Annotated in this window: 52 protein-coding genes and 1 pseudogene (1 of these 53 running past the window's edge); 30 read left to right on the top strand and 23 right to left on the bottom strand. The window is 69.7% G+C overall.

Annotation, left to right across the window (positions count from 1 at the left end; genetic code table 11):
• From H7827_RS27625 to H7827_RS27635, 3 genes are all read left to right on the top strand, one after another.
• Nucleotides 1–1,222, top strand: partial view of an FAD-linked oxidase C-terminal domain-containing protein gene (locus H7827_RS27625; RefSeq protein WP_432747742.1) — the final stretch only. It extends 1,895 nt beyond the left edge of the window; 1,222 of the gene's 3,117 nt are visible here — the last part of the coding sequence; the start codon falls outside the window, past its left edge; its stop codon occupies nt 1,220–1,222.
• Nucleotides 1,223–1,300: 78 nt separating this feature from the next.
• Nucleotides 1,301–3,103 (top strand): ABC transporter permease, encoded by a 1,803-nt coding sequence (locus H7827_RS27630; RefSeq protein ID WP_432747743.1) that lies wholly within the window; start codon nt 1,301–1,303, stop codon nt 3,101–3,103.
• Nucleotides 3,104–3,114: 11 nt separating this feature from the next.
• Nucleotides 3,115–4,392: an ABC transporter ATP-binding protein gene (locus H7827_RS27635; RefSeq protein ID WP_432747744.1), complete on the top strand. Its 1,278-nt coding sequence runs from the start codon at nt 3,115–3,117 to the stop codon at nt 4,390–4,392.
• Nucleotides 4,393–4,548: 156 nt separating this feature from the next.
• Here the strand turns inward: H7827_RS27635 and H7827_RS27640 are convergent, their stop codons facing one another.
• Both H7827_RS27640 and H7827_RS27645 read right to left on the bottom strand, forming a co-directional pair.
• On the bottom strand, nt 4,549–5,265 hold the full coding sequence (locus tag H7827_RS27640; RefSeq protein ID WP_432747745.1) for a DUF899 domain-containing protein: 717 nt from the start codon (nt 5,263–5,265) through the stop codon (nt 4,549–4,551).
• Nucleotides 5,262–5,735: an SRPBCC family protein gene (locus H7827_RS27645; protein WP_432747746.1), complete on the bottom strand. Its 474-nt coding sequence runs from the start codon at nt 5,733–5,735 to the stop codon at nt 5,262–5,264. Before H7827_RS27645 ends, H7827_RS27640 begins: the two co-directional genes overlap by 4 nt.
• Nucleotides 5,736–5,751: 16 nt before the next feature.
• Between H7827_RS27645 and H7827_RS27650 the strand changes: the two genes are divergently transcribed.
• Complete coding sequence (locus H7827_RS27650; RefSeq protein WP_432052108.1) at nt 5,752–6,078, top strand: ArsR/SmtB family transcription factor; 327 nt, start codon at nt 5,752–5,754, stop codon at nt 6,076–6,078.
• Nucleotides 6,079–6,165: 87 nt separating this feature from the next.
• Here H7827_RS27650 and H7827_RS27655 read toward each other — a convergent pair whose 3' ends face one another.
• Nucleotides 6,166–6,906 carry a CPBP family intramembrane glutamic endopeptidase gene (locus H7827_RS27655; RefSeq protein ID WP_432747747.1) on the bottom strand — a complete coding sequence of 247 codons (741 nt, stop codon included), beginning with the start codon at nt 6,904–6,906 and terminating at the stop codon, nt 6,166–6,168.
• Nucleotides 6,907–7,003: 97 nt separating this feature from the next.
• Between H7827_RS27655 and H7827_RS27660 the strand changes: the two genes are divergently transcribed.
• Nucleotides 7,004–7,627 carry a TetR/AcrR family transcriptional regulator gene (locus H7827_RS27660; RefSeq protein WP_432747748.1) on the top strand — a complete coding sequence of 208 codons (624 nt, stop codon included), beginning with the start codon at nt 7,004–7,006 and terminating at the stop codon, nt 7,625–7,627.
• A 321-nt stretch (nt 7,628–7,948) separates the two neighbouring features.
• Here H7827_RS27660 and H7827_RS27665 read toward each other — a convergent pair whose 3' ends face one another.
• The 3 genes from H7827_RS27665 to H7827_RS27675 form a co-directional block, all read right to left on the bottom strand.
• Entirely contained in the window at nt 7,949–8,113 is a 165-nt protein-coding gene (locus H7827_RS27665; protein WP_432747749.1) for a hypothetical protein, read from the bottom strand.
• 324 nt (nt 8,114–8,437) lie between these two features.
• Entirely contained in the window at nt 8,438–9,211 is a 774-nt protein-coding gene (locus tag H7827_RS27670) for an SDR family NAD(P)-dependent oxidoreductase (protein WP_432747750.1), read from the bottom strand.
• Nucleotides 9,212–9,615: 404 nt separating this feature from the next.
• A complete protein-coding gene (locus H7827_RS27675) occupies nt 9,616–9,972 on the bottom strand; it encodes a winged helix-turn-helix transcriptional regulator (protein WP_432747751.1) in 357 nt (118 codons plus the stop codon).
• Nucleotides 9,973–10,057: 85 nt separating this feature from the next.
• On the opposite strand from H7827_RS27675, the gene H7827_RS27680 reads away from it, so the two are divergent.
• Nucleotides 10,058–10,948 (top strand): pirin family protein, encoded by an 891-nt coding sequence (locus tag H7827_RS27680; protein ID WP_432747752.1) that lies wholly within the window; start codon nt 10,058–10,060, stop codon nt 10,946–10,948.
• Between the two features lie 147 nt (nt 10,949–11,095).
• On the top strand, nt 11,096–12,034 hold the full coding sequence (locus tag H7827_RS27685) for an NmrA family NAD(P)-binding protein (protein WP_432747753.1): 939 nt from the start codon (nt 11,096–11,098) through the stop codon (nt 12,032–12,034).
• Between the two features lie 139 nt (nt 12,035–12,173).
• Here H7827_RS27685 and H7827_RS27690 read toward each other — a convergent pair whose 3' ends face one another.
• From H7827_RS27690 to H7827_RS27700, 3 genes are all read right to left on the bottom strand, one after another.
• Nucleotides 12,174–12,596 (bottom strand): VOC family protein, encoded by a 423-nt coding sequence (locus tag H7827_RS27690; protein ID WP_432748068.1) that lies wholly within the window; start codon nt 12,594–12,596, stop codon nt 12,174–12,176.
• Nucleotides 12,597–12,711: 115 nt separating this feature from the next.
• Complete coding sequence (locus H7827_RS27695; RefSeq protein ID WP_432747754.1) at nt 12,712–14,028, bottom strand: hypothetical protein; 1,317 nt, start codon at nt 14,026–14,028, stop codon at nt 12,712–12,714.
• 200 nt (nt 14,029–14,228) lie between these two features.
• The gene (locus tag H7827_RS27700) at nt 14,229–15,269 is read right to left on the bottom strand and encodes a LacI family DNA-binding transcriptional regulator (RefSeq protein ID WP_386533316.1); all 1,041 of its coding nucleotides are present in this window, start codon (nt 15,267–15,269) and stop codon (nt 14,229–14,231) included.
• Nucleotides 15,270–15,438: 169 nt separating this feature from the next.
• Between H7827_RS27700 and H7827_RS27705 the strand changes: the two genes are divergently transcribed.
• The 6 genes from H7827_RS27705 (at nt 15,439) to H7827_RS27730 (ending at nt 23,650) form a co-directional block, all read left to right on the top strand.
• Nucleotides 15,439–16,794, top strand: a complete 1,356-nt coding sequence (locus H7827_RS27705; protein WP_432747755.1) for an ABC transporter substrate-binding protein — start codon at nt 15,439–15,441, stop codon at nt 16,792–16,794.
• Nucleotides 16,795–16,799: 5 nt separating this feature from the next.
• Nucleotides 16,800–17,771 carry a carbohydrate ABC transporter permease gene (locus H7827_RS27710; RefSeq protein ID WP_432747756.1) on the top strand — a complete coding sequence of 324 codons (972 nt, stop codon included), beginning with the start codon at nt 16,800–16,802 and terminating at the stop codon, nt 17,769–17,771.
• Nucleotides 17,768–18,592, top strand: coding sequence for a carbohydrate ABC transporter permease (locus H7827_RS27715; protein WP_432747757.1), 825 nt, complete (start codon nt 17,768–17,770; stop codon nt 18,590–18,592). The genes H7827_RS27710 and H7827_RS27715 overlap by 4 nt, the downstream gene beginning before the upstream one ends.
• Before the next feature lie 42 nt (nt 18,593–18,634).
• A complete protein-coding gene (locus H7827_RS27720) occupies nt 18,635–19,774 on the top strand; it encodes a glycoside hydrolase family 68 protein (RefSeq protein WP_432747758.1) in 1,140 nt (379 codons plus the stop codon).
• A 462-nt stretch (nt 19,775–20,236) separates the two neighbouring features.
• On the top strand, nt 20,237–21,760 hold the full coding sequence (locus tag H7827_RS27725; protein WP_432747759.1) for an ABC transporter substrate-binding protein: 1,524 nt from the start codon (nt 20,237–20,239) through the stop codon (nt 21,758–21,760).
• Nucleotides 21,761–21,766: 6 nt separating this feature from the next.
• Nucleotides 21,767–23,650: an ABC transporter permease subunit gene (locus H7827_RS27730; protein WP_432747760.1), complete on the top strand. Its 1,884-nt coding sequence runs from the start codon at nt 21,767–21,769 to the stop codon at nt 23,648–23,650.
• A gap of 123 nt (nt 23,651–23,773) precedes the next feature.
• Here the strand turns inward: H7827_RS27730 and H7827_RS27735 are convergent, their stop codons facing one another.
• Complete coding sequence (locus tag H7827_RS27735; protein WP_386538573.1) at nt 23,774–24,241, bottom strand: MarR family winged helix-turn-helix transcriptional regulator; 468 nt, start codon at nt 24,239–24,241, stop codon at nt 23,774–23,776.
• 101 nt (nt 24,242–24,342) lie between these two features.
• Here H7827_RS27735 and H7827_RS27740 point away from each other — a divergent pair, with 101 nt between their 5' ends.
• Nucleotides 24,343–25,557 (top strand): amidohydrolase family protein, encoded by a 1,215-nt coding sequence (locus H7827_RS27740; RefSeq protein WP_432747761.1) that lies wholly within the window; start codon nt 24,343–24,345, stop codon nt 25,555–25,557.
• Between the two features lie 387 nt (nt 25,558–25,944).
• Here the strand turns inward: H7827_RS27740 and H7827_RS27745 are convergent, their stop codons facing one another.
• On the bottom strand, nt 25,945–26,403 hold the full coding sequence (locus tag H7827_RS27745) for a PH domain-containing protein (protein ID WP_432747763.1): 459 nt from the start codon (nt 26,401–26,403) through the stop codon (nt 25,945–25,947).
• A gap of 755 nt (nt 26,404–27,158) precedes the next feature.
• On the opposite strand from H7827_RS27745, the gene H7827_RS27750 reads away from it, so the two are divergent.
• The 4 genes from H7827_RS27750 to H7827_RS27765 all read left to right on the top strand — a co-directional run bounded on the left by H7827_RS27750 (nt 27,159) and on the right by H7827_RS27765 (nt 30,638).
• Nucleotides 27,159–28,097 carry a hypothetical protein gene (locus tag H7827_RS27750; protein ID WP_432747765.1) on the top strand — a complete coding sequence of 313 codons (939 nt, stop codon included), beginning with the start codon at nt 27,159–27,161 and terminating at the stop codon, nt 28,095–28,097.
• 38 nt (nt 28,098–28,135) lie between these two features.
• Nucleotides 28,136–29,119, top strand: a complete 984-nt coding sequence (locus tag H7827_RS27755) for a hypothetical protein (RefSeq protein WP_432747766.1) — start codon at nt 28,136–28,138, stop codon at nt 29,117–29,119.
• 9 nt (nt 29,120–29,128) lie between these two features.
• Nucleotides 29,129–29,776 (top strand): hypothetical protein, encoded by a 648-nt coding sequence (locus H7827_RS27760; protein ID WP_432747767.1) that lies wholly within the window; start codon nt 29,129–29,131, stop codon nt 29,774–29,776.
• 649 nt (nt 29,777–30,425) lie between these two features.
• Nucleotides 30,426–30,638 (top strand): hypothetical protein, encoded by a 213-nt coding sequence (locus H7827_RS27765; protein ID WP_432747768.1) that lies wholly within the window; start codon nt 30,426–30,428, stop codon nt 30,636–30,638.
• Nucleotides 30,639–30,781: 143 nt separating this feature from the next.
• Here the strand turns inward: H7827_RS27765 and H7827_RS27770 are convergent, their stop codons facing one another.
• On the bottom strand, nt 30,782–31,279 hold the full coding sequence (locus tag H7827_RS27770) for an ArsR/SmtB family transcription factor (protein WP_432747769.1): 498 nt from the start codon (nt 31,277–31,279) through the stop codon (nt 30,782–30,784).
• 162 nt (nt 31,280–31,441) lie between these two features.
• Here H7827_RS27770 and H7827_RS27775 point away from each other — a divergent pair, with 162 nt between their 5' ends.
• Nucleotides 31,442–32,275, top strand: a complete 834-nt coding sequence (locus tag H7827_RS27775; protein ID WP_432747771.1) for a methyltransferase domain-containing protein — start codon at nt 31,442–31,444, stop codon at nt 32,273–32,275.
• Nucleotides 32,276–33,326: 1,051 nt separating this feature from the next.
• Here H7827_RS27775 and H7827_RS27780 read toward each other — a convergent pair.
• On the bottom strand, nt 33,327–34,127 hold the full coding sequence (locus tag H7827_RS27780; protein WP_432747772.1) for an SAM-dependent methyltransferase: 801 nt from the start codon (nt 34,125–34,127) through the stop codon (nt 33,327–33,329).
• Between the two features lie 423 nt (nt 34,128–34,550).
• Complete coding sequence (locus H7827_RS27785; RefSeq protein ID WP_432747773.1) at nt 34,551–34,745, bottom strand: hypothetical protein; 195 nt, start codon at nt 34,743–34,745, stop codon at nt 34,551–34,553.
• A gap of 261 nt (nt 34,746–35,006) precedes the next feature.
• Here H7827_RS27785 and H7827_RS27790 point away from each other — a divergent pair, with 261 nt between their 5' ends.
• The gene (locus tag H7827_RS27790; RefSeq protein WP_432747774.1) at nt 35,007–37,007 is read left to right on the top strand and encodes an ABC transporter ATP-binding protein; all 2,001 of its coding nucleotides are present in this window, start codon (nt 35,007–35,009) and stop codon (nt 37,005–37,007) included.
• A gap of 50 nt (nt 37,008–37,057) precedes the next feature.
• On the opposite strand, the gene H7827_RS27795 is transcribed toward H7827_RS27790, so the two are convergent.
• From H7827_RS27795 to H7827_RS27805, 3 genes are read right to left on the bottom strand one after another with little or no spacing between them, the layout of a single operon-like run.
• Nucleotides 37,058–37,339, bottom strand: coding sequence for a hypothetical protein (locus H7827_RS27795; protein ID WP_432747775.1), 282 nt, complete (start codon nt 37,337–37,339; stop codon nt 37,058–37,060).
• Between the two features lie 25 nt (nt 37,340–37,364).
• Nucleotides 37,365–37,991, bottom strand: a complete 627-nt coding sequence (locus H7827_RS27800) for a transposase (RefSeq protein WP_432748069.1) — start codon at nt 37,989–37,991, stop codon at nt 37,365–37,367.
• On the bottom strand, nt 37,879–38,535 hold the full coding sequence (locus H7827_RS27805) for a MarR family winged helix-turn-helix transcriptional regulator (protein ID WP_432747776.1): 657 nt from the start codon (nt 38,533–38,535) through the stop codon (nt 37,879–37,881). Before H7827_RS27805 ends, H7827_RS27800 begins: the two co-directional genes overlap by 113 nt.
• Nucleotides 38,536–38,738: 203 nt before the next feature.
• Between H7827_RS27805 and H7827_RS27810 the strand changes: the two genes are divergently transcribed.
• From H7827_RS27810 to H7827_RS27845, 8 genes and pseudogenes are all read left to right on the top strand, one after another.
• Nucleotides 38,739–39,710 (top strand): aldo/keto reductase, encoded by a 972-nt coding sequence (locus tag H7827_RS27810; protein ID WP_432747777.1) that lies wholly within the window; start codon nt 38,739–38,741, stop codon nt 39,708–39,710.
• Nucleotides 39,711–39,839: 129 nt separating this feature from the next.
• Entirely contained in the window at nt 39,840–40,931 is a 1,092-nt protein-coding gene (locus H7827_RS27815; protein ID WP_432747778.1) for a Gfo/Idh/MocA family protein, read from the top strand.
• A gap of 308 nt (nt 40,932–41,239) precedes the next feature.
• Entirely contained in the window at nt 41,240–42,355 is a 1,116-nt protein-coding gene (locus H7827_RS27820) for an NAD(P)-dependent alcohol dehydrogenase (protein WP_432747779.1), read from the top strand.
• A gap of 47 nt (nt 42,356–42,402) precedes the next feature.
• Nucleotides 42,403–43,485 carry an MBL fold metallo-hydrolase gene (locus H7827_RS27825; protein ID WP_432747780.1) on the top strand — a complete coding sequence of 361 codons (1,083 nt, stop codon included), beginning with the start codon at nt 42,403–42,405 and terminating at the stop codon, nt 43,483–43,485.
• Nucleotides 43,486–43,538: 53 nt separating this feature from the next.
• Nucleotides 43,539–44,444, top strand: a complete 906-nt coding sequence (locus tag H7827_RS27830) for an NADP-dependent oxidoreductase (protein WP_432747781.1) — start codon at nt 43,539–43,541, stop codon at nt 44,442–44,444.
• 51 nt (nt 44,445–44,495) lie between these two features.
• The gene (locus H7827_RS27835; RefSeq protein WP_432747782.1) at nt 44,496–45,218 is read left to right on the top strand and encodes an alpha/beta fold hydrolase; all 723 of its coding nucleotides are present in this window, start codon (nt 44,496–44,498) and stop codon (nt 45,216–45,218) included.
• A gap of 167 nt (nt 45,219–45,385) precedes the next feature.
• Nucleotides 45,386–46,591: a Gfo/Idh/MocA family protein gene (locus H7827_RS27840; protein ID WP_432747783.1), complete on the top strand. Its 1,206-nt coding sequence runs from the start codon at nt 45,386–45,388 to the stop codon at nt 46,589–46,591.
• Nucleotides 46,592–46,900: 309 nt separating this feature from the next.
• Nucleotides 46,901–47,266 (top strand): annotated as a pseudogene (locus H7827_RS27845) (hypothetical protein); the annotation flags it as partial.
• On the opposite strand, the gene H7827_RS27850 reads toward H7827_RS27845, so the two are convergent.
• From H7827_RS27850 to H7827_RS27865, 4 genes are all read right to left on the bottom strand, one after another.
• On the bottom strand, nt 47,148–47,987 hold the full coding sequence (locus H7827_RS27850; protein ID WP_432748070.1) for an aldehyde dehydrogenase family protein: 840 nt from the start codon (nt 47,985–47,987) through the stop codon (nt 47,148–47,150). The pseudogene H7827_RS27845 and the gene H7827_RS27850 overlap by 119 nt on opposite strands.
• Before the next feature lie 207 nt (nt 47,988–48,194).
• Nucleotides 48,195–50,969, bottom strand: a complete 2,775-nt coding sequence (locus H7827_RS27855; RefSeq protein ID WP_432747784.1) for an AAA family ATPase — start codon at nt 50,967–50,969, stop codon at nt 48,195–48,197.
• Entirely contained in the window at nt 50,966–51,868 is a 903-nt protein-coding gene (locus H7827_RS27860) for an LLM class flavin-dependent oxidoreductase (RefSeq protein WP_432747785.1), read from the bottom strand. The genes H7827_RS27855 and H7827_RS27860 overlap by 4 nt, the downstream gene beginning before the upstream one ends.
• Nucleotides 51,865–54,144 (bottom strand): LLM class flavin-dependent oxidoreductase, encoded by a 2,280-nt coding sequence (locus tag H7827_RS27865; protein ID WP_432747786.1) that lies wholly within the window; start codon nt 54,142–54,144, stop codon nt 51,865–51,867. Before H7827_RS27865 ends, H7827_RS27860 begins: the two co-directional genes overlap by 4 nt.
• A gap of 80 nt (nt 54,145–54,224) precedes the next feature.
• On the opposite strand from H7827_RS27865, the gene H7827_RS27870 reads away from it, so the two are divergent.
• On the top strand, nt 54,225–54,617 hold the full coding sequence (locus H7827_RS27870) for a winged helix-turn-helix transcriptional regulator (RefSeq protein WP_432747787.1): 393 nt from the start codon (nt 54,225–54,227) through the stop codon (nt 54,615–54,617).
• Between the two features lie 109 nt (nt 54,618–54,726).
• Here the strand turns inward: H7827_RS27870 and H7827_RS27875 are convergent, their stop codons facing one another.
• A complete protein-coding gene (locus tag H7827_RS27875) occupies nt 54,727–55,659 on the bottom strand; it encodes a quinone oxidoreductase family protein (protein ID WP_432747788.1) in 933 nt (310 codons plus the stop codon).
• Between the two features lie 82 nt (nt 55,660–55,741).
• On the opposite strand from H7827_RS27875, the gene H7827_RS27880 reads away from it, so the two are divergent.
• On the top strand, nt 55,742–56,089 hold the full coding sequence (locus tag H7827_RS27880) for a hypothetical protein (protein ID WP_432747789.1): 348 nt from the start codon (nt 55,742–55,744) through the stop codon (nt 56,087–56,089).
• A 563-nt stretch (nt 56,090–56,652) separates the two neighbouring features.
• Here H7827_RS27880 and H7827_RS27885 read toward each other — a convergent pair.
• Nucleotides 56,653–56,796 (bottom strand): hypothetical protein, encoded by a 144-nt coding sequence (locus tag H7827_RS27885; protein ID WP_432747790.1) that lies wholly within the window; start codon nt 56,794–56,796, stop codon nt 56,653–56,655.
• Nucleotides 56,797–56,964: the final 168 nt, after the last annotated feature.

Below are 56,964 nucleotides of genomic sequence, written 5' to 3' on the forward strand. Positions count from 1 at the left end.
CTCCACCGCCGTCCGCGACGCCCTGGACCTGTGCCTGGCCTGCAAGGGATGCAAATCGGACTGTCCCACCGGCGTGGACATGGCCACCTACAAGGCCGAATTCCTCTCCCAGCACTACGCCGGACGGCTTCGCCCGGCCGCCCACTACGCCCTGGGCTGGCTCCCCCTGTGGGCCCGCGCCGCCCAGCTCTCCCCACGCGCCGCGAACGCACTCCTGCACGCCCCAGGGCTGTCCCGGGCCGGCAAACGGCTGGCCGGGGTCACCGCCGAACGCCAGGCACCGCTGTTCGCGGAGGAATCGTTTCTGAGCTGGTGGCGCCGCCGCGCCAGCCCCGAACCGGCCCCCGGCGACCCCCGGGCCGTCGTCCTGTGGCCGGACACCTTCAGCACCTACTTCCACCCGCACGTTGCCCAGGCCGCCGTCGCCGTACTGGAACACGCGGGACTGCGCGTCGCCCTCCCCAGCCGCCCGGTGTGCTGCGGACTGACCTGGATCTCCACCGGCCAACTCGGCCGCGCCCGACGGGTCCTGCGCTCCACCGTCGACACCCTGCGGCCCTGGCTGGCGGCCGGCACCCCGATCGTCGGCCTGGAACCTTCGTGCACCGCCGTCTTCCGGGCCGACGCTCCCGAGATGTTCAGCCAGAACGAGGACGTCCAGCGCCTGGCCCAGTCCACCGTCACCCTCTCCGAGGCCCTGCTGCGCCACGCCCCGGACCACTGGCGGCCCCCGACCGTCGCCCGCTCCGCGCTGGTACAGACCCACTGCCACCAGCACGCCGTCCTCGGCCAGGACCCCGACCGCGAACTCATGCGACGGGCCGGCATCGACGCCGACATCCCCGACACCGGCTGCTGCGGCCTGGCCGGCAACTTCGGCTTCGAACGCGGCCACCACGAGGTCTCCATGGCCTGCGCAGAGCGCGAACTCCTGCCCGCCGTCCGCCGGGCGCCCGCGGACGCCCTCATCCTGGCCGACGGCTTCAGCTGCCGCACCCAGATCGACACCTCGGACACCGGACGCCGGGCCATGCATCTCGCCGAGGCCCTCGCCCTGGGCCTGCCCGGCGCCACCCCCGCCCCCCGCGAACGGCCCGAACGCTCGGCGGCCCCCCGCACCGCCCGCCGTAGCCTCGACACCGGGCTGATCACCGCCGCCGCACTCGCCGTCGCAAGCGCCGCGGCCCTCGGCACCGCACGCCGGCTCACCCGTCGCCGCTGACCACAGCGGACGACCTGGGCGCGCCGGACGGAGAGAGCCGGGCCCCGCCGCGACGCACCACGGGAGGTGAGCTGCGCCGTGCCGGGAGTGGCTCCGGCGATGCTGTGCTGTGTGATGGCGAACGGCGGCGGCGGGAGCGGCCGGGTACGCGGCTTCCCCACCCCCGGGGTCTGGCGGCGCCCCGGGCTGCGCTGGACGGACGCGCTGGTCGCCGCCGCGCTGCTGGGCCTGCTGTACGGAGTGCTGCGGCTGGCCCCCGCCCTCAACGCGCCGTTCCTGCCGGACACCGCGCCCAGCACCGTCTCCACCGACCCGGTCCATCTTCCGTACTACGCGGCCCGCTCGCTGCTGCGGATGTTCGCCGCCCTGGTCCTGTCCGTGCTGTTCACCCTCGCGTACGCCACGGTCGCCGCCCGGGTCCGGCGGGCCGAACGCGTCATGCTCCCCGTCCTGGACATCCTCCAGTCCATCCCGGTGCTCGGCTTCCTGTCCATCACCGGCACCGCGTTCCTGCGGCTCTTCCCCGGCTCCGTGCTCGGCCTGGAGTGCGCCGCCGTCTTCGCCATCTTCACCGCCATGGCGTGGAACATGACGTTCGCCCTCTACGCCTCGCTCGTCTCCCAGCCCGCCGACCTGGACGCGGCGGCCCGGCTCATGCGGCTCACCCGCTGGCAGCGCTTCTGGCGCCTGGACGTCCCCAGCGGCATGATCCCGCTGATCTGGAACGGCATGATGAGCTTCGGCGGCGCCTGGTTCTTCCTCGCCGCCTCCGAATCCCTCTCCGTCCTGGGCCACCACTACGCCCTGCCCGGCCTCGGCTCGTACGCCGCCACCGCCATCCGCGCCGGCGACCTGGGACAGGTCGGGCTCGCCATCGCCGTGACGGCGGTCCTGGTCATCGGCGTCAACGCCCTGTTCTGGCGCCCGCTCACGGTGTGGTCGGAACGCTTCCGGATGGACGAGGTCCCGCCCGCCGAACGCGTCACCTCCCGCTCCCTGGTGCTCGACATCCTGCGCCGCTCCGCCGTCCCCGGCCTGCTGGCCCGTCCGCTGCGCCCGGCCGCCACCGCCCTGGACCACGCCACCCGCCCACTGGGCCGCACCCCGCGCGCCGCCGCCGGGCCCGCACCCCGCACCAGGGGCGGCCCGCGCGTCCTGCTGCCCGGCGCCGCCGCCGTCCTCGCGGCGCTCGCCGGCTGGCGGGCCCTGGCCTATCTGCACGACACGGTCGGGCTCGGCGAGCTAGGGCACGCCCTGGGCCTGGGCGCCCTCACCCTGGCCCGGGTCGTCGTCCTGGTGGCCGTCGCCACCCTCGTCTGGGTCCCCATCGGCGTCTGGATCGGCCTGAACCCGCCCGTGACCCGCTTCGCCCAGCCCGTCATCCAGGTGCTGGCGGCGTTCCCCGCCAACCTGCTCTTCCCGTTCGCCGCCGCCGTCTTCCTCGCCTGGCACATCCCGCTCAACCTCGGTGCCGTCCTGCTGATGGCGCTGGGCGCCCAGTGGTACATCCTCTTCAACGTCATCGCCGGTGCCGCCGCCATCCCCGCCGATCTGCGGGAGGCGACCGCGAGCCTGGGCGTACGGGGAGCGGTGCGCTGGCGGACCTTCCTGCTGCCGGCCGTCTTCCCGGCCTACGTCACCGGCGGCATCACCGCCGCCGGCGGGGCCTGGAACGCGTCCATCGTCGGCGAGGTCGTCCAGTACGGCGACCACACGCTGACCGCCACCGGCCTCGGCGCGTACATCACCGAGGCCACCGCGAACGGCGAGGTCCCCAAGATCCTGCTCGGCATCAGCGTGATGGCCCTGTATGTCGTCGCCGTCAACCGTCTGCTGTGGCGCAGGCTGTACGCACTCGCCGAAACCCGCTACCGCCTGTGAGGCCCTCCGACATGCGCCCCGCGGACGAGCCCCCCGCGATCCTGACCGCGGACTCCGTCACCCAGACCTTCATCACCCCCGGCGGTCGCGCCGTCCCGGTGCTCGACGGGGTCAGCTTCCGGCTCGCGGACGGCGAGATCGTGGCGCTGCTCGGCAAATCGGGCTCCGGCAAGTCCACCCTGCTGCGCTGCGCGGCCGGACTGATCACCCCGTCCTCGGGAACGGTCCACCGGCGCGGGAGCGTGGCGATGGTGTTCCAGTCCTTCGCGCTGCTGCCGTGGCTGACGGTGCGGCAGAACGTCGAACTCGGCCTCCAGGCCCAGGGCGTGGCGCCCGCCGAACGCCGCCGACGGGCGCTGGAGGCCATCGACATGATCGGCCTGGACGGCTTCGAGGGCGCCTACCCGCGCGAACTGTCCGGCGGCATGCGCCAGCGCGTCGGCTTCGCCCGGGCGCTGGTGGTCGAACCGGACGCGCTGCTGATGGACGAACCCTTCTCGGCCCTCGACGTCCTCACCGCCGAGAACCTCCGCACCGAACTCCTGTCGCTGTGGGAGGGCCACACCGCGCCGGTGAAGGCGATCCTGCTCGTCACCCACAACATCGAGGAAGCGGTGCTGCTCGCCGACCGGGTGCTGGTGCTCTCCGACAACCCGGGGCGTATCCGCGCCGAGTTCGCCGTGGGCCTGGCCCGCCCCCGCGACCGGCACGGCGCGCGCTTCGAGGACCTGGTGGACGCGGTGTACGACGTCCTCACCGGCCGCGGTGAACCCGCCGCCACCCCGCCACCGGCTCCGACCCCCATCAGCAGTCCGCTGCCACGTGCCTCGGTCGGCGGCATGGCGGGCCTGCTGGAGATCCTCGCCGCGCGCGGCGGCGAGGACGGGCTCGCCGAGATCGCCGAGGCCCTCACTTTCGAAATCGACGACCTGCTGCCCCTGGTGGACGCGGCCGTCCTGCTCGGCCTCGCCCGCACGGCCCGCGCCCGGATCGAACTCACGCCCTCCGGTCGCGAATTCACGGTGGCCGGCATCCTGCGCGGCAAGGAACTCTTCTCGCGCCATGCCCTGGAACGTGCCCCGCTCGTCCGCGCGATCGTCCAGGCCCTGCGTACCGCCCCCGGCCACACACTGCGCGAGGACTTCTTCCTGGACCTCCTGCACCGCGGCTTCACCCCCGAGGAGGCCCGGACCCAACTCGGCATCGCCATCGACTGGGGCCGCTACGCGGAGCTGTACGACTACGACAGCGACAGCGCCAACCTCACCCTGGAGGAGCCCCCGGGCTGACCTGGTGCCGAGGGGCACAAGGGCCGTACGCGCGGCCGGAGACGGGCGACGTGCCGGCCGAGGTGCGAGACGGGCCGGCGCAGACGCGTGGTCGGCTCCGGGGTGGTAGGCATCCAGCAGTGTGAACTCGCTCTCCAGCGGATCACCGCGCTGTCTTCAACGCGAACCGCTCGGACACGAGCACGAGCGCTCGCTTCCCGTGTAGCTGTCGCTCAGCCGCATCCAGGAGTAGGCGGGTTCCTGGGGCGTGCCTGCGGGCGAGTTCTCCCAGTCCTCCTGCCGTCCGAAGGGGGTGAGGTCCAGGAGGTCGAACACCAGCATGAAGGGCTCTTCCCCGCGGGCCTGGGTGGACCAGGTGTGGAAGACGCGTTCCCCTTCGGCGAGGAACACACTGATCGCCTGGCGCTCCTCACCCTCGACGGTCGCTCCGAAGTCGGTGTTGAACCGGTCGCCGATGGTCGAGTACCAGGGCAGGTCCCACCCCATGCGGTCGCGGAAGGCCTGCAGGCGTGGCAGGGGCGCGCGGGAGGTGAGTGCGAACGAGGTCCGGCGGGCGTGCAGGTGGGACAGCGGCCCGATGTGCTCGGCCATCATCGAGCAGCCGTCACATCCTTCCCGCCACTCGGGCGCGAACATGAAGTGCTGCACGATGAGCTGCTGGCGCCCCTCGAAGAGATCGAGCAGCGTGACGGTGCCCCCGGGCCCGTCGAAGGCGTAGTCCGGACGCACTTCGACCATCGGCATCCGGCGACGGCCCGCGCTGATCGCGTCCTTCATCCGGGTCAGTGCTTTCTCCTGCTGCAACAGGACACCCCTGGCATCGTTCCAGGTGGCGCGGTCGACGATCGCGGGCCGGTTCTGCCGCGCGCTCACCGGTAGAAGCCCTCGCGCAGATTGATGCCGTGCTCCAGCCAGACTTTCAGCGCGGCGAGCATGCCCGTCCACCCCTCGCAGTTGCCGAACGCGGCCTTGGCGCCGTCCGGGGTGGCCCGCCAGGAGGTCTCGGTGATCGTCACCAGCGTCCGGGAGCCGCCGTCGATGGGCTCGAACTCGAAGGTGACGCGGGTGGTGCCGCTCTTGCTCACGGACGCCTCGGCACCCCATTCGATGATGAGGCGGTGGGGAGGGGCGGCCTCGATGACCGTGACGGGGAAGGCGCCGGGGAAGTCGGCGAAGTCCCACTCGACCTGCGCACCTGCTTCCAGGCGGCCCTTCGCCCCGCCCGTGGTGAAGTATCGCGAGAGCTGCTCCGGATCCGCCACGGCCTCGTACGTCTCCGCACACGGACGCGCGATCCGTCCGGAGACGGTGAAGGACAGCTCGGCAACCGGTTCGTTCGTCATGTTGTATTTTTACAACATGACAGGGTCGATCGACAACGCCTCCGACGACGACCGCGTGTTCAAGGCGCTGTCCTCACCGGTGCGCCGGCGGATGCTCGACGCGCTGAAGGCCTCCACCCACACCACGGGATCGCTGTGCGCGCTGTTCCCCGAACTCGACCGCACCACGGTGCTCCAGCACCTGCGCGTGCTGGAGCGGGCGGAACTGGTCACCGGCCGCAAGTCGGGCCGGGAGCGTCACCTCGCCCTGGCCCCGCTCCCGATCAAACGCATCCATGACCGCTGGATCAGCGGCTACATGCAGGCCGCTGTCCAGCTGCTCGACGACCTGGACGGCGACTGACCGCGGCCGGCCGCCACGGAACCTCGCGGCCCCAGGGGCTGCCGGGCCAAGGCGCTTTCGGCCGGACATCTCCCGTGGTCCGCCGGATCACAGCAGCGCGCTGCTCAGGAGGAAGATCGCCAGGGCGTGGGCCAGGGCGGCGGCGAGGACACCGCGGCGGTTGCGCAAGTGGGCGCAGATCAGGCCCTCGTACAGGGTGAAGGCCAGCAGGGGCCAGCCCACGTCCGTCACCGTCGAGGCGAGGAAGATGTGGCAGGCGGCGAAGAGCGCGGCCGACAGGAGCGTGGCGCGGGTGGGGCCGGTCACGGCTTCCAGGCGGGTCTGGAGCAGGCCGCGGAACAGCACTTCCTCGGCGAGGTTGCCCGCCAGCGCGAAGAACGCCAGGGCGGGCAGCAGGGACAGGGCGACCGTTCCACCGCGTTCGTCCAGCGGCCGGGCCGCGGCCAGGGCCAGCACCGGTGTGGCGGCCAGCAGCCCGCCGCCGAGGCCCCAGCCCAGGGTGCGGAGGTCCGCCCGGCCCCAGGGGACCAGCGCCGCCAGGCGGTGGTCGGTGCGCAGGATCAGCGCGATGGTGGTGAGCGTCAGGGTGCCGCACACCACGAGCAGCGCCGGGTCGGGGGTGAACCGCAGCCAGGGGACGGCCCCGGCGGTGCCGATGTGCCACAGCCCGGCCGGGGTCATGGCGTCCCGGACCAGGACGAAGCCGAGGATCAGGACCGCGATCCGGGGCAGCGGGTCGCCCAGGGGGCGCGTCAGCAGGTAGCAGAAGGCCAACAGGCCAAGACCCGGCAGGATCCGGAGGGCATAGGTGAGCAGGTCGGAGAGCACGAGGCAGGGTCTTTCGCGGAGGGGGCGGTGAGGTGGGCGGGCCCGCCCCTCCATGATGTGAGCGATCCTCAGTTTTTGGTACTCGCATGGGAGCCCCATGGTCCAGCCCCGTAAAAGCCCACGTCAGCAGCGGTCCCGGGAGACCGTCGAAGTGATTCTGGAGGCGGCGGCTCAGCTTTTCCAGCGGCATGGCTATGCCGCGACGACCACCAACAAGGTCGCCGAGCGGGCCGGGGTGTCCATCGGTTCGCTGTACCAGTATTTCCCCAACAAGGACGGGCTGCTGACCGCGCTGGCCCGGGAGCACCTGCGCGCCGCGGCCACCGAGCTGGACGGGTTGCTGGCGGCGGCGACCGCCCGGCGGCTGCCGTTGCGGGCGCTGCTGGAGGAGCTGGTGGGCGGGGTGGTGGCACTGCACACCGAACGGCCCGCGCTGCACCGGCTGTTGTTCGATCAGACGCCCCGTACCGCCGAAACCGTGGCGGAGCTGCGGGACTTCGAGCAGCGGGCAGCCGCCGGGCTGGCCGCCCAGCTGCGCCGGCTGGGAGCCGGCGGGGACGCACCGGAGGTCACGGCGCTGCTGGCGGTGCAGGGCATCGAGGCCCAGGTGCACGGCGCGGTGCTCGACCCCGCTGACGACCGGCCGATGGAGGAGCGGGCGCGGTCGGTGGTGGATTTGTGGGAACGGGCCCTGGCGCCCGAGGGGCGGGGGAGAGGTTGAGGGAGCGTAGGGGACCTGGGTCACCGTCGGTGGCAGGGACCCAGCCCCGTGTCCGCGGTGTGCTGAGTGCATGCGTGACGGATGTGTGACGCGGGATCACATCAAGATGGGGCATCCCCGCGTGCTGCCTCCGGGGGGAGCGCGGGTCCGGTGATGAAGGGTGGCAGCCGGCTCCACGCTGCCGATCGTGGCTCGCGGAGGCGCCGCCACGGGCCGCGTGCTTCGGGCCGCACCCGGCCGCCGGGTTGGCGTGTGAGCTCTACGAGGGTCACCCGGTGATGCTGCGGGGTGATGCACCAGGGGGAGAACCGTGGCACCCGGCTACGGCCTGCCGGACCGCGCGGCGCGGCGCCGTCGCAGGAGGCCGGCGATCCCGCCGATGGCGAACGGCGCGGCCAGGAGCGCGGCGAGGACGAGCAGGGGCGCGGCGATGAACAGCACGACCAGGGTCCACTGCGCGTCGGTGACGATGTCGGCGGGGTTCACAGGTTGATTGTGCCGGGTCGCAGAACGACGATGGCCCCGACCGTGGTGGTCGGGGCCATCGTCATGGACACCCATGTGTGATGCGGGGGGCGGCATTCCTGGACATCATCGTGTTCGCCCGCGTGGGACGGCCTGTCGGCGCCAGTCCATGCCGGTCACGGTCCACCCACGCTCGCGCGGGGAATATGCACAGATGACTACCGGTCCGTGATCGGCTTCGATCCGGGTCGGTGATGCCCTGGGGGCCGATCGCGATGTCGGCGAATGTCGCCGCGCTGACCGGAGCGCGGAAGGCATCCGGGACGACGGCGGTCTCCCCGCCGTTCACCGCAGATAGGACGCCCCGTTCAGGTCCAGCACGGCGCCGGAGGACCAGGCGGCCCCCGGTGAGGCCAGGTACACGATCGCGTCGGCGATCTCCTCCGCCGACGCCACCCTGCCGAACGGGCTCTGCGCCCGCAGCGCCTCCCCCTCGGGACCGGAGAGCTTCGCCTGCTGCCGTTCGGTGGCGACAAACCCGGGCGCCACCGACGTCACAGCGATCCGGTGGGGCGCCAGGGCGACGGCGGCGGACTGCCCGAAGGCATGCAGGGCAGCCTTGCTCGCCCCGTACGCCGGATGGTCGGGCTCGCCGCGAAAGGCGCCGCGCGACCCCACGTTGACGATGCTCCCCGGTGCCCCGCGGCCGATCAGCTGATCGGCGAAGGCCCAGGTGACGTTGACCGCGCCCAGCAGGTTGGTGCCGATCATCGCGTTCCAGGAACCGAGCCACGTCTCCCAGTCCACGTCGCCAATCCGGTGCCGGTTCTCCCGCTTCGGGGCCACCGCCGCGTTGTTCACCAGGACCTCCAGGCCGCCCAGCGCCCGCGCCGCCTCCTCGACGACGCGGCGCGCGGTGGACGGGTCGGAGAGATCACCGCCCACGACCGTGTGTCCCTCCCCGGCGAGCAGGGCGAGCGTCCGGTCCGCGTCCTCGCGGTGACACCCGTAGTGGACGGCGACGCGGTGCCCCGCGGCGGCCAGGGCGACGGCGGCGGCACGTCCGATGCCACGCGAGGCCCCGGTGACGAGTGCTCCGCGGCTGATGGAGTCCGGCACGACTCAGTCCTTCCGGATCGATGAAGCGCCGCACCGCGCGGCACCTGCCGAGGGAAACGGCGACGACAGAACATCACACCGGCACCGCCCCACTCCGCGCCGGCGTCGTCGCCGCAGGGCTGTGCACGCGCAAGTGCGGACCACCCGTACGTCAAGGCAGGCTCGACCGACTGGCGCATCTTCCGGGGCCGGCCCTCCACAGCCACTTTCTCCACGCAGCAGGCCTCTGTCGGCTCCTTGGTGGAGATCCGGCTCACGTCCGCCCGCTGATCCGCACCCATCTCGACAGCCAGGTCGAACCTTTGTGGGACGAGGATGTCCCTGTGCCCCCGGGCTCGTCGCCGACTGCCGCACCGAACAGCATCTCCCGCCCCGAGCCGCGGCGGTGAAGGAGTTGTTCCGCGTCAGGCCTCGCTTCGCGTGGGGAGATTTCGTTCGCTCCAGTGTGCCAACGGCTGCAGGGCGGAGATCAGCTCTTCGGCGTCCGCCGTGAGGGCGTACGTGATCAGGACCGGCGTGCTGGGGGCGACCGTGCGTTCGATGAGCCCACGGCTCTGCAACTGCTTCAGCCGCAGAGTCAGCTGCGGGTCCGAGATGCCGGGGACCAGTGCGCGGTACTCCTTGAACCGGCGGGCGCCCCGGGCCCCCGCGAGCAGGATCGGTCCGGTCCAGCGGGCCCCGATGATGTCGAGGGCGCGCAGGATGCGGTGGCAGTTCTCCTCGTCGACGGGGGAGTCGGGGGAGTCGGGCGATCTCGTCACTTCTCCAAAGTAAGTAACTTCGGTGCTCTTTGTCGACGCGGCAGCCGGAACGGATGCTGTGTGAGCCGAAGAGAAGGAGGGCACGATGACCGCACGAACCGCGCCGGCGGACCGCCGGGTGAACCGGGTCGTCGCCAGGGTGGACATCGGTCCGACTCCCACGTCCGACCACAGTGCGCTGATCATTGCGCCGGGCGACGACGCCCGGACCGACCCGTTCCTGCTCATGGGAGAGGAACGGGTCAATCAGCCGGGGTTCGAGTGGCATCCGCACCGCGGGATGGAGACCGTGACCCTCGTCCTGTACGGAGCCCTGGAACACGGAGACAGCATGGGCAACGCCGGTGTGCTGGGGCCCGGAGACGTGCAGTGGATGACGGCCGGACGGGGCGTCATCCACCGCGAGGTCGCCGCCCGCGCGGAGCACGCCCACGTGATCCAGCTGTGGCTCAACCTTCCGTCGCACAAGAAGTCGGTGCCCACCGGCTACCAGGACCTCCGGGCCGGTGGCCAGGCCGTGCACACCGAGCCGGGTGTCCTGGTCCAGGTGATCTCGGGCGAGGCGGGGGCGGTGCGCGGGCCGGCGGTCAATCACTGGCCGATTCTGGGCATGGTGATCACGCTCGACCCGGGAGCCGAGTACCGGCAGGTACTCGACGGGAGCGAACGCTCTTTCGTGTACGTGATCGCCGGCTGCCTGACGGTCGGCGGGCGGACCGTGCGCGCGGGAGAGATCGCCTGGTCCGATCCCCTGTCCCGAAGGGGTGGCCCGACCACGCTGGCCCTGGCCGCCCGCGACGCCGACGAACGGACCAAGGTGATGGTGTTCTCCGGCCGGCCCATCGGGGAGCCCGTCGTCGCCCACGGTCCGTTCGTGATGAACAGCGAGGCCGAAATCGTCCAGGCCTACCGCGATTTCCATTCCGGCGGCTTCGGCAGCATCCCCCGGCACACCCGCTTCACCGCCGGGGCCTGACCGACCGCGCGCACCGTCGCAGGACAGGCACGCATGGAACACCCTCGTCGCCGCGCGCAAAGAACGCGAGGACCGGCCGCCCGGGTCTCATGACGCCGTACCGGGCGGGCGGCCATCCACAAGCAGATCGAACAAGGAGTAACCGCAATGACGACAGTTCTGGTGGCGGGCGCGACCGGCAGCCTCGGCAGCCTGATCGTGAAGAACCTTCTGGAGCGCGGGGCGGAGGTACGCGCGCTGGTCCGTAGGCCCTCGACGGACAAGCCGGCGGCACACCCGAATCTGACCCTGTGCGTCGGCGACCTGGCAGACGGCTCCGACGCACTGCAGCGGCACGTCGACGGCGTGGAGGTCGTGGTGTCCGCGGTCCAGGGGGGACCGGAGGTGATCATCGACGGGCAGCGGGAACTGCTGCGCGCCGCCGAGCGGGCCGGAGTGCACCGGATGATCCCGTCCGACTTCTCGATCAACCTCTTCGGCTACGGCTACGGCATCAACGTGCTGTCCGACCTGCGCCGGGTCTTCGCGGACACGTTCGCGACCTCGACCGTCGCGCGCACCTCGGTGGCGATCGGCGCGTTCCCGGAGTTCTTCCTCGGCCCGGTCCACGAGGTGCTCGACCCGGCCGCGGGCACGTTCTCCGTATGGGGCGACGGCATGCGCGCGATCGACATCACCACCATCGCGGACACCGCCGCGTTCACGGCCGCGATCGCGCTCGACCCGACAACCGCGGGCCGCGAGGTGCACGTGGTCGGCCAACAGCTGACCATGCTGGAGCTGCGGAACGAGATCGAAGCGGCGTCCGGGCGGCGGTGGGAACTGGTGCGCAGGGGCACCCTTGACGACCTGCGCGCGGAGATCGTGCGTCGGCAGTTCAACGCGTCCAGCGTGGTCGAGTACGCGGCGCTGCAAGCCCAGGTCGCGATGTTCGACGGAACGGCCGCGTTGCGCGACGTGCGCAACGCGGACTACCCGGACGTCATACCGACCTCGCTGGCCGCCTATCTGGCGCGCCGGGGCGCGGCGCACTTCGCGGCGCCCCAGGTGGAGCGGCACCGGGGCGAGTGGCCGACGCCTGTCTGAGATCCACCGCCCGGCACGTCCGGTCGAGGAGAAAGGACGCGCGTGCGCACACACGCGAGCGTCATCGGCTCCCGGAGCACGCCGTTGGGGCTGCCGCACCGCGACCAGGCGGTGCGGCAGCCGTGGGCAGCGGGGGCGTTCACAAGGAACTGGTGGCGATGAGTTCGATCTCGAAGCCGTCGGTGTTCTCGAGGTAGGCGGCGTATTGCTGGGGGCCGCCGGCGTGGGGGTGGCGGTCGGGGAACAGCAGGGTCCAGCCGGTGGCGATCGCTTGGTCGGTAAGGGTGTCGACATCGTGGCGGGTGCCGGCGTGGAAGGCGAGGTGGTTGAGCCCCGGGGCGCAGCGGTCGTGGCGGGGGCCGGTGAGTGCGGGCGATTGCTCGAAGACGAGGTAGGTGTGTGCGAGGCGCCAGCTTCTGCCGCCCGGCCAGTCCTGGTGGGGGGTGTAGCCGAGGGCTTCGAGGAGTGGGCCCCAAGTATGGGTGGCGCGGGTGAGATCGGGGACCCAGATCTCGACGTGGTGGAGTGCGCCGGTGGGCGGGTTGGGGGAGTGACCGGTCATCTTGGGGCCTTCGGGCGTGGGGGTGGGGGTGGGGCGCAGCCCTCTCGCTGGTTCAGTCCCCATCACCGGGGAGTCCACACCGGCAGGACTCCCGCAGTGTCGGGCGACAGGAGGGTCACCGCTCACTGACCCCCTGCCGGAGCAACCAGCCCAGGATCGAAGCGTCCTCGTAGGTGGGGCCGAACGCGGCGTGGTAGTCCGGCTCCGAGAACGCCTCGTTCCTGTACTCGGTGTAGCGCACGAGGTCCTCGGCCCTCCCGGGGTCCACCCCGGCCGCCGTATAGGCCTCGCGCAGCGATCGCGCCGAGTCACGGCCGTAATCGACCGGCAGCAGGTGGTCGTTGAGACCGTGGGTGACCCAGATGGGTGTCCGGGCGGAGGCGATGCGGGCCGCCTGCTCGTCATCCACCGCGAAACCACCGGTGATGAGAGCGGCGGCGAACAGTCCCGGCCGCTCCGCCATGGCTTCCCAGGCCAGCCGGGAACCGTAGGACACGGTCGAGGCGTACACCCGGCCGGGGTCGACGGCGTGGGAGCCGATGAAATCCTCCACCAGGGCCGTCATGATCTCGGCCTCGGCCGCCGGACCCACGCGCTGGTTCTGGGGCACGAGCACGATGACGTCCTCGCCCGTCCCGTTCCATTCGTCGGTGAGCCAGGCGGTTGCCGGGATGTCGGCGGCGAGGGAGACGCCGAGGTTCTCGCCGTCCCAGCCCATCCCGTGACCGGGCAGGATCACCATCAGCGGGTAGCCGCGCCCGGGGTCGTAGCCGGCGGGCAGGTGGTAGGCGTAGGGCAGGACGCTGCCGTGGTGGAGATACGTGCTCTGTTCGAAGTCGTCGACCAGCAGGTTGACCGCCGGCTCCGTCAGCGGGAGGGCGGCCGAGGACGCGGGCGCGAGGATGGGTCCCCGGCCGTTTCCGTTGCCGCGGAGGGCGTGGACGGGCTCGTTCTGGACGATGCGTGTGGGAGGTTCGGGGTTGACCTTCACCGAGCACAGGAAGGTCGGGCAGCGGGACACGATGACGGTATTGCCGCCGGGATCGGCGGGCGCCAGTTCGACAATGACATACCGGCCGGTACGGGAGCGGCCGTCCGGACGCGGTGCGGGCGCGTCGTTGGTGTAGACCCTGACGACTTCCCGGTCCGCGTACCGGGTGAGGTCCTCGATCGGGTCGTAGCGGAAGTTGTACACGCTGTCGGTGACGGTGTAGGTGTCCGGGCCGAGCGTGCGGGGGTTGACGTCCGCCGCGTACTCCACAGCCACGGCGTCGATCTTCTGTCCGTAGGTGTGCACCCGGGTGATGGCGGTGACGCTCTGGACACCCCGGTCCGGGTGCCGGTCGCCGGTGGCGGCGGACGCCGCGGGCATCAGGGACGAGCCCAGCAGCCCCAGGGACAGGCAGACCAGGGCAAGTCGGCGTAGCAGCATGGCGACCTCCGCGTGGGCCGGGCCGCTTCCGCGGTGGTGTCCGGGACAGGACGGCACGGCCTCGACGAGTTGCTAAATCGTGTTAGTGATGCCGTGGCAGTGTGGTGACGGTCGCCGCCGCTGTCAAGAGGCCGGGCCCGCGACGCCTGACGCCCGGCAGGAGGAGACGCGTCGTCAACTGTCGGTCCGCGCACCGGGTGTCAGCCGGCGGCAGGTGCCACCGACTCCCGCAGCCGGGTCGGCATGGGGACCCGGATCTGCCGGTTCTCGGGGGGCAGCCCCTGGCGGTGCCGGTCGATCTCCGAGAAGAGCGCGTCGACGGCCGCGCGGCCCAGTTCGTGGTGCGGGAGCGCCACGGTGGTGAGTTTGGGCCGGATCCAGGTGGCGATGGGGTGATCGTCGAAGGAGATCACGGAGACATCGTCCGGCACGGTCAGCCCCGCCGCGTCGAGCGCCTGATAAGCACCCAGTGCGAGCCGGTCGTTGAGGCAGATCAGCGCCCGCGGCCGGTCGCAGGACAGCAGTTCGCGGGTGGCTTCGTAGCCGTACTCCGGCTGCCAGTCGGGGCACATCCGGCCACTGGCGATCTTCACCGACTCCCGTGCGAAGATCTCGCGGATACCCGCGAGCCGTTCGGCCCCGGCCACGGCTCCGGGTGGCACGTCGCGCACACCGGGCCCGGCGCCGATCAGATGGATGCCGTCCCGGTGCCCCGCGCCGAGAAGCACCCGGGCCGCCTCACGGCCGGCGCCGATCTCATCGGGGATGACCGAGGGCAACGGCGGGGACGCCTGGGCCGGCAGCGCGTTCAGCAGGACGGCCGGCCCCCCGGAGAGGACGGACGGCACCACGAGGGTACGGGTGAACATCGAGGCGAAGATGACCCCGTCGACCCGCCGGTCGTGCATGGCCTGGAGCAGACCTTCCTCCAGGTCGGGCTCGCCCTCCGTCTCACCGATGAACAGCATGACGCCGCGTTCGCGTGCTGCCTCCAGCGCTCCCTTGATCATGTCTCCCGCCAGCCGGGAGGTCGCCACGGTGTCGGAGACGAACCCGATGGTCCGTGTCGTACCGGTGCGCAGCGCGACGGAGACGATGTCCGGCCGGTACCGCAGCGCGTCGGCGGCTTCGAGGACGCGCCGCTCGACATCGCGGGAGATCCTCATCTCCCGGCCCCGCCCCGAGAGCACCAGCGAGGCGGTGGTGCGGGACACACCGGCGCGCCTTGCCACATCGGTCATGGTCACCCGTCGCACTCCCACCGGAGAACCTCCCACGTATCGAGCCTGACAAGAACCTTGACACCTAGCCGAACGGGGCGTAACACTAACCGCCGCTAACACGATTTAGCAACGGCTCAGGATGTTCTGCCCCCGGCGGTTCGTCCACGAAATCCACGGAGTGTGCGCAATGACGCGTTCCATCAGCCGTCGGCAAGCCGCGCTCGGTTTCCTCGCCCTCGCGGGAACGGTGGCCGCGGGCTGCAGCGGGCCGGGAAGCAGCGGGCCAAAGCCGTCGAACCCCGGCGCATCCCCCTCCCAGGCACCAACCATCGGCAGCGAACCAGTCACGCTCAAGGCGTATTTCGAGACCGGCTTCCCCATGGCGCGTGCCCTGACGGAGGAGTTCACCCGGCAGTACCCCAACGTCACCTGGGACATACGCGAGGACCAGTTCGCGGTGATCACCCAGAACGCGCCGCGCGTACTGGCGGATGACCCGCCGGACCTCATGCGGCTTCCGCAGCTCTCCGAGCTGGTGAGCAACGGCCTGCTGCTCGACCTGGACGGATACGCGAACGTCTTCGGGTGGGACCGGTGGCCCCCCTCCCAGCTGGAGCAGCTGCGCTCCGCCCCCGAGGGCTCACCGCGCGGTGAGGGATCCCTGTACGGCATGGGCCTCAACTTCAGCATGACCGGCGTCTTCTACAACAAGACGCTCGCCGAGCGGATCGGCATGTCGGCCCCGCCGGCCACGCTGGACGAGTTCGACGCCCTGCTGTCCGACGCCCGCGACGCCGGCATCGTGCCGATCGTCCAGTTCAACGGCGGCGCCACCGGCGGCTTCGCGTTCCCGCTGCAGAATCTGATGGCGGCCTACGGGCAGCCCGGTCCGATCAACGACTGGATCTTCCAGCGTCCCGGCGCCGACATCGACACACCGTCGAACCTCTCGGCGGTCGGCCACCTCCAGGACTGGATCCGGGCGGGGTACTTCGACCCGGACGCCAACGCGATGGAATACGCCCAGATGATGGGCAAGTTCCTGGCCGGCGAGGGACTGTTCATGTTCAACGGCGACTGGGAGTCCGGGAATCTGGACGCGGAGATGCCTGGGGAGGTGGGATTCTTCGTGATGCCGCCCCGCGAGGCCGGTGGCCCGGTCGCGGCGATGTCCGCGCCCCTGACCTACGGCATCGGCGCGCACGCGAAGAACCCGGATCACGCGGCGTACTTCCTCAACTGGGTGGCCACCGACGAGCGTGCCCGGGAGATCGCGGTCGAGATCGGCGGGTCGCACCCCATGGGTCTGCCCGACGCGCCCATGCCCGAGGTGGCGGAGGGCACCGTCACCGCTGAAACGCTGGCGGCCGGGGCCCTGGTCTCCGGGGACAACGGCGCCATGGACTTCATCGCCAACGCCACCGGCTCCATCTACGCCAAGGGCTGGACCCCGCAGCTGCAGCTGCTGTTCGCGGGTGAGCAGTCACCGGAGGGGCTGCTGGCGGCGGTCCAGAACGAGTACGCGTCCGGAACCGGGAGCTAGTGTCCGTGAACTCTCCGACGACGGAGCCGGCGGCCGGCAGGGCCGGCGCCGCGTCCCGCAGGACCGGGGGGCGTCCGCCCCGGCTGCGGGGCGGCGCCCGGCCCGCCGGCCTCTCCACCCGGTGGTGGGTCAGCTGGCTGTTCGCCGCCCCGGCCCTGGCGGTCTACGCCGTGTTCGTCCTGTGGCCGATGCTCCTCACCTTCCAGTACTCGCTCTACGAGTGGAACGGCATCGGGGCCTCGACCTGGGTGGGACTCGACAACTACCACCGGGTGTTCCGCGATCCCGAACTGTTCAACACGATCCTCAACGCCTTCCGGCTCATCGTGTTCTTCAGCGTGGTTCCCGTGCTGCTCGGTCTGGCGATCGCCGCGACCATCCGGCGCATCGCCGCCAGCCGGCTCGCCCTGGTGGCCAGAACGGTCGTGTTCATCCCCCAGGTCATCCCCCTGGTGGCGGTCGGCATCACCTGGACCTGGCTGCTGTCCTCCAACGGCCTGGTCAATCAGGTGCTGTCGGCCATCGGTCTCGGCGGGACCACCCGTGCCTGGCTCGGTGATCTGTCCACGGCGCTGCCCGCCGTCGGTGTGATGGGCGCCTGGGTGATGCTCGGTCTGTGCACGCTGCTGCTGCTGGCGGGCATGAGCAAGATCGATCCCGCCCTCTACGAGGCGGCCCGGCTGGACGGCGCGGGCCCGGTACGGGAGTTCTTCTCCGTCACCGTGCCCAGCCTGCGGCAGGAGATCGGCGTCTGCGTCACCGTGACCGTCATCTCCGCGTTGGCCAGCTTCGACATCATCTACATCTCCACCCAGGGCGGCCCGGGCAACGCCACCATGGTGCCCGGCCTGGAGATCTTCTACCAGGCCTTCTCCGACCGGCAGATCGGGGTGGCGTCCGCGCTGGCGGTGGTCCTCATGGTGCTGGTGCTCCTGTGCGTCCTGCCCGTCCAGCGGCTCACCAGGGAGCGGCCATGATCGTCGGCAAACGTGAAGCGTGGACGGGACGTCTGTTCCTCGTCGCCCTGATGGTCGTCACGATCGTGCCGTTCATCAGCCTGTTCGTCACCGCCCTGCATCCGTCGGGGAGTTATCCCTCCGGCCTGCAGTGGCCCGATGAGCCGCAGTGGGGGAACTTCGTCCGCGCCTTCGAGGCCGCCCACATGGGCGACCTGTTGTGGTCGAGCACGCTCATCGTGCTGGGCGTGGTGCCCATATCGCTGGTCCTCGGCACCATGGCGGGGTTCGCGCTCGGCCACCTGCGGATGGCCGGCGGCCCGCTGCTCTTCCTGCTGTTCGTCCTCGGCCTGACGCTGCCGTTCGAAGGCATCATCACCCCGCTGTACTACCTGGTGCGCGACCTGGGGTTCCTCAACACCCGGTGGGCCATCATCCTGCCGCTCATTGGGCTGTACATGCCGTTCGCGGTCTACTGGATGCGCGCGCACTTCGTCAATGTGCCGACGGAACTCTCCGAGGCGGCCCAGATCGACGGCGCGAGCGTCTGGCAGGTGTTCTGGCGGATCCATGTCCCGCTGGCCGCCCCGGCCATCTCCTCGCTCGCGATCCTGCTGTTCCTGTGGACGTGGAACCAGTTCCTGCTCGCGATCGTGCTCGTCGACGATCCACGGCAACGCACCATGGCCGGCGCTCTCGGCGCCTTCCAGGGGCAGTGGGGAACGGACATCCCCCTGCTGTGCGCCGGATCGCTGCTGATCCTGGCGCCCACCCTGACCGTCTTCCTCATCTTCCAGCGCCGTTTCGTCTCCGCCCTGCTCCAGGGCTCAGTGAAGGGCTGACCGACTCATGGCAACCGACAACGGCACGAAGGCGGACGCGGCGTGACCGATGTCCGCACCACGCGGTGGACCCGAGCCGACCTCGACCGGCTCGCCGACGACCCCGCGACCACCGCCCCCCCGATCGGCGATGCCCCCACCCGGGTGCTGGCGGACCGGGACGTGTGGGACCTGTGGCCGGTGCAGGAGGAGGACGGCTCACCGACCGTCCTGAACGGCCGGGAACTGTGGATGACGCTGTCCGCCCCCGCGTCGGGCCACCCGGAACTGCGCCACGACATCGCCCGTCTGTGGCTGCTCGCCCGGGCGGGCGACAACTGGACGGACCTGGGCCCGGTCTTCCCCGACGGGGCCTCCCCGGGCAGCCGTGAGTGGTCCGGGTGCGCGGTGCGGCGCCCCGACGGCACGGTGTCGGTCTTCTACACCGCGACCGGAACGCGCGGGGAGGCACACCCCACCTTTCACCAGCGGGTCATGGAGGCCCGCCCGGCCCTGATCGGGACGGACGGTACGGTGCGGCCGTCTCCCGAGGCGGAGCACCGCGTCGTCCTGCGTTCCGACGGCCACGCCTATCTGCCCGCCGACGAGGTGGACGGGGGGCCGGGGCGGATCAAGGCGTTCCGCGACCCCGCCTGGTTCCGGGACCCGGCGGACGGATCGGAGTACCTGCTCGTGGCCGCCAGTGTCCCCTGGGGCGACCGCTTCATGGGGGCCGTCGCCCTGGCCCGGTGGTCGGACGGCGCCTGGCGGCTGCTCGCGCCGCTGGTCGTGGCCGAGGGCGTCAACCACGAGATCGAACGGCCCCATGTGGTCGTCCACGACTCGCGCTACTACCTGTTCTTCTGCACCAGCCGGCAGGCGTTCCACCCGCCGGGCGCTCCCACCGGGCTGTACGGGTTCGTCGCCGACGCGCTGACCGGGCCGTACGAACCGCTCAACGGCTCCGGGCTGGTCCTGCGCAACCCGCCGGCGCAACCGGACCAGGCCTATGCGTGGTGGGTTCTCGATGACCTGCGGGTGGTGGGCTTCGCCAACTACCTGCGCGGCGACGGCGCCGATCCCCGGCACCTGCCGGCCGCCGAGGCGCGCGCGTCCTTCGGCGGTACCGCCGCACCGGTCCTGCGGCTGGGTCTCCACGGGGCGACCACACACCTCACTCCCGGAGAGTTCCCCACGGAATGATCTCCGCGGCGGTGGGACCACCCCGGGACCGATGAATCCGGCGGCGGGGGAGGGGCCGGCCGAACCCGTGTGCGGTGCAGGTCGGATGGCGGACGGTGGCCGCACCACCGCCGCTCAGGGGCGAGGGCCGGGACCGTCCTCCGGGACGCGAACGGCACCCGGACCGGCTGGTGTGCCGGGGCATCCCGTTGCGCGGCACCACGGGATCGCCCGGGGAGCACCCGCCGAAGGAGTACGGCCTCGGGTCGGGCATGACCCGAAGCCGCAGCCCCGCACGGGCGGCCGGTCGCGCCGGCATACCCGCCCCGCCCGCAGGGGCCGCCCGGCCGGGCATGGCGGCGGACGGGACCGCAGCCCCACGCCTTCTTCGGTAAGGCTTACCTCATATAGTGTCGTAGCCACGCCCCGCCCCGTGATGTGGGCGTGCCGGGGCATCCGGCCCACCCGTACGACAGGACCCTGATGCGCGTCACCTCCCGCGGACTCCTCGCGGCACTTGTGCTCGCCCCTTTGCTGACCGGCTGTTTCGCCTCGGGAGGGAACACCTCGGACGCGGGGGGCGGGGCCGACCCGGCGGGCCGGCTGCGGGTGGCTCTCGCGGTGCCGCCGGTGCAGGCACTGTCCCCGTACAGCAATGACGCCACCGTCCTGAGCAAGCTGTCGGTCACCGAAGGGCTGACGGCACTGGACACGGACGGTGCCGCAGCGCCCGCGCTGGCCGAGTCCTGGACTCAGCGGGACGACACCACCTGGGCCTTCGTGCTGCGCGAGGCCACCTTCCAGGACGGCACCGAGGTCACCGCCGAGACCGTCGTCAACGCCCTCGACCACGCCGGCTCCGCCGAGATCAAGCCGCGCGTCCTCAGCGACGTCACCCTCACCGCCACGGCCGAGGACGAGGACACGGTCGTCATCACCACGGCGAGCGCGGACCCCGTGCTGCCGCTGCGGCTCGCCAGCCCGGCCCTGGGGATCCTCTCCCCGGCGGCGTACGCGCAGGACGGGACGGTCAGCCCGCTCGGCACCGGAACCGGCCCCTTCGAGATCACCCGGCTGACCGGCAAGACCGCGGCCACCCTGGACCGGTACGACGCCTACTGGGGCGGTACCGCCCAGGCCCCCGGCATCGACGTCACCTGGATCGCCGACGGCACCGCCCGGGCGAGCGCCCTGCGCGCCGGGGACGTCGACATCGCCGAATGGATCCCCACCGCCCAGGCCGGCCTGCTCGATGCGCAGACCCGCCACGAGGTGCCGTCCGTCCGGTCCGACAGCCTGGTCCTGAACACCGGCAGCGGCATCTTCACCGACCCCGCGCTGCGCGCCGCCGCCCGTGAGGCCATGGACGGCTCCGCCCTCGTCGACTCCGTCTTCGGCGGGTACGCCGACCCCGCGCAGGGCCTGTTCGGGCCCGCTGTCCCGTGGGCCGCCGGCCACCGGGTGGACGTCACCGGACGCGCTACGGCCGCGACCCCCGACGAGGTCGCGGAGGCGACCGGCGGCCGCACCCTGCGGCTGGCCACGTACACCAACCGCGCCGAACTCCCCGAGGCCGCCACCGTCGTCCAGCAGCAGCTGGAGCGGGCCGGGTTCACCGTGCGGCAGGACGTGCGCGAGTACACCCAGATGGAAGCCGACCTGCTCGCGGGCGGGTACGACGCCCTGGTCTTCTCCCGGGTGACGCTGCTCGACACCGGTGACGCCGTCGCCTACCTGGCCAGCGACTACACCAGCGACGGCGTCTACAACATCGCGGCCCTGCGGGACCCCGCGGTCGACGAGGCCATCGCCGCCGCCGCCCAGCAGGGCGACCCCGAACTGCGGCAGCGCGACATCATGCGGGCCGAGGCGGAGATCCTGCGCACCGACGCCGTCGTCCCGCTCGTCCACGAGAAGGTCGTGCAGGGCATCGGTGCCCACGTCGAAGGGGTGCTCCTCGACCCGCGAGAGCGCTCCCTCATCGACGTCAACACCCGGCTGAAGTAACGACCGATGCGTGCTGTGAGGGGCGACTTTGGCCGGGCCCCCGTGCGCCGCGGCGCAGCGGCCGGGCGCCTGGTCGCCGGGGCCCTGCTGCTGGCGGCGGTCTCGATGCTGCCGTGGCTGTCCGGGACCGACCCCGCCCTGACCGTCCTGCGCGCCCGCTCCGCCGACCAGGACCCCACACCGGAGCAGCTGGACACCGTACGCGAGCAGCTGGGCCTGGACTCCGGGCCGTTCGCGCATCTCCTCCAGTGGCTGGCCGGGCTGGCGCGCGGCGACGCGGGGACCTCCTGGGTGTCGGGCCAACCCGTCCTGCCCCAGGTCACCAGCGCCTTCGCCGTTTCCCTGACGCTGATGTCCGGCGCCCTGGTGGTCACCCTCGTGGTGGCCGCGCTGATCAGCGCCCGTACGGTGCGGCTCGGCTCCCGGCGGCGGCTCCACCACCGCGGCGCCGGCACGGCCGCGGCCGTCCTCGCCGCCCTGCCCAAGTTCCTGCTCGCCTCGCTGCTCGCGCTGGTGGGCGGTGTCTGGCTGGGCTGGTTCCCCTCCAGCGGCTGGCAGGGCCCGCAGTCGATGGTGCTGCCCGCGCTCGCGCTCGGGCTGCCGTCCGGGGCGATGATCGGGGGCCTGCTCGACCAGGCGCTGCCCGCCGCGTTCAACGAGCCGTGGGCGCGGACCTGCCACGCCCTGGGGCTCGCGCCCCGGCTGGTCGCCCGGCGCGCGGTACGCCGGACGCTCCCCGGCATCCTCCCCCAGTTGCTGCCGACCGTGGTGGCCCTGGTCGGGGGCGCCGTCGCGGTGGAGAAGATCTTCAACATCCCGGGCCTGGGCCGGCTCTCGCTCGACTCCGCGCTGGCCCAGGACCTGCCGCCACTGCAGACCGCGACGCTCTTCCTCGTCCTGCTCGGCGTCCTCGCCGGCCTGCTGCTCCAGACACTGCGGTACGCGCTCATCGGCCCCGCCCTGAGGGGCGGGGCCCTGCCCGCCCTGCACGCGCGCCCGCTGCCCCGGCGGCGCTCGCACTACCTCCTCGCGGCGGCGTGCGCCGCCGCGCTGTGCGCGGTGGTCGTGGCGGGACTGCTGCGCGATCCCCTCCAGGTCGACACGGCCGCCCGGCTCCTGCCGCCCTCCTGGGCGCACCCGCTGGGCACGGACGCGCTCGGCCGTGACCTGCTGGCACGCCTGGGCCACGGGGCCCTTCGCACGACGGGGGTGGCGGTCGTGGTGGCGGCGGTCTGCGCCGTCACCGGGCTGCTCATCGGCATGGCGAACCGCTGGAGCGCGGGCCTGACAGAAGTGATGTCCACGCTGCCGGCCGTGGTCGCCGGACTGCTGACGACGGCGCTGACCGGCCCCTCGGTCTGGGGCGCGGCGCTGGCGGTGTGCCTGGTGGGCTGGACCCCGTACGCGGCCCAGAGCGCGGCACTGGTGGAACAGGAACGGGCGAGCGGTCATCTGCTCGCCTCGGTCTCGCTCGGCGCCGGGTCCCCGCATCGGCTGCGCCGCCACTACCTGCCGGCGGTGCTGCCCGCCGTCGTGCGCAACGCCGTGCTGCGGCTGCCCACCACGGTCCTCGTGCTGGCCTCCCTCGGCTTCCTGGGGCTGGGCGAACAGCCGCCCACCGCCGAGTGGGGCCGACTGCTCTCCGAGGGCCAGCCCTATCTGGAACTGGCCCCGTGGACCGTGCTCGCACCGGCCGGCGCGCTCATTCTGCTGTCCGTGCTCGCCATGTCGGGAAGCACCTCGGCGGGGCGGGTGACCGACCGGCACGGGCGCGTACGTCGGATCCGGCCCGGGGACGTCCCCGCGCGCGCCGGAGCCGGAACCCGGGAGACCGTGCCGGCGGCACGTGAAGGGGGCGCCCTCACGGACCGGTTCGGCACCGCCGGTTGACGCACCGGCATCGGCGCCCGGCGCCCGCGACAGCGCGGCGGTCAGGGGCCGAGCGGTGCGCGGGAGCCCACTGCGCCGGCGCACCAACGCCACCGGCGGGGCGAACTCCTGCTGGAGAGGTGTTCAGTCGCCGCTCGGGGCCTGTTTTCTGGACCAGGCACCGGCATCGGCGCCGTAACGTCTCAGGAGCCGAGCGAACTGGATCCGCTCCTCCGGCGACCAGGCGACGGTGATCTCCTCGAACGCTTTTCGCTGTTCGGCGGCGAAGCGACTGCGTTCGGCCTCGCCGTGCTCAGTGAGTTCGAGTACGGTGCGGCGTCCGTCCGATGGGGACGCCGCCCGGCGCAGCAGCCCTTCTTCGATGCAGGCGGCGACGGTCCGACTGGCAACCGGCTGAGCGACCCCCATCTCTGCGGCGAGGCCACCTACGGTCGTCTCGCCCGGTGCGTCGGCGATCACATTGAGTACGAGATTGCGCGAGAGGTCCTTGTTCGATGCCGGCGCGCGTCGTCGCAGACGTGACAGGGCCGGGCCGATCTGGTCCAGCGCCACGTCGTCGGAAGACCGCTCAGAGGAAGACGCGCTGCTCATGCGGCCGATTCTAGACCGAGCGAGCACATTTGCATACCCAAGAACATGTGCATAGCATTTGCTATGTAAAGCAAGTGTGAGCGAGAACGAGGTAGACCGCCATGGCTCTTACTGCCATCACCAACGCGCAGATCTTCGACGGAGAGAAGACGGTGGGCACGCCGACCGTGGTCATCGACGGTGGGAGGATCACCCGCATCGGCGGCGACGCCCCTCGGGACAGCGAAATCGTTGACGGCAGCGGCGCCACACTGTTGCCGGGGCTCATCGACGCCCATGTTCATTCCGCCCCGGGCTCCCTGGCGCTCGCCCTGCGCTTCGGGGTGACGACCGAACTGGAGATGCAGGGGATGAACACACGCGAGAACCGAGGGCTCATCACCGACGACGACACCCTGGCCGACGTGCGCTCCTCCGGCTTCGCCATCACGCCTCCAGGAGGCCACCCCAGCGAGCTCATGCCTGAAGGCTTCCGGCCGAAGTGGGACCTCCCCCCGGAGATGCCCCTGATGCCCTTCTCCACCACTCCCCGGGAAGCGGCCGCCTTCATCCCCCAACTCCTCGCGCGAGGATCGGACTTCATCAAGTTCATGATCGACGACGGCAGCGTGGAGGGACACCCCGGGCTGCCCTCGCTCGACCAGGCAACCGTGAACGCGGGCGTGGCCGAAGCCAAGAAGTACGGCGCTCTCACCGTCGCCCACGCGCTGACCCTTGAGGCCACCAGGATGGCCGTCGAAGCCGGCATCGACGGCGTTACCCACGTCTTCATGGACCAGCCGCACACCGACGAGATCATCCGCCTCATCAAGGACGCGGGAATGTTCGTCATTCCCTGCATCACTCTCAACGCCTCGATGATGGGACACACCGGCAGCCAACTCGCCGACGACCCCCGCGTCGCCGCGCGCCTCGACAGCGCGTGGGACCGAACCCTGCGCTCCAGCTACAACCGTTTTCCGCAGGGCAGGCTCGACGACGTGTACGACACCGTGCGCGCCCTGGACGCGGCGGACATCGACATCTTGGCCGGTACCGACGTCTCCATGCCCGAGACGTTCTTCGGAGGGCTGGCGCACGGAGCGAGCCTGCACCACGAACTGCACTACCTGGTCGCGGCCGGGCTCACACCCTCACGGGCACTGCGCGCGGCCACGGCGACGACGGCCCGCCGTTTCCGACTCAGCGACCGGGGGCGCATCGCCGAAGGGCTCCGCGCCGACCTTCTCCTGGTGGACGGCGATCCGACCAGTGACATCAGCGAGACCCTCAACACCCGTGCCATCTGGCGCCGCGGCACCCGCCTGTCGGCATGACCGCGATGCCCCGCGCAAGGCAACCCGTGACACGACAGAACGCCTACCTGCAGGCCCTCGCCAGCAGTGGCTTCGACGCGGCCTGAGCAATTCCGATGCGCATGGTCTGCTCAGAACCGTTCCCCCGCCGCTGTTCAGCACCGCTCTTCGCCTGGTCGACGCCACCGCCACCGACTCCGTCCGCATCGAAGCGAACACCTGGGTCGAGGCCAGGACCGACATCTCCAACAGCATTCTCGCCACCGTCATCGCGCACTCGCCGCCCGGAACAACTTCAACAGCGCCCCAACCGTCCTGTCCGGATGCGCCGCCGTCGGACTCCTGACCGCGGCTGTCCTGCCCTCTCGGAAGATGGCTGAGCTGTCGAGTTCCCTCATCGACCCGCAATCAGCGGGGAGGACTCGTGGCCGTCTTCACACGCCGACGGAGCTCAGCGACGCCGCGCTCGAAAGAGGCGTCGGCCCGGTCTGCCGACTTCGCCGGCGCCGGCAGGGTCACGAGGGATCCATCGGTGAGCACAAGGGTGACCTGAGAGTGGGACGGCTCCAGGAAGGCGATACTCGCGATCTCCCGCCACGGGCAGAAGCGTGGCCGCGCAGGACGCTTGATATGGATGCCCTCAGCGTTGACCACTGTGCGCGAGAGCGCCCGGTCGATGAAGAAGAGCGCCGAAGCCGCACAGCCCAGTGTGGAGATCAGCCCAGCGAACAGCAGGCGTTCATCAAGCTGCCCCGTGCTCAGCCCCCAGAACAGCGGCACCAGCAAGGACACTGCCAGAGCGGCCAGTGCCACACCTGTCAGCAGCCATTGACGGCGGTGCGAGTGACGGTACTCGGTCTCATCCACGGACAGAGAGCGTAAACGTCGTCATGTCGCAGCCCAGCGGTGAGGCCCGGTCGAAGAGCCCGCCTGCATCCGCTACAGATGTGCGAGCTGCCCGACACCGTAGCCACCAGCGTCCGGACGCGACAGCGAACTGCTCCGCCACTTCGCCCGGGCCTTGCGCCGACCAGCGTCTTCACCGGCCCGTCGGCGCACGGCATGACGTCGGTGAGTTCGAACAATGCGACGTGAGCTAACGATCGGGCAGAGCGCGCGGGGCACGGCCGGTGAGGACGCCTGCAAGTCGTTCTGCTCCGCCGGACAACGCTTTCCAGGGTGGATGTTTAACAGGCTGCGTTGTCTCGCCGAGACAGCTGCTGCGGTGATTCACTGAAGGGCGGAGAGCTGAATCGGCTCACCTGGAAATAGCCCGAAGTGTGCCGCATCGGAGAGATCATTCCAGGGCCTCTCGACGCAGTGATCGACATGCACCAATTTCACGCGTGTGCTCCTATATGTAGAGGAACAGCGAGGCTTCGGACGAGACGCCGCCTCGTTGCAAAAGTCGCCTTGGCCCTGACCTTCTGTTCATTATCTTTTGGAGCTTCACGGCTGGAGTTCCGCGAGGGCTCATCCGTCCGTTAACCTTTCGTCGCTCTCCCTTTAGCCACAGGCCTGTCAAAGCTGAGGGTTCAGTATGCCCGTTTCGGTGAATGCTGGCTTTGTGCTGGAGGAACTGTGGTCTTGCAGTTCTGGCAAGCCTCCCGTTGATAAGGAGTATGGATATGCAGATGAATTCGATGTACGAGGATGCCATTAGAGGGAAGCTGGTGGCGAAAGGCGGCGGTGAGGTCCTGCCACAGATCCCGGTTTCCAGTAGGCTGCCGATCCCGGTCGCGCTGTACGGAGACGGCTTCGGAGGCCGTACGGGTGTCAATCCGGAAACCCGGGATCTGGAGCCGGGGCGGCCTCCGGCGATAATTCCGCCATATGGGGGTGGCGAGCCGAAGCCCGTCATGGTGCGACCAATCACAGGAGCCTATTTGGTTTTCACGAGTGCCCTGAGCGGAGCTTTCGTCGCCGTCGTGGAGGTGACTGCGGAGACCAGGGAAATATGCGTGAGCAGTTGGCACCTCCTGGAGCCGAACGATATCGGTATGGTGCCCGAACCCGACGCAGGAGCGGGCATATACATTCCCGACGATTCACAGCCCATCGTCGTTGGATGCGGAGTTATTGAAAATGTATCCGGACCAGTCGCCAAGCCGAACATCGTGATACGGGAACAGTTCTGGGAAATATTGCCGAACTCCTACAGCATCGCGCCTGGCGAGGAGAAAAGGTACAGCCTCCAGATTACATCTGGAATGCAGAGTACGACTTCGGATCAGCAATCGGTCGAAGCCTCAATCGGTGCGTCCGCCGGGGTGGGATGGGGTCCAGTTTCCGCTTCGGTATCCGCTGCGCTGAGTGCGTCTTCGGCAACATCTCAGCAAGTGGTTATGAGTGAGGAGGCGACCGAGAATGTATCCAATACGTACACGCTGGACGAGGAGCGTCACAGCCCCGCGAGGATGGTCATACGCTGGCAGCTTAGTGACCGCGTCACTTTGTACGACGGCGCTACGGTCTTGAGTGACCCAGGAAAATCTGCCCTCAGCTCTGTGGTGGTGAATGCACAGCCGACGCTCGTGAGCGCATCAGAAATCCTCCCCTGACTTCTGCCCCCGCCTTGGCTCAGAAAGAAGCCTCAAACATGCCCGATAAAATCTTTCAGCAGGCCAGCGACGGAACGCTGGCTTCGGCCGCCAGCGGCAACGGTCTCGCGGGCTGGGCCCGCTTCGACAACAGGACGCCGCTGCCTCTCGGTGCGTACCTTCTGTCCGACACATCAGTTCGCCTGGGAATAGCTCCCGGGAATGCGAAGGAGCGGGCGCTGGGAGTGGGATACCCAGCTATTCCCATCCCGCCCATGAGCAAGACCGAATTCAAGGTCGGGCCGATCATTGACGGTTGGTGCTTCGTTATCGTCAACACCTGCACCGGTGCCCTCGTCGACGTGCAGCAAGCCGTGATCAAACAAGAAGGCGCGGACTGGATGGCCATCATCACGCCGAAGCATTTCCGCAGGCCCAATGCCATCGGCAAGTGGCCAGAGCCCAACAAGGACATTGTCATCCCCCCAGACTCCCCACGCATCACCGTCGGCTGCGGGCAGATCCAGCACAACGAAAACATCATCGCGCTCGAACAGTACTGGCGACGCCTCCCACAGTCCTACAGCCTGGGACCGGGGGAGACACGGGTAGTGAGCCACACATCCACCTCCGGTCTGGACACAACAACCTCAAACATGACGCAGGTGGCTGCCTCGGTCGGTGTGAGCGCGAGCGGCGGTTGGGGACCCGTCTCCGCAAGCGTCTCGGCCTCCCTCAATATGAGTTCCAGCGCCACTCAACAGGTGAACGTCAAGTCCCAGACGACATCCTTCATCTCCGAGACATTCACGAACAATACCGAGACCAGCAAACTGGTATTCGTCTGGGAACTCACAAGCATGGCAACAATATTCACCAAACAAGGTGCACCACTGGCATCAATCGTATACCGGCAGGAGGACCCCGCAATAATCGCGGGCCCCTACAGCATGGATACTTTGCCCTTGCGCCCCGGGAGAACAGAGCCCATGACTCAGCACATGCGCGAGATACTCGCGGGTGAAAAATCGCTGCAAGGTTAAGAGGCGAACATGCCCTGCTACTATCTCGTGTACCAGCACGACGCCAACGGAACACAAATCCTCGTTGCCCGAAAGAATCTGTACTACGGTGGAAATCGCCATCAATACGACCCGGTACATGGCCCCCTTCCTCAGGGGAACGCGGGACAATATGTGATCCCAGGAGGAGTTCCACGGGCCTTGGGGGCTGTCGTCGTCGGACTCGCCGGATGCCAGCAGGAATTTGAGGAAGAAATCGGGCTGGATCCTTCTGGCGGACCGCGGGGTCAGCGTCAGCAATTTCACTGCATAGGGCAAGAGCGAACAGAAAATCGCAACCGGAACGGGCCGTACACAATAACCTACCAACGCGTGCAGAATGTTGCCGCAGTGTCAGCGGCGGCGAATGGAAATATCAGTGGCCGGCGGGTGCGAGATCCTGAACTCCTGACCACCGAGGTGGTGGGTGCCCAGCAGCATGTGTTCGGAGCAACGAGCATCCCTCAACTTGCTCATATTCGAGAAATGCAGAGCCAGGCCCAGGATATTTGGGAGTGGGATGTTCTGCACCAGGACGGCAGATTTTCTGTGGCCGAGCGCTGTATGGCGGATCCGAATTTCGGCTGGTTTATCGATGCCACCCAAAACCTAGTGGCCAATGTAGTACCTGCGCCGTAGCGGGTTCGCGCAGATCGTCTGCCCCGGTGGGCGATGCGATCGCCGCCACTGCCACGGCGGTGGAGATCCACGTCGCCACCATCGACGACACGGTCCGCGTCCCTGACAGTGAAGAGGACGACGACACGTGACCGCCTCAGCGGCCGCCCCAGGCCGGCCGGCCAGATGGTCGGCGGGGCGCCGCAGTACCGCGGCGCCGACCAAACCGCTCCGTGAGCCCGAGAACACCCGAGGAGGGTGTGATGAGCCCTACGTCGACGGCGAGCGGATGGAACTGCCCGCGAGCATCGACGGGATCCGGGCCGCCTTCCCCGTTGAACGCTGCTCCGACTTCGACCGGGAGACGGGTGCCGCCGCCCCGGGAACCGAGGCCGCCTTCAGGCGCTGCGCCGATTCACTGCCGCCCCTCTGGCCAGAGCGAAACACCGGAGCGCGGCGGATCAGTTCACCCAGGCGCTGCAAGCCGACAGCACCCCGGCACAGCGCCACGGAAACCTGCCGATGGACATGGTCAACGCCGCGCGGTCCTGGACCGCGACGACAACGCCGCGTCGAGGCGGGCCCACCGATCGAGGCCGGCCGCCGGGCTGAACTCCAGCTGACCAGAGCCCTGCACAGCCGCCTGGCCGCCGCGGTCCGGAACCGCGCCATGCTGCTGATGTGGTTCGTCACCCCCTTCGGCCCGGTACTCCCTGCACGCGGAACGGTGCAGCGGATGAACCTCGCGGTCGCTGTGCTGCTCTACCGGATGGAGCACTCGGTCACCAACCAGGTCCTCGCGCTCGGCCCGGTCCCGCCCCGACCGCCCCAGCACTTCCAGTGCCATCAGGACCTGACGGAGAAGCTCCGCCGGCGGGACTGAGTGGCCCCGCCGCCGACTGCTCAGCACATGGCCGGCGTCCGATGGGTGGTCGAGCAACGAATGGGCCAGGTGCGGCAGGTGAGATCAGGTCGGTCTGCCGCCCCCGGCAGGGGAGAGCCCGAGGTAGCTGCCGGACGCTGTCGTCAGGGCCGGTTCGGGTCGGAGTGCAGCACCATGAAGAGCGACCAGGCGGGCGCGGCTGGGTCGTCCGGGCGGGCGGCGAACTCGTCGAGCAGACCCTTGAGGCGGGTGCGGAACTCCTCCATCTGTGGCGGTGGCAGGCGCAGCGCCATCCTGGTGCCCTCGGCCTGGGCCTCGGGGACGAGGGCGAGTTCTTCCAGGAACGCGTCGAGCATCGGCCGGTCCATCGCGGGCGTTTCGAGGTGCCAGCTCTTGTACGTCGTCAGATACGGGATCTCTCGTGCGCCGCGCGCGCCGCGCCGTTCTTCCTGTGCCTCCAGGAATCCGGTGCGGACCAGCGTTCTGGTGTGGTGCAGCACGCTGGCCGGGTCTCGGCCGAGGATCGCCGCGATCTCCTTGTTCGTGTGCGGCTTCCGTACGCAGATGCGCATGATGCGCAGGCGGAGGGCGGAGGCGAGTGCCTTCGCCTCCGCGTCGGTAGCCGGCCGGCGTTCGGTCATGACCAGCAGCGTACTGAAGAGCGGGCAGCCCGGGGAAGGGCCGGACGACGAGTGATTGACAAAACCCAATCAGTCGTTCAGGGTTTCGCTGTGCCCTTCGCAGCCCGGGGATCCGCGGATCTCCCGCCACGCCCACCGTGGCCCGAACGAACGAGGTCAACCATGTCGAACCGCCCCGGAACCACCGGCGGGACCGCCGCTCCCGAAAACCCCGCAGAACACGCGGATGTCCCACCGAACCGGCAGACGGCGTCCTGGGTCAGTCCCGTCGAGGCGCCTCCTGGGCCCGGGGAGAGGGTGAACGACTACGACAGTTTCGCCGAGGCGTATGCGGCCGGGAACGAGACCAGCCTGCTCAACGCCTACTACGCGCGCCCCGCGATCGTGGACCTGGCCGGCGACGTGGCGGGCCGCCGCATCCTCGACGCCGGCTGCGGCGCCGGCCCCGTGGCCGCAGACCTGCACGAGCGGGGCGCCGTCGTCGCCGGCTTCGACTCCAGTGCCGGGATGCTGGCGCTGGCCCGGCAGCGGCTCGGCGACGAAGCAGTGCTGGAACGCGCCGAACTGGGCGGCCCGCTGCCCTTCACCGACGCCGAGTTCGACGACGTCGTCGCCTCCCTGGTCCTGCACTACCTGGAGGACTGGACGACGGCCCTGGCGGAACTGCGGCGCGTGCTGAAGCCCGGCGGCCGCCTCATCGGGTCCGTCCACCACCCCTTCGTCCAGCACATGACGGCACCGCCCGGAACCGACTACTTCGCGATCCGCCCCACCTCCCAGTGGTGGGAGCTCGGCGGCACCAAGCACCTGATGACCTTCTGGGACCGGCCGCTGCACGCGATCACCGACGCGTTCACCGCAGCCGGCTTCCGGATCGACGTCCTGAGTGAACCGGCCCCGGCACCCGGCGCCCGCGAACGGTTCCCCGAGATCTTCGAGCAGCGGGAGTCGGGCAGGTTCGCGTGCTTCCTGTTCTTCGTCCTCACGAAGGCATGACCTCCGCCCGCAGGCGCGAGCCGTCGGCTCAAGAGCAGGCCCCACGCACGCCTCTTACGGCGTCCCGGGGCTGACCGACTGAACCGTCCCCAAGGACACGCAGGGCCCACACTCTGATGTGTGGGCCCTCTCCCTTTCCGCCATGCTGGCGGAATTTCCATGTCCGGGCCGATATTCTGAGGTATTGAAATGCTGAATTCTTCCGGGCATTCGTTTGCCTATGCTCAGGCCATGCTGGCGAGCATGCTGAGCCCTGCTGGACAGGCAGCCGACCACGGCCCTGGCCTGCTGGAGCACCGGCCCATGTGCCGGACCATGCCTGTGGGGTGGGGGTTTGCCGATTTCAACCTCTCTATGTGGGGTGTTAAGAGAGGGCAGGGGCGTGCATTCAGAGTTTGATGATGGTCGGCTGGTTCCTGTGGTGTTGCATGGCGGGCCGCTCGACGGGATGGAGACGGTGGTGGATGCGGGGGATCCAGAGCCCGGGGTGGGGATCATCGCGGACGGCTGCTCGTTCCCGGGCGGCAAGTCCTCGTACGAGCCGGACGAGACCGGGCGGTGGGCCCGCCGGGGCGACATCCCATGGGAAGCGATGCAGGACTGCTGGCGGCCCGTCAGCCGCCCGGTCCGGGCCGGTACGGTGGGGACGATGGGCACACCCGACATCGCGACTCCGAGCCCGTTCAGGGCAGCAACAAAGTCTCCCGGTCCTGACCACCCACATCCAGCGGAGAGCCGATCACCGTTGACGGCCAACCGGCAACGGAGAACGTCATGACCGATCCGCGTGGTGGACGGACCGGTTATCAAGCCAAGCGTCCTGCTCGTGCAGTCGGGGAGCAGCTGGCGACGTGTCTGACGGCGGCGGTGAACGCGTTGAGCACCAGAGGACAGCTTTCTCCGACGCTGACTCTCCCAAGCCGTCCCACGACCACGGCTGCACCTACCGGCACGACGTGCCCCCCGCCGGCGCGCCTGAACCAGCAGAGCACCAGCTGAGGGAAGCCGAAGATCACGCCAATGGTCGACCCGGGGCACCGACGGGCTGCGTTCAGGGTTTGCGGGCCACGAGCCCTGTCTGATCCACGCGTGGAAGGACGGGCATCCCCGGATCCGGCCGCCACTGGGCGACAGAGACGACCCCGGGAGGCAGGATCTCCAACTCTCGGGCCTGCGCCCCGATCTCCTCAGTGGTCCGAACGTAGTAGGGCACGGCTCCACTGGCCGCGTACGCCGCCTGCGCGGCCAGGGATTCCTCGCTTCTTGCGGTGTCGCAGGTGACCAGATAGCTGCCGGGTGCCAGCTCGTCCATGTAGGCGGCGACGAGGTCGGCGGCACGGTCCGCGCTCGGAATGTGGCCCAGCACGCCCAGCAGCATCAGAGCCACAGGCTGCGTGCGGTCCAGGTTGCGCCAGGCCAGCTCCAGCACGCCCTCGACGTCGGACAGATCGCGCTCGATGTAGGTCGTTGTGCCCTCTGGCGTGGATGTCAGCAGGGCCTGTGAGTGGAGCAGCACCACCGGATCATTGTCGACATAGACGATCGCCGCATCATGCTGGTACCGCTGGGCGACCTCGTGTGTGTTGTTCTCGGTCGGCAGGCCGGTGCCGATGTCGAGGAACTGCCGGATGCCCGCATCACGGGCCAGATAACGTACTGCGCGCCCGAGGAAATCCCGTGACGCCACGAACGATTCCGCAACGCCGGGAAACTCGGCCCTGAAGTGCTCCGCGACTTCCCGGTCGGCCTCGTAGTGAGCGGTCCCGCCCAGCAGAGCATCGGTGACGCGGGCCGAGTGCGCGACCGTCGTGTCAATCAGAGGCGGCTGATGCGTCGAGTCAGGTTCGGACATCGTGCTCTCCCGTCCAGCGGCGCTGTGGTCACCTCCAGAGAATCACAGGTCACCGAATCCCCGCCGCCCAGGCGACACGAATCCCCCCTCATGTCGGCACCCTTGCGTCCCTCACCGCGCCGCGCACGCGGGTAGCCGAGCCCGCGGTAGTGCGGGGAGACACAGATATGGCTGATCCAGACCTTCTCACCGTCCAGAGCAGCATCGAGGTATCCAGCGAAGCGCTGGTCTGCTGTGGGCAGCTCACATACGAGATGGGGTGATGGCGCGGGACACAGTAGAGGTGAAGCCCATCGCTGAGATCGATGACCCGCACAGGTCTTCCAGCCCGGCGCACCTGTGGAGCGGTCGAACAACGTGTTCGAGGACTTCCTCTTCGGCCCACCGATCGCATCCTCGGCCGCGTTGGGACGGCACGGCTCGTCAGACGGTCTTTGCCGTGCGGAGCCGCCGTATGTCCCGGGCGAGCGTGTATGAAGCACTGAGGAAGATCACAGCTCCAGCACCGATCCAGAGGGCCGACGCCCCCGTGCGGTACTCGCGGACAGCGAGAACGAGCAGCATCACGCTGACAAGTACACCGAAGGCCGAGATCAGAGCACTGATGCGGTGAGTCACGTGGACATCATCAACGATGACCTCGGCCGGCGGAAGCGATGCAAACCGAAAGCCCGGCTGGCTTGAACCGGTCTGGTGCGAGACGAGCCGCCGTAACGCCTCGGCCGAAGGTCCGTTAGGAGAGCGCTGGCACTCCCTCCTACGGTGGCAAGGGGAAGCGATGCGTCATCGGCATGCCTACATCACTCGAACGTCTCCATGGGAGACCCCTCGGCATCGGTGCAGTTCTGACCGCGCCCAGCTTCAGGCCTCGGGGCGGGTATGAGCGGCGACGAAAAGAGGGAGAGCAAGCGGCGGACGTCCGTGCCGACCCCGCGGGGCGCGGAGCTGGACCTGCCACCGGACACGGTCTCTGCCGGGCCTGAGGAGGAGGACCTCGCGGCCAGCATGCGCCAGGCGTACTGGTCCCTCTACGACGGTGCCGCGGCGCAGGCCACCGTCCGGGAGATCGCCGTCCGGCTGCCGCGCATCGTAGGACGCGTGGGCAGGCTGGCCTGGCAGGCAGACCGGCCGGCGACGATCGGTGTCGTGGTGCTCCAACTGGTGTCCGCGGTGATGACGGCCCTGGGGATCCTCGCTTCGGTCGCCGTCCTGCAGGAACTGTTCGCCGCGGGGCCGACCCCGGACCGGGTCCGCGCCGCCGTCCCCCAACTCCTCCTGGTGGTCGGCCTTCTCTCCATCCGGGCGCTCCTGGAGGCAGGTGTCGCCCTCGCCCAGGCGCGCGTGACACCGAAGATCCGGATCGCGCTGGAGCACGAGTTCTACACGCTCACCGCCCACGTCCGGCTGGAGGCCGTGGACGACGCCGACTGGCAGGACGGGGCGTACCGGGCGAGCCAGCGCGGACTTTTCTACGCGCGGCAGATCGTGGGCCAGGTCGTGTCCCTGGGCGCGGCCCTGACGGGCCTGGTCGGGACGGCCGGCGTGCTGGGCATCCTCCACCCGGCGCTGCTGCCGCTGCTCGGGCTGTCCGTGCTGCCGGTCGGTGTCGCCGCGGTGCGCTCCGCGCGGGCACGCTTCCATTCGTTCAAGCGGTACAACGCCATCCAGCGCCGGGTTCAGGTCTTTTCCTGGCTGCTTCTCGAGCGGGACGCGGCCGCCGAGTTGCGCTCGGACACTGCTCAGGACGCGCTGTTGCGGGAGCATCTGCGGCTGTCGACCCGGATCGCGCAGGAGGACACGCGGCTGGGGGTGAACGCCGCCCGGCTGAACGTGGCGGGGCGCGCCGTGGGTGGTATCGGGTCCGGCGTCACGTACACGGTGCTGGGAGGAATGCTGATCGCCGGATGGCTGCCGCTGGCCGCCGGCGCGGGCGCGGTCCTCGCCATTCAGGCGGCGCACACCCAGCTGACCCGGCTCGTCGACATCTCCCACCTCGTCTACGAACACGCCCTGTGGGTGGATGACCTCCTGGCGTTCCAGGAGCGCTGCCGCCAGTTGCAGCCCTCCCGGGGCGGACGTCCCGCCCCCAGCTCCGTGGACGCCATCACCTTGGACAAGGTGTCCTTCACCTACCCCGGCAAGGACACCCCCGCCCTCGACAGCATCTCCATGACGCTGCGGGCAGGGGAGACGGTGGCGTTCGTCGGGGTCAACGGCTCGGGCAAGTCCACCTGCGCCCGGCTGCTCGCGGGCCTGTACGACACACAGGGGGACGGGGCGGTGCGCTGGGACGAGGTGGACGTACGGGAGCTGGACGCCGCCTCCCTGCACGCTCAGGTCGCCTGCGTGCTCCAGGACCCTCTCCATTTCCCCTTCACCGCCCTCGCCAACCTGACCATCTCGCGCGGCACTCTCACCGAAGCCGACCCCCGGATGGCCCTCGACGCCGCTCGGGCCTCGGGCGCCGACCAGGTCATCGCCGGCCTGCCCGGCACCTGGGAAGCCATCCTGTCCAAGCGGTTCCGCGGCGGACAGGAACTCTCCGCCGGCCAGTGGGCCAAAATCGCCGTGGCCCGCGGCCTCTACAAGAACGCCCCCGTGCTGCTGCTCGACGAACCCACCGCCAGCATGGACCCCCGCGCCGAACACGCCGTCTACCAGGCCGTCCTCCACGACCAACTCCGCCCGGACCAGATCAAGGTGCTGATCTCCCACCGCCTGGCGAGCGTCGTCGGATGCGATCGCATCTACGTCTTCGACGGCGGACGCGTCATCGAAACCGGCACCCACCACGAACTCATGCACCTCGGCGGCGAATACGCCGCCATGTTCACTCTCCAGGCCGACGGCTACCGAACCGACTCCGAAGAGGCAGTATGAGCCCCCTGTCACCTCGGGACGCGCGGCCGGCACCATGCCGTCGCGGCATGTCAGGGGTGGCCCACAGCGTGCTCGATGACCCTGTCAATCACCTGCTCGTCCTTGCTCATGGAGATCGGCTGAGCATCGCTGTCGCAGCGCACAGCGACGCTGATCGTGCGCCGGCGGGTGGCGTTGTCGCTGAAACGGCTGTTGCGGATATGGCCGGTGACCTCGGTGACCTGTTGTTGCATGTGCCGCAGGGCGGCGCGGCTGCCGCCCTCGGTGTCGTCCAGGCGATGGCAGGACTCCACCGTGGCGGCGATGTCGTCGGCGATGCCGGGGGTGATCACGGGGCCACTTGCGCCGCGGGCCGGCTCAGGGGACGCGGTTCCTTGCCGCGGCCCCCCTTTCCTCCGTCACTGTCTCCAGTGCTGCCGGCGTCTTGGCGTCCACCCTCATGCCGCTCGCGTCGTGATGCGCTCCCGCTGTGGTGGAGTCGACGCTGACCAGGGAAAGGTCCACCTGGTCCCGCCGTGCGGCCTCAGCGATCACCGCCTCCATCAGGGCCTGGAAGACGCCCGCGTCGCGCCACTGGCGGAACCGGTCGTAGACCGTGGGCCGGTTCCCGAACCCCTCCGGGACCTCCCGCCACTGGGTCCCGGAGCGAAACCTCCAGATCACGCCCTCGAAATGATCCCGCAGCCGGTGCGGATACGGGCCGTAGGCGCCTGTCGGGAGCAGCGGCCCCACCAACGCCCATTCGTCATCACTCAGTTCACGCCTCGCCACACGAGTTCTACCAACCGGATGATCACGACCCCCACAGGCCGTAGAACGCCGAGGACCGCGCCGCGGACGTGCTGGCGGACCGCGTGGCGCTGCTCCTCCATCAGTCCGCGGTACGCCTCGGTCCGCTGCGGATCGTCGGTGCTTCTGGCGGAGGGGAAGCCGCAGAGCCCGTGTCGGGTTGCTCGCGCTTGATGGCCGCGTCCACCGCGGCACCGATGCGGCGCAGTGCCGCCAGATCTTCGGGCCCGAGATCATCGATCAGGTACTCGCGGACTGCGGCGACGTGTCCCGGCGCCGCTGCCACGACCACCTCGTAACCGGCCTCGGTCAGCGTCGCAGCGGTGCGCCTTCCGGAACCAGGGATCCGGTTCCGTGCGAGCAGTGCGCGCTTCTCAAGCCGACCGACGACATGGGACAGCCTCGACAGTGACGCCGCCGTTCGAGCGGCCAGGGCGCTCATCTGCATGGTGCGAGTCGGCTGCTCGGACAGGACCGAGAGCACCATGTACTCGAAGAAAGTCAGCTGAGCCTCGCGCTGCATGCGCGCGTCCAGCGCAGCCGGCAGGCTGATCATGATCGCGGAGTTGGCCAGCCACGCCGCCAGCTCGTCGCTGTTCAGCCATCGTGTTTCGGCAACCGAACCAGTGGACTTTCTCAAGCCGGAGCTTTCTCCGGCAAGCGCCGGCGCCTCGGGGGTCGACCCGTTCCGTGGACGCGGGCGGCGCCGGCCGTTCGTGTCATCTGCCGTGCTGGCCATGAGGACATCCTAGACGCACTTATTGACGCGTCAAGTTCCAAGGAGTAGAACTTGACGCGTCAAGTTCCCTTCGCTGCCGACCGAGCACGCGATCGACAGCGGCGCCATGTGCCATCGACCCCGTTACGCCCCCTTCTGCGGCGCTGAGGCCTGCCCCTCACGGAGGCGCAGGGCCGGCGGGCAGATTCAGGAAAGGACAACAGATGCAGTCCACGTCTCTCGGCAGGCTCGATGTCTCGCGCATCGGCCTGGGTGTCATGGGGATGTCGGCGTACTACACCGGCGCCGGTCGGGACGAAGCCGAGTCGATCCGCACCATTCATCGCGCCGTCGACCTCGGTGTCACCCATCTGGATACCGCCGAGGTGTACGGGCCCTACGTCAACGAGGAACTGGTGGGTCGCGCGATCAAGGGCCGCCGGGACGACGTTGTTCTCGCCACCAAGTTCGGCCTCGTCTCCCACACCGGCCGGCCGGGCCCGGACAGCACTCCCGCCAACATTCGCACGGCTGTCGACGGCTCACTGCGGCGGCTCGGAACCGACCGCATCGACCTCTACTACCAGCACCGGGTCGACCCCGGCACTCCCATCGAGGAGACGGTGGGGGCGCTCAGTGAGCTGGTGGAGGCGGGGAAGGTCCTCCACATCGGACTGTCGGAGGCGGCAGGGGCGAGCATTCGCCGGGCTCACGCGGTCCATCCCGTGGCCGCCGTCCAGAGCGAGTACTCGCTGTGGACACGAGATCCCGAGGCCGAAGTGCTGCCCACGCTGCGTGAGCTCGGCGTCGGACTGGTTCCCTACTCACCGCTGGGACACGGCTTTCTCGCCGGCGACATCCGCACTCTCGACGGCCTGGACGCCACCGACTGGCGTCGCTCCAATCCCCGGTTCACCGGCGACAACCTCACGCGCAACCTGCGCATCGTCGACCAAGTACGCGAGGTCGCCGACGAAGTCGAGGCCACCCCCGCGCAGGTCGCCCTGGCCTGGCTGCTCGCGCAAGGCGACGGCATCGCGCCCATTCCGGGGACGAAACGTTTCGACCGCCTCAGGGAGAACAGCGCCGCCGACGGTATCCGGCTCACCCCAGGCCAGATCACCCGCCTGAACAACCTGACACCGGCGTCCGGCGAACGCCATGCCGAGCCCGACATGGCCGCCATCGACCAGTGAGAGAAGCACGAAGCCGCCCATTCGCCCCGCGCCATCCGCCGAGTGAGCACGTCGAGCCCAGGCATCGAGCGGCGAACCGGGCGAAGCACACCAGATCCTGCTGCAGCGAAAGAAATGGAACACCAGATCATGTCAAGCAATCTCATTCGTGTCGGCATCATCGGCGCGGACACGAAGGCGAGCTGGGCGGGGGCAGCGCACATACCCGCGCTGGCGGCACAGCCCGACTTCCACCTGGCCGGTGTGGCGACGCGGCACGAGGAGAGCGCGCGCAGGGCTGCCGAGGCGTTCGGCGCGGAGCGTTGGTTCGCCGACCCCTACGAGCTCATCGGTGACCCTTCGATCGACCTCGTCACCGTCGCGGTGAAGGTCCCGGCTCACCGCGAGCTCGTCCTGGCGGCCCTCGCGGCGAACAAGGCCGTGTATGCGGAGTCGCCGCTGGGCGCGACCGTTGCGCAGACGGAAGAGATGGCTGACGCGGCCGGCTCACTGCACACCGCGATCGGCCTGCAGGGCCGGCTCAACCCCTCGGTACGCCGCGCGGCGGAGATCATCGCTCAGGGCCGGCTCGGGCGGCTGCTCTCGGCGCGAGTCGCCGCGACGACCTTCGGCAACGGCCCGGAGTCGGTGAGCGCGTACGCGTACTTCGACAAGGCAGCAGCCGGAGCCGGCTTCCTCCCCATCGCCGCGGGCCACGTCCTGGATGTCGTCGAAGCCGTTCTCGGCGACATCACCGAAATCGACGCCCGCACCGAACTCCTCTGGCCGCAGGTGAAGTTGGTGGACACCGGCGCGATATCCGTCCGTGAGGTCCCGGATCACCTCGACGCCATCGCCAAGACCTCCTCGGGGGCGCCGGTCGGGGTGCAGATCCTGGCGGGCGTGCCCGCCCCCGACGCCCACTTCAGCCTGGAAGTACGCGGATCGGAGGGCTGGCTGAAGCTGACCGGCGACCACCCCGCAGGCGTTCAGGTCGGCGACCTCACCCTCTCCTCGAGCGTCGACTTCACCGCGCCCGACAGTCCCGTCGCCACCGGCACGGGACCCACCGCCGCCGACATCTGGACGGGCGCTTCCATCAACGTCGGAGAGGTCTACGCCAGCCTGGCCCGCGACATCACGAACGGCACCCACCACACCCCGGGATTCCGGCACGCCGCCCACAACAGCCGGCTCATCGCCCGAGTCGAACAAGCCGCCCGGACCGGCGTCCGGCACTGACGCCACCACACCTCGCGGCACCGTGCACCACTGCCGCAGATGCACGGACAACCGACCGAGACGCCACGCCCCGTCAGGCCCTGGTGTCCGCGATCAAGGTCGCGGACACCAGGGGCCCCATGGCGGCAGCCTTCGGGGATCCGGGCCCGTGACGGATACGGCGACCGATCCGCGAGTACGGGCAGCCGACATAGGTTCGGACCCGCTGAAGGGTTCCTGAGGCCCACAACCCCGATCAGGGAGTCGTTGATGATTTCAGTTCCTCGTGACCATGGCGCTCGCGGCGCTTCGCGGCAGGCTCACGGCGTATGACCACTTCCGCGCGCGCCGCCGTTCTCGAAGCGCAGGATGGGCCTTTCGAATTCCGCGACATCGAGATCGAGGACCCGCGGCCCGACGAGGTGCTCGTTCGCATGGTCGCGACCGGAATATGCGCGACCGATGCTCACGTGCGGGCGCAGCGAATGGCGACGCCGCTGCCGGTGGTGCTGGGGCACGAGGGAGGAGGAGTCGTCGAACGCGTGGGGGCCGCTGTCACCACCGTCGAGCCCGGTGACCACGTCGTCCTCTCCTACCACTCGTGCGGCCACTGCAAGCCGTGCATGTCCTCTCACGCGGCCTACTGTGACAACGTCTGGGCGGCCAACTTCGCGGGTGCCCGCCTGGACGGCTCGAACGGTCTCCGCGTCGCCCACGGTGCTGAGCCGCACGGTCACTTCTTCGGCCAGTCCTCGTTCTCCACCCACGCCCTGACCCACCAACGGAACACGATCAAGGTCCCCCGCGATCTGCCGCTCGACGTCATGGCGCCGCTGGGGTGCGGGCTGCAGACGGGCGCGGGGGCCGTACTCAAGGCCCTCGCCGTGCCGGCGGGAGCGTCCTTCGCGGTCTTCGGCGTGGGAGCGGTGGGCCTGGCGGCGGTCATGGCGGCACATGTCGCGGGTGCCACCACCATCGTGGCCGTCGACGTCGACGCCGGCCGCCTCGAGCTGGCCCGCGATCTCGGAGCGACGCACCTCGTCAACCCCGGGAAAGTCGAGGATCTGACCGACGCGCTCCGGACCGTCGACGAACGCGGTCTGGAGTACGTCCTCGACACGAGCGGCCGCGCGGAGAACCTCGACGCCGGAGTCGGCGCCCTGGCACCGCTGGGCCGATTCGGCTTCGTGGCGTTCCACGAAGGAGCAGGCGCCATGCTCGACGCCGGCCGGCTCACGCTCGGCCAGTCGCTTCAGGGCATCATCCAGGGCGACGCTGTCTCGTCGCTCCTGATCAACGACCTTGCCCAGCTCTATCGAGCGGGCCGGTTCCCCATCGACCGACTGCTGTCCTTCTACGACTTCGCCGACATCAACACCGCGTTCGAGGATGCGGGCTCGGGCCGCGTCACCAAGGCGATCCTTCGATTCACGTCACCGGGATAGACCACCCGTCCGACAGATTCTCAAGAACACAGAGAGGCATCCCGTCGATGTGCCAGAGCAGTCAGATACCCATCAACGTCGAAGAAACCCCGAGCTTCTACGGGATCGACCACTACGGATTCCCTCGCGCGGGGGCTGACGACCCCTCGGACCCCGAGGGATATTACCCCCCATATTTCCAGAGCGAGCACTTCCAGAAGTACGGCTACCACGTTGAAGAACTGCGCGGCGGCTTCTACTGGGTCACCAGTGCCGGCTACGACGCCGCATTCGTGGTGACCGAGGAGGGTGTGGTCGCCATCGACGCACCCCCGACGCTCGGTGAGAACATGCTGGCGGCGATCGAGGACGTCACCGACCAACCGGTGACCCACGTCATCTACAGCCACTGGCACGCCGATCACATCGGCGCGGCCTCCGTGTTCGGTCCCGACGTCGAAATCGTCGCCCACCGCATCACCAAGGAACTCCTGGAGCGCTTCCCCGACCCGAAGCGTCCCCTGCCGACGATGACATTCGACGACGAACTCGTCCTCGAGGTGGGCGGCGTGAGCCTGCAGCTCTCCTACAAGGGAGAGAACCACTGCCCCGGCAACATCTTCATCTACGCACCCCGGCAGAAGGTGCTCACAGCCGTGGACATCATCAGTCCGGGAAGCGTCACGTTCATGCACTGCGACGCCTCGCAGAACATCTCCGGCTGGTACGAGGCTCAGTCTCAGATCCTCGAATACGACTTCGACTACTTCGTCGGCGGGCACCACATGCACTACGGCACCTACGAGCAGGTAAAGCTGTGCGTGGAGTACTTCGCCGACGTGCTCGAGGGGGCGACCGCTGCGGTCGAGCGGTTCAGCCGCTCGGATGCGCTCGCCGACATCGTGACCGGCACCGGCTGGGACAGGATCTTCGTCGGCACCGAGAACTGGATCAGCTCCATGGCGAACTACACCACCCGCCACGTCCTCGAGAAGGAAACGAGCGACGGCCGGCTCTGGTGGGAACGGCTGGCAGGAGCCACCACCCAGACCAAGTACCACGCGTACACCGTGCTGGAATCGATCCGCCTCGAACGGCCACGACCCGACTACCGCCTGCGGGGCGAGAATCCTCCGGTCTTCCTGACCTGACACCGTTTCTGAACGGTGCGAGCAAAAGACCCTTGTATGCGAGAAGGAACATCATGAAAGCCGCCGTCATCACCTCGTTCGGCGAACCCTCCGTGTTGCGGGTTGCGGAGGCTCCGCGACCGGTGCCGGGTCCGGGTCAGGTACTGGTGCGGGTTCACGCCGCCGGGGTGAACCCGGCGGAGATCCTGGCACGTGCCGGAGCGTTCCGCCTGCGTGCTCCCGCCATCATCGGATTCGAGTTCGCCGGCGTCGTCGAGGCGGTCGGCCCGGGCGTCGTCGAGGGCGTGGTCGGCGACCGCGTCGCGGGGTGGCCGGACTCCGCCACCCAGGGCTCCTACGCCGAGTACACGGTCAGCAGCAACTTCGCGACGATCCCCGACGGCGTTTCCTTCGAGGAGGCCGCGGCTACTGTCATCGGCGCCGACAACGCGGCGAGGGCTCTCGGGCTTCTGAACGTTCGCCCGGGTGAGACGCTCGTGGTCACCGGCGCGAGCGGTGCTCTGGGCGGCGCCGCCGTGCAGTTCGCGCGACAGCGGGGTGTGACGGTGATCGGAGTCGTCGGGACTGCCAACGCCGACTTCGTCAGGAGTCTCGGAGCGACCCCTGTCGTCCACGGCCCGGGCCTGGTCGATCGCATCCGTGCCGCCGCTCCGGGCGGGGTCGACGCCGCGCTCGACACCGCCGGCAAGGGGCTTCTTCCCGCCCTCGTCGATCTTCTCGGCGGCCCCGACCGGATCGTGACGCTCGCCGACCGCGATGCCGCACAACACGGCGTCGCATTCAGCCCCGGAGGCAGCGGGAACCGCGACCGTGGCCCTGTCCAGGAAGCCCTGAATCTGATCGCCGTCGGCGCATGGACCGCACGCATCGGCCGGAGCTTCCCACTCGACGAGGCCGCGGACGCTCATCGCCTCGTCGCCACGGGCCACACCCACGGCAAAGTCATCCTCCTTCCCTGACTCGGCCGACCGGCCATTCAACCACGACAACAATCAATTGGAGAATTCGAAATGCCTGCGGTCCTCGTCCATGGTGTACCTGATACCCACCGGCTTTGGGACACCGTCCGTTCCTATCTTCAGCGCGAAGATATTGTGACGATCGACCTCCCCGGGTTTGGCGTACCCCTGCCAGCGGGATTCGCGTCGACGAAAGAAGAGTATCTCGATTGGCTTATTAAGAAGATCGAAGAAATCGGCGAACCCGTCGACCTGGTCGGTCATGATTGGGGGTCTCTGCTCACGGGCCGTCTCGCGTCTATCCGACCAGATCTGGTGCGGACATGGACTGGCATCAGCGGACCAATCGACCCGGAGTATCCGTGGCACTATCTTGCCAAGATCTGGCAAACGCCAGGCGAGGGCGAGCAATGGATGGCGGACCTCGACCTCGAGGCGTTCGCAGCAAGCCTCAACGAGGCGCAGATGCCGCGCGACGCGGCAAACGAATCGGTCCGGCATATCGATGCCACTATGAGGGCAAGCATTCTCGCCCTTTACCGTTCGGCGATCGAGGTCGGGGCGGAGTGGAAGCCAGCTTTGAGCAACGTGACCGCACCGGCGCTGGTGATATGGGGCCTGGACGATCCGTTTCTTCCTCACCGCTTCGCCGACGAGCTCGGTAATGCCACACGCGCACGTGCCGTCTTCAAGCTGCGCAGCTCGCACTGGCCGATGATAGAGCGTCCGGCCGATGTCGCGCGCGAACTCGAGGCGCACTGGGCTCACGTGTAAAACCTGCGCTTGGGTCACTCGGGCTCAAACCCCGCAGCCGCTACGCGAACGGCAATAATTGCTCGCTCGCCATGGTGAGCCCGAGTACCCACGCATTGTCCGGAAACGAATCATCGTGACGCAGCCCGGAGAGCGTTGCCGGGGCTGCACACGGCAGGAGCATCCTCATGACGAATTCAGCAAATACCCGGATCGGCGTCGGCCTTATCGGGGCCAGTGCCGATCGGGGTTGGGGCGGAATTGCTCACGTCCCGGCGCTGCAAGCGCTCGACGCGTTCCAGATCCGCGCCGTCAGTACGACCCGTATGGAGAGCGCGAACGCGACCGCTCGTCGGCTGGGCGCCCATCTCGCCTTCGACACACATGAGGCTCTGGTCGTGCGACCGGAGGTCGACCTGGTGGTGGTTGCTGTCAAGGTGCCGGAGCACAAGCAGATTGTTTCCGACGCGCTGGCCGCGGGCAAGATGGTTTATTGCGAATGGCCGCTCGCAAGAAACCTATCGGAGGCCGAAGCGCTGGAGAGGTTCGCCCGCGAGCGGCGGCTGCGGACGGTTGTCGGGTTGCAGGGCGGCCTGCACCCGCCGATCCTCTTCCTTCGCGACCTCATCGCGCAAGGCGTGATTGGCAAGCCGCTCAGCACGAGCATCCGAGCGCATTTGACCGACGACATGTGGGTCGGCCGATATGACCCGCCGGTCGAGTACATGGCGCACGCAAAGCATGGCGCCACGCTTCTGAGCATCATGCTCGGCCACGGGCTCGAACCGCTTGCGCGCGTGCTCGGCACATTCGAGAGTCTGTCCGCCGTCGTCGCCAATCAGCGCGGTGACGGCGTCCGCCTCTCCGATGGCGCGTCGCTGCCGAAGGACGCGCCGGATGAGATCGTCGTCGCCGGCGTTCTCGAAGGCGGGATCGTCACTTCGCTGCACTACAGTGCCGGGCAGTCTGCCGGCTCGGCGATGGTATGGGAGATCCAGGGCACCGAGGGGAGTGTGCGTGTGGAGTCGGCGTCGGGCTACATCCATTTCACCGATTTCACCATCACGCTGCGCCGCGGCAGCGAGCCTGTCCACGTGCTACAGGTCCCCCCGCTTATGCGGCTCCTGACCTGCAACTCGACGCACCCGCAGCGGGGGTCGCCCGCCTCTACGCCCAGTTCGCCGCCGACCTCCGCGACGGAACCGCCGATGCGCCGGATTTCGCGGTCGCACTCGATCGCCACCGGGTACTCGAGGCGATCACACGGGCCGCTGAAACAGGTCATCGGCAGCATCCGTCCCGCCCCGACCGAACGAACTCCAATCTTTGAACCCGGGAGAGGCACTGCCGCAGGACCCGAGGAGAAGGCGATCCGCGAGCTCACCCTGACTTGATCACACAGAGCTGACTCGCACCGTGTCGAAGAACTCCGCCGACCAGCGGGACCTCGCCCTCCGTCCCTCTTCTTCAATGCGGCGCCGATTGCGTCGCTCGCCCATCGCTTCCCCCGCGCCGTGCAGCGCTCATCCGCATCGCCGAATCGTGCCCATGTGTGCTCCACGGCGCGGGTGCTCAGGTGGCATTCGACACCAGCCGGCCCGAAGGCACAGCTGGCCCTCATGGCGGCAATGCGGCTCTTCGCAGATGAGGGTGTGGTCACGGGACGCCCGACCGGCGCCGGGTAGAGGTCGAGGCCCTCCAAGATGGAAGTTCTCACACTGCCCATCGCCGGAAGACCTCGACGGTGCCCCACCTTACGTTCAGCGCCCGATTTGACCAGGTTGTGCGATCTCGATGACCTCGGCCTGGTCGTCGTCGGGCGGCACCGCAGCCCGGAGCAGACGGTGCTGGAGTGCCGGGTCGCCGGGCCGGTCCCGTGGTGCCTACGCTGCGGGGCCGAGGGCACGCGTCGCGACACGGTGACGCGCCGCCCGGCGCATGTCCCTTTCGTCATCGGCCCACGACGCTGCTGGTTCGTGTTCGTCGTGACAAGTGCACAGGGTGCGGGCGGGTCTGGCGGCAGGACACCGCTGCGGCGGCGGAGCCGGGGGCGAAGCTCTCTCGCGGCGGAATGCCCGGCTCCATGGGCAGCGTCTTGAGCGTCGGGGTGGCCTGTTCCATGATCACGCGGCCGACCGCGGTGGAGCCGGTGTAGCTGACCACGTCGACATCCGGGGAGGAGACGAACTCCGGAGCCCCGGCGTTGCCGCTCTCGGTGAAGACGTTGAACACGCCCGGCTCCAGGCTCGAAGTGTCGGCGATGATCTCGCTCAGTACTCCGTTGACCGGACCGGTCTGCGCCGGCATCTTCATGACCACGGTGCAGCCGGCGGCCAGGGTGAGTGCGAAGGACCGCGCCGGGAGGATGACCGGTGAGTTCCACGGCACGATCACAGCGGCGACGCCTGCGGCTTCGCACAGTGTCATCGAGTACATACCGGGCCGCATTTCCCCGGCCCTGCCGTAGTCGGTGAGGGAAAGCGCCGCGTGGTAGCGGAGCTTGGGGATGGTGCCTTCGACCTCGAGGGCCGCCTCGGCAAGCAGTTTCCCGTTCTCTCGCGCCGGCAGAGTGATCAGTTCGTCCTTGCGGTGCCCGAGCCGGTCGGCCAGTTCGTGCAGCGCTGCCGCACGCCGGTGGCGATCGCGGGACCAGGCGGTGGAGTCGAAGGCCCTTCGGGCCGCGGCCACGGCGGACCTCGCCTCCTGCGCACCGCCGTCGGCGAAGGTGCCGAGCAGGTCGTTGGTCGCGCGGGGCTGCGTGACTCGCCGCGGGAGCCGGAGTCCTGCCACTGCCCGCCGATGTCGTGGCGCGCGTGGGGCAGGGTTTCGGCTGTGGGCATGAGGTGACCTCTCGTCATGCGTCCACCGGCGTTTCGCCGCGGGCCCGCGGGACAACGTCAGCGACGCTCCACATCAGGGCCGGTGAGCGAATCGGGCGGGCGATCCTCCGTTTCGCCGGAGGCATCGCGCGGCCGCCCCGCCGCGGTCTCCCTGCGCTCACAGCGGCTCGGAACCGGTGTGGATGTGGCTCAGCTCGGTTCGCGTGTTGATGCCGAGCTTGGCGAACACGTTCCCGAGGTGGTGGCCCACGGTGCGGTGGCTGATCCGCAGCTGGACCCCGATCTCGCGGTTCGTCAGCTGTTCGCCGGCCAGCTGCGCGACTCGCTGTTCCTGGGCGGTGAGCCGGTTCATCGCCCCGGTGTCCGAGCCCCCGCGGCGGCCCGGCGGCCCGGTGAGGTCCTGTTCGCGCTGCGCGCGATGGTGCAGCGGCTCGGCCCCGAGCCGGTCGAACGCCTCCGAGGCGGCGCCGATCTGGACACGCGCATCGATCCGCCGACGGCCCCGCCGCAACCACTCGCCGTAGGACAACTGAGCGCGCGCGTAGAGCAGCGGGTGGCAACGGGCACCCGGCACCTCGAGTGCGGCCCGGAAGGCACCCTCGGCCCGGGCGCCTCCGAGGAGCCCGCGCGTGACGTGCGCGGCACAGCGGGCCCACGGCGCTCCCGTGCGCCGCGCCCAGGCTTCGAGCACCCGTATCCGTTCGTCCGCGAGGTCGCTTCTCCCGACGCGCACGGCCGCCTCGGCCGTGTCGAAAGCGGCCAGGAGCGCAATGGTCCGGTGCTCCGCGCCATGACCCGGCTCGGTCAGGTGCACCAGGATGTCCAGTGCTTCCTCGGGACGCTCGTGAAACAGCGAGGCCATACCGCGGTTCCAGTACGCGGCCGCGCTCAGCGCGCGGACGCCCTGCGGGAGAGACGTCTCCAGAGTCCTGGCGGTGGCCTCCGCGACGGCGCGCTCGTCACCACGCGCGGCGGCGAGCCAGCCCAGGCTGGTGCGGCAGTGGGAGGCGATGTGGTCGGCACCCAGGTCCTGGGCCAGCCGCAGTCCCTCCGTGGCCGAGGACTCCGATTGCGGCCAGCGGCCGGCAGCGTTGTCGAGCATCGCGGTCTGGGCCAGGACGATGGCGAGTCGAGCGCGCTCGCTGCGCCGCCGCAGGTGCGGTAACCGGCGGCGCAGCGCATCCACCATCGGCTTGTCGATCCCCCAGGCCAGGGCGAGGGGTGTCGGTGGCAGCAACGGCAGGATGGTCGTACGGGCCCGCGCGGCGGCATCGCCGGCGTCGGGGGTGTCTGCCGGCGCCGCGTCGGCAGACACGTCGTCGCTCCACCAGGCCGGCGTGCCGGGTAATCCGGTCCGGCCCTCGAGGCCGTCTTCGAGCAGCAGCTCCAGCGCCGTGTCCCGCAGGTCGCCGCGTCCGACGGACCAGGCGGCGCGCATGGCCAGCGTGCCCAGTTCCAGCGCCGTTCCCGGTTCCGAGACGTGCTTCATGTCGGTGATCAGGAAGTGGTGCGCCATCTCGGGCATGCCTCGGGCGAACTCGATGATCCCCCGCAGACCCCGGCTCCGCCGGGCGATGTGAGCACCGGGGTCCAGCCGTTCCGCGTCATCGAGCAGGCGCTCCGCCGTGGCCGCCCACCCGGCGTCCCAGGAAGCCCTGGCCGCCTCGGCAAGGCGTTGTGAAGCGTCGATCGGCGCGGCCGACAGTTCGGCGGCCCGCCACCACGCCCGTGCCGCCGTCTTCGTGGCCCCGCGGAGCCGGGAGCGGGCCGCGGTCCGTTCGAGGAGCCTCGCGACGTTCTCATCGCGGTCATGGGCCATGGCGGCGAGATGCCATGCGCGCTCTTCCGCCTCGTCCGGCATCGTGGCGGCCAGGGCGCGGTGAGCCCGGCGCCTCGTCGCGGCATCGCACCCCTCGTAGACGGCTCTGCTCACGACGGGGTGCCGAAAGCCGACGCGGTTGCCCGCCACGTGGAGCAGGCCCGTGTTGGTCACTTCTTCCCAGGCGGCGTCGCCGGCACCCGACGCACGGCCGGCACGCCGCACCGTGAGCCGGTCGCCGTGTTCCTCGGCCGCCGCGAGCACGGTCAGCAACTGCGCCGGAGGGCTCAGGGCCTCGATCCCGGCACGGATAGCCCGCTGCAGGCGTGGCCCGACGGGCGGTCGTCCTCGCTTCCGGCGATGCTCGGCGTCGTCGAGGTCGCCCCCGAGCGTGGCCAGTTCGTGCAGCGCCAAGGGGTTGCCCCCGGCCTCCCGGACCATGTTCCGCGTCGTCGCCCTGTCGGTGAGCGGCGCCACGGCCGCCACAAGCTGCCACGCGCTCTCGTCGCTCAGGCCGTCGACCCGCACGTCGGCCACACCTTCCCAGGGCCGGGCGGCCGGATCGCAGTGATCGGCAAGCACGACCACCACGGGATGCGCCCCCACGCGTCGAGCAACGAACCCCAGGCACAGCGCGGTGGCCTCGTCGAGCCACTGCCCGTGGTCCACCACGACGAGCACAGGCTGCCGCTGGGCGAGCCCGCAGAGCAGCGACAGCACAGCCGCCCCGACCACCAGGCGATCCGTCGGCTCACCGTTCAGCCCGAGCGCGGCACGCACAGCAGCCGCTTGGGCCGTCGCCAGCAACTCGACACGATCGGCCAGCGGCCGCAGCAGCCCGTGCAGCCCCGCGAAAGCCAGGTCCGACTCGGTCCGGGCGGCCGAGTGGCTCAGCCTGACGAAGTCCGCAGCCTGGCTGTGCACGTAGCGAAGCAGAGCAGACTTGCCGATACCCGGCTCGCCCCACAACACGAGCGCGCCGCCGCTCCCGCCGCGGGCCTGCGTAAGCAGCCGGTCGAGAACCGCGGTCTCCTCGCGGCGTCCGAACAGCTCCGTCGGCGCTGCCGCTGTCGCAGCTCCCTCACCGGGCCCGCCATGCCCCACCCGCGTCATGCCCCGCGTTCGGAGTGGACGAGTTCGCGGGCTCGGGGGGCGACCTCGTGGCCGAAGAGGTTCAGGTCGGCAGGCTTGTCCGAGGCGAGGATGAACCCGGATACGCCGTACTGCAGGGCGATGTCGGCGATCTGTTCGGCCCAGTCATCGCTCCCGCCCTCCAGCAGCCCGCCGCCGCTGCCGCTGGTGAATCGGCCGCTCAGGTTGAGCAGGCGGCTGACCGCCGCGGGTGGGCGTCCGGCGGCGGAGGCGGCCTCGTCGATCCGCTCGTTCATCGCGGCCAGCGACGCGGGGCCCTGGGGCAGGAAGCCGAGGGAGGGCAGCCAGCCGTCGGCGATCCGGCCGGTCAGCCGGAGCATGCGCGGCTTGTAGGCACCGAGGTGGATCGGGATGCGATGAGCGGGCGCCGGCCCGCGCTTCGCGCCGGTCACGGTGTAGAACTCGCCCGTGACACGGAGGGGACCGGTCTCGTCGGTTGCCCATAGCCCCCGGATCACGTCGACGGCTTCCTCCACCGCCTGTACGGCTTGTCCGGGTTCGAGACGGCGGCCGCCCATCGCGGCGATGCCGTCCCAGAACGCGCCCGCGCCGAGGCCCAGTTCGACCCGGCCGCCGCTGAGCCGGTCCAGGCTCGCGGCGGCGCGGGCCAGCACGGCGGGGGGCCGCAGGGGAAGGTTCAGCACGTTGCCGCTGATCCGGATCCGTTCGGTGCGGGCGGCGACGTAGGACATCAGGGTCCAGGTGTCCTGGAACTGCGACTGATAGGGATGGTCCTGGAAACTGACCAGGTCGAGGCCGGCCCGCTCGGACGTCAGGGCCAGCTCGACCGGCGCCTGAGGCCGGCCGGCGACGGGGGTGATGAAGCTACCGAACCACAGTGCGTGGCCGTAGTCGCTCATGGGGTGCCTCCTCCGGGGTGGTTCGGGGCGGGCGTGAGGGCGAAGTTGTCGCCGAACACGCCCTCGGGGTCGTAGACGCTCTTCAGCTCACGCAGACGCGAGAGGGTCCGTGGGGGCCAGGCCGCGGCGATCCGCTCGGGCCGGAGGCTGGACTCGAAGCTGATGTAGAGGCCGTCGAGGAAGGGGCTCAGCCGGGCCCAGGCCCGGTCGACCACCTCGTCGGCACCGCCCATCACCACGAGCGAGAAGTTCGCGTCGCGGTGGGCGTAGGCCGTGGCGTCCGAGGGAACATCGGCGACTGTGCCGCCGACCGAGCGGAGCTGGAACCAGCCGATCGCGCCGCTGCGGATCACGCGAGCCGCCGCCGCGGCGAACTGCGGGGTCACGTGCCGGAGCAGACCGCTGCGTGAGACCGGTTCACCGTGGGAGACCGGTGGGTCGTCGCTCGCGTTGTCCATCACGGCCGCGTAGGAGGTGATGACGATGTCCTGGGCGTCTATCGCGGAGATCGCGGCCAGTGGCTCCAAATGGGCGCGCACGGTCTCCGGGTCCGAGGATTCGACCATGGTGCGGCTCACCGCGAGCGCTGGTCGCCCGCCGCGCGGGGGCGGCACGATGACGAAGCTGGTGAGGTCCCGCGGGGAGTCCTCGACCGCCCGGCCCCACTCGACGAGGTAGCGCTCGAGGTCGCTCGCGTCCTGGGTGAGCCGGGCGAAGGCGACCGCGCCCACGTCGTCGGCCTCGAACTCGAAGGCAGTGACGATCCCGAAGTTCGCGCCCGCCCCTCGCACGGCCCAGAAGAGATCGGGGTTCTCCGAATCGTCGGCCCGCACGACGGAGCCGTCCGCGAGCACCATCTCCACGGCCCGCAGGCGGTCGATGGTCAGTCCGTGCCCGCGCGCGAGGTACCCGATGCCCCCCGCCGTGGCGAGGCCGCCCACCCCGACGCCCCCGTAGTCGCCCGAACTCAACGCCCAGCCGTAGGGCTCCAGTGCGGCCGCCACCTCGGCCCAGCGCGCACCCGGGCCGATGCGCACCCGGCGTGTCTTCCTGTCGAGCACCTCGATCGCATTCATCAGTGACACGTCGATGACGATCCCGCCGTCATTGGTGGAGCGGCCGGAGACCCCGTGTCCGGCGCTTCGCCGAGACAGGGCCATGCCGGGATGCCGGCGGGCGAACGCGAGCGCCTGTGTCACCTGCTCGTTCGTCGCCGCCCGCAGGATGATGCCGGGCGCACCGCCGCGCAGGTATCCGGACCGCAGCCGGGCGTAGGCCGGATCACCGGGCTCGACGACCTCGGCCATCTCCGGCGGAGCGCCCTCGTAGTCGATCCCCGGCCGGCGCCTGGCGCGCACGGCGGACCGCCGGACCCGCGCGCCCGACCATCCGCGCGGAAGCACCGCGTCCACGGCCGCCCGCAGGGCCGGGGCGACCTCGCTCGCGAAGCCTGCCGCGACGTCCCGCTCCACGGTGTCCAGCACGATGGTGCCCACCCCGTGCTCGACAACGAGTGGCAGCAGGTCGTTCACCCAGTCCGCGGCGGTCCCGGTGAACGTGCCTGTCCGCTCGCCGAAGCCACCGCGGATCGTGACCCGTCTGCGGATCTCGCGGGGATCGCGGCCTGCCCCTTGCGCCGCCTCGTCGACTGCGCGGTTGCCCTGCGTCAGCGTGACGGCGTCGTACCCCGTCGACCACTCGTCAGCCCACAGTCCGATCAGCCGGAGCAGGTCTTGGCCCTGGCCGTCCACGGAGATCGGCACGTCGTGCGCGGGCGCGGCCTTCTCAGCTCCCGCGAGACGGTAGAAGCGGCCGGTGAACCGGCCGAGGCCACGGTCGAGGACATTCCACAGCTCGCGAACGACGGCGATCGCTTCACCCAGTGCCGCGACCGAATCGGCTGTCCCGGACGCGGCGGCTGACGGGCCCGCCCGGAAAGCCAGTTCGACCCTGCCTTCGGTGAGCCGATCCAGGCCTGCGACGGCTCGCGCGAGTATCGCCGGATGGAGGGTGGCAGGGCGTGCCTCCAGCACCAGTCCGAGAGAGACCGTCGCCCCGGCGATCCAGGACGCCACAGTCGACGGTTCGAGATCGTCGCCGGCGGTTCCGGCCGGGACGACCAGCAAGTCCAGTCCCCACTGCTCGGAAAGGCCCACCACTTCGACCAACCGGCCGGGCCCGCAGCCGGCGTTAGAGGGCAGGTGCAGCCCGAACCTCAGCGCGTGCCCGTAGTTCATCGCGCGTGGTGACAGGCCGAGTGTGCGTTCATGGACCAAGGCTGCACGGTGATGATCACAGGCAACAAACGGGACATGACCAGGTCATCAAAAGTGACACGCTCCAGTATCGTGACCGTATGACCGGTCCTCGACAGTCCGATGATTCCTCCGCCACCGCGGGCCAGAGCCGCCCGGAAGCGAGCTACGAACACATCGACGACGACGTGTGCCGCAGTTTTCAGCGCTCGGTCGAGATCGTGGGCAAGAAGTGGAGCGCCGCGGTGCTCCTGGCGGCGATGCGGGGCGCGCGCCGATTCGTCGACTACCGAGCGCGGATCCCCGGAATCTCGAACCACCTTCTGTCCCAGCGTCTGCGTGAACTCGAGGGCCACCGACTCATTGAGCGGCTCGTGGTACCGACGACGCCGGTCCAGATCACGTACCGGCCCACCGAACAGGGCGCCAGCCTGATGCGTGTCCTGCATCCGCTGATCGAATGGAGCGCCAAGAACGAGGACATGGACACCTGACGAGCTGGTCGCATGCCGCCCACGTACCCGATCCGTTGTGTACTGGGACCGGTGATTGCGCGGGCGGCCGCTCGCGGTGTGGTTTCCACGGTGCGGGGACAGGAACTGGTTACGGGACCAGGACGATCTTTCCCGTGGTGTGGCCGGCCATGATCTCGCGGTGGGCAGTGGCGGCCTCGCGCAGGGGGTAGCTGTCCGCGATCACGATGCGCAGGCGGCCTGCTGTCGCGGCTTCCGTGAGCTGCAGGCGGGCGGCTTCCCGGATCTCGGTGCCGGGATCCGCGCCCGGCGCACCACCCAGGAGCTGGATTCCCGCGCGAGCCCCGCGCTCGTGGCCCGCGATGGTGGCGATACGCAAGCGGTCCGGCACGAGCTCCACGGAGACGTCCACCGCCTCCTCGGTGCCCACGAGATCGGCGGCCGCGTACACGCCCCCCGGCGCCACCGCGCGCACCCTGTCCGCCAGCCCCGGCCCGTAGACGACCGGGATCGCTCCCAGCTCTCGCAGGAGGTCGTGCTTGGCCCGGCTCGCCGTGGCCACGACCGTCGCGCCGCGTGCCACCGCGAGCTGCACGGCCACGAGACCGACGCCCCCCGCGGCACCGTGGATCAGCGCCGTCTCGCCCTTGCCCAAGCCGATCGCCTCAAGCGTGTGTACGGCGGTGACCCCGGCGGCCAGCAGCCCGCCGGCCTGCTCCCAGGACAGGGCGACGGGCTTCGGCACCACGGACGGGGCGGGCACGACGATTTCGGCGGCGTAGGCCCCCGGCGCGGAGTAGGTGATCACTTCGTCACCCACCGCGATCGGACCTGCGGGGCCGATCGCGTCGGCACCGACCGCTGTCACCACGCCCGCCGCCTCGACACCGAGCCGCACCGGCAGTCTCTCCGGATCGACACCGAAGGCCCCGCTGTACGACTTGTAGTCGAAGGGATTGACGCCGGCCGCGCGGACCGTGATCCGTACCTGGTTCGGCTTCGGCTCCGGGACGGCGACATCGATCACCGACAGGACCTCAGGGCCGCCATATGCGCTTGCCACTACTGCATTTGTTCCGCTCATACGGGAGATCAACCGTTGCGCGAGGTGCCCCATTCCTCCGGTCCAACGGGACCGATCACCCGTGTCAGGCACCATGCCGGAAGGCTGTTGTGAGGAGGTGCACGCCCTGACCCGCACCGGCCGGAGCCACCCTTCCGTGGTCAGGGAGCCCGACCTGGACCGGCACACGGTGCGCACTGAACCTGACGCTTCCCGTCGCGAAGAGCTCGACTGGTACATCCAGCACCACCCCGACTCCGCACAGTGGACGATTGGCGAAATCCTCCGCGAGACCAACGCCCGCTGGGACATCCCAGCCCACGACACCGGCCGGGCATTGCGCAGCTCGCTGTCCATGGACGGCCAGATGAGCAAGGACGACCTCGAGAAGTATTTCGAGCTGGTCATTCCCCGGGAACCGACCAGCTGACAGCCGCCCCAGGAGGAAGCGCCTGGTACCGAGACGGGACCCGCCCTGACTCCTCTTCCAGGCAGGACCGTCGCCCCGGTTGTCCGTCGACAGGGGCGACGATCGTGCCAGTCGACGCCGGGCACGCAGAGGTGATCACGGCGCACAACGCTGCCGACCCCCCTGTCACAAACCGCACATCCCCTTCCTTGTACGGCTGCAGGGCACCTCGGGCCCGGAACAACCGGCACCAGAGCTGTGCCGGCGCCACTGTCCACAAGGGGAGTGAGCATGACGCCACTGAACTCGGGCGATCCACGGCCCATCGGTACCTACCGTGCCGGCCGCACCATGACCGCCCACCGCACCGGGGCCAACCGATGACCGGCCTCATCGCGTCCGCCGCTGATGGCTGGTGGTACTCCCTGGCTGTCGCCGCCGGTCTCGGCACCGCGGCCTGTCGGCTGCCCCGGGCCCGCGCCAGGATCAGCGTGCTGTGCATGGCGGTCGTGCCGCTGTGCCTCGTCCCGCTGGTGGCGAACACCGCCGCCGGGGGCGACACCTCGCAGATGACGCCGTGCACCTTACGCGGTCATCGCGGGCACCGCCGCCAGCATCATCGAGGCCGCCCGGGCCCCGGCGCCCGCCGCGACACCGCCCGCGCCCGCCCGCGTCCCGCTCCTGCCGGCCGTCGAAGGAACCCTGCGGGCCGCCGGGTTCCCGCTCATCCCCGAGACCGTGGACGCCGGCCACGTCCAGGCGGTTGCTGACCGCTACGGCACCATCATCGTGCGATGGACACCCGGCACGGCGCCCGTACGGCCCGATCAGCAGACCCCCGCCGCCGCCCTGGGCCGGGGCCCTGTCGCCACTGTCCGGCGCAGCAAGACGAAGGG

It is taken from the genome of Streptomyces sp. JH002 (genome assembly GCF_050916115.1).
GTDB lineage: Bacteria > Actinomycetota > Actinomycetes > Streptomycetales > Streptomycetaceae > Streptomyces > Streptomyces xiamenensis.

What these genes read in the sequence shown, in the direction of transcription:
- H7827_RS27635 (WP_432747744.1), top strand. Translation starts at nt 3,115, where the DNA reads ATGCGCCCCGCGGACGAGCCCCCCGCGATCCTGACCGCGGACTCCGTC.
- H7827_RS27645 (WP_432747746.1), bottom strand. Translation starts at nt 5,735, where the DNA reads ATGACGAACGAACCGGTTGCCGAGCTGTCCTTCACCGTCTCCGGACGG.
- H7827_RS27650 (WP_432052108.1), top strand. Translation starts at nt 5,752, where the DNA reads ATGACAGGGTCGATCGACAACGCCTCCGACGACGACCGCGTGTTCAAG.
- H7827_RS27660 (WP_432747748.1), top strand. Translation starts at nt 7,004, where the DNA reads ATGGTCCAGCCCCGTAAAAGCCCACGTCAGCAGCGGTCCCGGGAGACC.
- H7827_RS27680 (WP_432747752.1), top strand. Translation starts at nt 10,058, where the DNA reads ATGACCGCACGAACCGCGCCGGCGGACCGCCGGGTGAACCGGGTCGTC.
- H7827_RS27685 (WP_432747753.1), top strand. Translation starts at nt 11,096, where the DNA reads ATGACGACAGTTCTGGTGGCGGGCGCGACCGGCAGCCTCGGCAGCCTG.
- H7827_RS27690 (WP_432748068.1), bottom strand. Translation starts at nt 12,596, where the DNA reads ATGACCGGTCACTCCCCCAACCCGCCCACCGGCGCACTCCACCACGTC.
- H7827_RS27695 (WP_432747754.1), bottom strand. Translation starts at nt 14,028, where the DNA reads ATGCTGCTACGCCGACTTGCCCTGGTCTGCCTGTCCCTGGGGCTGCTG.
- H7827_RS27700 (WP_386533316.1), bottom strand. Translation starts at nt 15,269, where the DNA reads ATGACCGATGTGGCAAGGCGCGCCGGTGTGTCCCGCACCACCGCCTCG.
- H7827_RS27705 (WP_432747755.1), top strand. Translation starts at nt 15,439, where the DNA reads ATGACGCGTTCCATCAGCCGTCGGCAAGCCGCGCTCGGTTTCCTCGCC.
- H7827_RS27715 (WP_432747757.1), top strand. Translation starts at nt 17,768, where the DNA reads ATGATCGTCGGCAAACGTGAAGCGTGGACGGGACGTCTGTTCCTCGTC.
- H7827_RS27725 (WP_432747759.1), top strand. Translation starts at nt 20,237, where the DNA reads ATGCGCGTCACCTCCCGCGGACTCCTCGCGGCACTTGTGCTCGCCCCT.
- H7827_RS27730 (WP_432747760.1), top strand. Translation starts at nt 21,767, where the DNA reads ATGCGTGCTGTGAGGGGCGACTTTGGCCGGGCCCCCGTGCGCCGCGGC.
- H7827_RS27735 (WP_386538573.1), bottom strand. Translation starts at nt 24,241, where the DNA reads ATGAGCAGCGCGTCTTCCTCTGAGCGGTCTTCCGACGACGTGGCGCTG.
- H7827_RS27740 (WP_432747761.1), top strand. Translation starts at nt 24,343, where the DNA reads ATGGCTCTTACTGCCATCACCAACGCGCAGATCTTCGACGGAGAGAAG.
- H7827_RS27750 (WP_432747765.1), top strand. Translation starts at nt 27,159, where the DNA reads ATGGATATGCAGATGAATTCGATGTACGAGGATGCCATTAGAGGGAAG.
- H7827_RS27755 (WP_432747766.1), top strand. Translation starts at nt 28,136, where the DNA reads ATGCCCGATAAAATCTTTCAGCAGGCCAGCGACGGAACGCTGGCTTCG.
- H7827_RS27760 (WP_432747767.1), top strand. Translation starts at nt 29,129, where the DNA reads ATGCCCTGCTACTATCTCGTGTACCAGCACGACGCCAACGGAACACAA.
- H7827_RS27765 (WP_432747768.1), top strand. Translation starts at nt 30,426, where the DNA reads ATGCTGCTGATGTGGTTCGTCACCCCCTTCGGCCCGGTACTCCCTGCA.
- H7827_RS27770 (WP_432747769.1), bottom strand. Translation starts at nt 31,279, where the DNA reads ATGACCGAACGCCGGCCGGCTACCGACGCGGAGGCGAAGGCACTCGCC.
- H7827_RS27775 (WP_432747771.1), top strand. Translation starts at nt 31,442, where the DNA reads ATGTCGAACCGCCCCGGAACCACCGGCGGGACCGCCGCTCCCGAAAAC.
- H7827_RS27780 (WP_432747772.1), bottom strand. Translation starts at nt 34,127, where the DNA reads ATGTCCGAACCTGACTCGACGCATCAGCCGCCTCTGATTGACACGACG.
- H7827_RS27790 (WP_432747774.1), top strand. Translation starts at nt 35,007, where the DNA reads ATGAGCGGCGACGAAAAGAGGGAGAGCAAGCGGCGGACGTCCGTGCCG.
- H7827_RS27805 (WP_432747776.1), bottom strand. Translation starts at nt 38,535, where the DNA reads ATGGCCAGCACGGCAGATGACACGAACGGCCGGCGCCGCCCGCGTCCA.
- H7827_RS27810 (WP_432747777.1), top strand. Translation starts at nt 38,739, where the DNA reads ATGCAGTCCACGTCTCTCGGCAGGCTCGATGTCTCGCGCATCGGCCTG.
- H7827_RS27815 (WP_432747778.1), top strand. Translation starts at nt 39,840, where the DNA reads ATGTCAAGCAATCTCATTCGTGTCGGCATCATCGGCGCGGACACGAAG.
- H7827_RS27820 (WP_432747779.1), top strand. Translation starts at nt 41,240, where the DNA reads ATGACCACTTCCGCGCGCGCCGCCGTTCTCGAAGCGCAGGATGGGCCT.
- H7827_RS27825 (WP_432747780.1), top strand. Translation starts at nt 42,403, where the DNA reads ATGTGCCAGAGCAGTCAGATACCCATCAACGTCGAAGAAACCCCGAGC.
- H7827_RS27830 (WP_432747781.1), top strand. Translation starts at nt 43,539, where the DNA reads ATGAAAGCCGCCGTCATCACCTCGTTCGGCGAACCCTCCGTGTTGCGG.
- H7827_RS27835 (WP_432747782.1), top strand. Translation starts at nt 44,496, where the DNA reads ATGCCTGCGGTCCTCGTCCATGGTGTACCTGATACCCACCGGCTTTGG.
- H7827_RS27840 (WP_432747783.1), top strand. Translation starts at nt 45,386, where the DNA reads ATGACGAATTCAGCAAATACCCGGATCGGCGTCGGCCTTATCGGGGCC.
- H7827_RS27855 (WP_432747784.1), bottom strand. Translation starts at nt 50,969, where the DNA reads ATGACGCGGGTGGGGCATGGCGGGCCCGGTGAGGGAGCTGCGACAGCG.
- H7827_RS27860 (WP_432747785.1), bottom strand. Translation starts at nt 51,868, where the DNA reads ATGAGCGACTACGGCCACGCACTGTGGTTCGGTAGCTTCATCACCCCC.
- H7827_RS27870 (WP_432747787.1), top strand. Translation starts at nt 54,225, where the DNA reads ATGACCGGTCCTCGACAGTCCGATGATTCCTCCGCCACCGCGGGCCAG.
- H7827_RS27885 (WP_432747790.1), bottom strand. Translation starts at nt 56,796, where the DNA reads ATGAGCGGGAACCCGGCGGCCCGCAGGGTTCCTTCGACGGCCGGCAGG.